Below are 55,969 nucleotides of genomic sequence, written 5' to 3'. Positions count from 1 at the left end.
CATGACGACGCGAGCCCGCCAGGGAAGACCCCGCCACACGCCGTCGTCCGACACCGGCGTCCCCGCCCGCGAACAGATCCTGGACGCCGCCGGGGCTCTCTTCGTCGAACGCGGCATCGCCGCCACCAGCACCCGCATGATCGCCGAGCGGGTGGGCATCAGGCAGGCCTCGCTGTACTACCACTTCGCCACCAAGGACGAGATCCTCGCCGAGCTGCTGGCCACCTCCGTACGGCCGAGCCTGGCGATGGTGGAGCGGATCCGGGCACTGGTACCCGAGAGGGCGAGCGCGGCCGCAGCGCTCTACTCGGTGGCCGTGACGGACGTGCAGACCCTGTCCCGCACTCCCTACAACATCGGCACGCTCTACCTGCTGCCGGAAGTGAGGGCCGAGCGGTTCGATTGCTTTCGCGCCGACCGTGCCCGGCTGCAGGAGAGCTACGGTGATCTCGGCGCGCTGGCGGCGGCCGAGGGCGTGGCCCGCAGCCTGTCGCCCGAGCGGATCGGTGAACTGCTGATCCAGTTGGTGGAGGTCGTCATTCAGATACGGCACCTCCGTACGCCGGAAGCGGCCGACACGGACGCCGTCGCGTCGTCGTGCCTGCGGCTGTGCGGCCTCGGCGAGTCGGCGGTGGCCACTGCCAGAGACGAAGCACGCGTCCTGCTGGGCCACCTCGTGTGACCGGCGGTCGGCGGCCCCGAGCCGCTGCTCACCCGGTCGCGGTCGCGAGGTCGCTCAGGCATCTCGCTCCAGGGCGGCGGAAGCCGCGACGACGCCACTCATGATGGCGCCGCTGACTCCGGCCGAGGCCACGTCCTGGCCACTGCTCGAGCCACGAGTCCGTCGGACCGGGTCCACAACCGCCTCAAGCGCGGATCGCGCGATGGCCGGCCGCCAAAGTGCGACAAGGATGATCACAAGCAGCGGCACGCGGTCGAGTGCGCAACACCGTCGAGCGGTGCACCAACCGCCTCAGGCAGTGGCGCGGCCTGGCCACACGAACCGACAAACCCGCCATCGCCTACCAGGCCGCACCCCACCTCGCCTGCAACTTTTCCGGACTAAAGAGGGACCCCACCCCGTGCACGAGGCCCTGGCCGCGGCGGCGAAACCGCGCCCCTCCGTGGACATCTCCGTCGGCCAGGGCCGTTGTCAGTGGCGGCGGCTAGCCTGCGGCCATGATCGAGACGACCGGCGACGACCGCCGCTTCCCGCCCGCCCTGGCCGCCGTCGCCCAGGTGGAGTTCGACTACGACGACGGCGAGGGCGTGGATTTCGAGCCCTATGACGCCTTCGACTCCGCCGAGGAGACCACCGACTGGATCCGCAACTGGACCGGCAACCACGAACTGGACGGCGACGCCTACCGGGTCTTCGGACAGGACGGCACCGGCGGCCTCGTCGCTCTGTGGTGTGTGCGCCCGGGCCGCCCCCTCGCCGAACAGCCCGTGGTGTTCCTGGGCTCGGAGGGCGAGCGTGGCATCGTGGCCGGAAATCTGTCCGACTTCCTGTGGCTGCTGGCCGACGGCCTCGGCCCGATGGAGGTCGTCGAGTACGAGCAGCGCGAAGCGCGACCGAACCCGGCACTGACCGAACTCGCCGAGCGCCACGCCACCACGGCGCGCCGACCCGCCCGGGACATCATCACCGAGGCACAGGCTGAGTTCCCGTCCTTCTCGGAGGACCTGGACAAGCTCTGCCGCTGACGCGGTCCGCGCCGGAGAGCAAGGCGTCGGGGAAGTTGTGGGACGGCGCCCTCGATGCCCAGTACGCCTTCGGCGACCTCGACGGGCCCCGGCCCGCGCTCCTGGCCGTCCACGACGCCGTCGACGACGGCACCGCCTACCGGGCGGAACTGTCGGCGCGCGTCGACCAGCCGGCCCTGTCCGACGACCCGATCCTGCAGCACGACCTCCAGCTGCCAGACTCCTGGTGGGCCTACCTCGCCGGGACGCTGGCGAAGGTGTCGGCCGTCGGCACCGACCGCGTCGCCGTACGACAGCAGTACATGGACCAGGCCATCCCCGAGTTCGTCGGAATCCCGGCGCCCGCCGTGACCTGCTGGACCACTGCCCACTCCGACCTGCACTGGGCGAACCTCACCGAGCCCTTGCGGTTCCGGGACTGGGAGGCATGGGGGCGAGCTCCCGAGGGGTTCGACGCCGCCACGCTCTACGCCTGCACGCTGCCCCGGCCGGACACCGCCGCCCGCGTCCGCGACGCCTTCCCCGTCCTGGGCAGCCCGGCCGGCCTCGCCGCCGAAGCGGCCGTGTGCGCCCAGCTGCTCCAGCCCGTGGCCCCGCGGCGACAACCTCGCCCTCGAGGAGCAGCTCCGTCACTGGTCCGAGGAACTCCGCCGGCGCTGACGACAAGGGGCCGGTCGGAGCCTGTTGCCGCGGCTCGTTCCCGGATGCGGCGGGAGCTGCGGCGCCCGACGCTGGAGGCATGAGGGGCACAGCCACCTGGTCCGGCACGATCGCCTTCGGAATGGTCGCGATCCCCGTCCAGCTGTACGCCGCCGCCGAAGAGCACCCCGTGCGGTTCCATGAGATCCACACCGTCGACGGCAGCCGTGTCCAGCACCGGCGCTTCTGTGCCGCGGAGGGCCGTGAGATTCCCTATTCCGCGGTCGGGCGCGGTGTCGCCCTCCCGGACGGACGCATGCTGCCGCTCTCCGAGGACGATCTCGCGTCGAGCCGCTGGGGCCGGGGGCGGCTGGACATGCTGGGCCGTCAGCGGCGCCCCCACCAGCGACAAGGAGCACGGGCATGAGGAAGGACCCGGTCGAACGATTCCTGGCGGCACTGGACCCTGAGCACCGGGAGGACGTCAGTACCAAGCCACGCACGGAGCAGGAACAGCTCGCGGCGACCTGGGAACGGGAGCTGGAAGCGGACACCGAGCTCGACACCCTCGACGAGCTGTCCCCTGCGGCGGCCGAGGCCGAGGCGGCCCGCCGTGTGATGGACCGCGGAACCGACTAGGTTCCGTCAGGCTCCGCCAGGTCGGGCGCTTGCGGGCTGGTTCACGGTCGTACCGTCGGGCCTTCCGCTCCCTCGTACGTATCCGTGAGCTGTTGAACAGACACGTCGAGCAACGGAGGAAGGACGGCGACGAGCCGCTCCAACTCATCGACGGCGTGGCGCTGCTCGGGCCGGACGGATGCGCTGCGGTGAACCGCGAGGCGAACCGGCCGATGTTCATCGTGCCCGGGAGCACACCCTGCGGTTCGCCTCCAGGTGCTCGGGCACAGCCACGGTGAACGCGTCCCGCTCGGCCGGAAAGCCGGCACGGGGCCGCAGCCGCCGCGCCTCGGCGCCGAGCAGTTCCCAGCAGACAGGGGCGCGAGCACAGGCGAGGACCCGCCTCGGGTTCCGGCTCCCCCAGTGCTGCCAGCTCTCCTTGATCAGCAGTGTCCGTCAGAGCCTCGCTCCTGGTGTGGAGCACCTCCGTACGGTGGTCGGGGTCGACGCCGCGCAGCCTCCACACCGTGTCGACGAACGCGTTGGCGGCGCGCAGGAACGCGGTCCACGCCAAGCTCTGCCGGACCTTCAGTCGTTCACGCCCGCAGAACGCGACAGGCCCCCGGCTGCGGCGGGGCGGCATGACCGAAGTTGCGCACATCTTGTCACCGGTCTGCTCGAACTCCGATCGGCGGCGCGGCCCAAGTCCCTGGTAGGGAAAGGGCCGAACGCCGCCGATTACGCACCCAACCGCGAACCGCGAACCGCGAACCGCGAACCGTGAACGGCGAACCGCGATGCGACGCGGGCGAGTTACAGCGCGCGCTCCAGACGGTCCGCCATCAGCTTGACGAAGCGGGCCGGTTCCTTGGGCTGGCCGCCCTCGGCGAGCACGGCCAGGCCGTGCACGAGCTCGGCGAACTCGGCGAGGGCGGTGCGGTCCTCGCGCTCCTTGTACGCCTGGTTGAGGCCCTTGACGAGCTGGTGGTCCGGGTTGAGTTCCAGGATCCGCTTGGCGCGGGGCACCTCCTGACCCATGGCGCGGTACATGTTCTCCAGGGCCGGAGTCAGGTCGTGCGCCTCGGATACGACGCACGCCGGGGAGACGGTGAGGCGCGAGGACAGACGGACTTCCTTGATGTCCTCGTCCAGCTGCTCCTTCATCCAGCCGAGCAGCCCGGCGTATTCCTCGGTCTGCTTCTCCCGGGCGGGGTCGGGAGTGTCCTCGTCCTTGGCGCCGAGGTCGATCTGGCCCTTGGCGACGGACCGCAGCTTCTTGCCCTCGTACTCGCCCACGGCGTCGGCCCACACCTCGTCGACGGGGTCGGTGAGCAGCAACACCTCGATGCCGCGGTCCCGGAACGCCTCCATGTGCGGGGAGTTCTCGATGCTCTGCCGGGACTCGCCGGTGAGGTAGTAGATGTCGTCCTGGCCGTCCTTCATCCGCTCCACGTACTGCTTGAGCGTGGTCGGCTCGGTGTCGTGGTGGGTGGTCGCGAACGAGGCGACGGCGAGGATGGCGTCGCGGTTCTCCGAGTCGGTGACCAGCCCCTCCTTCAGGACGGTGCCGAACTCCCGCCAGAACGTGGCGTACCGGTCATGATCCTTGACCATCAGGTCCTTGACCGTGGACAGGACCTTCTTCGTCAGCCGTCGCCGCATCATCTCGATATGGCGGTCCTGCTGAAGGATCTCGCGGGACACGTTGAGGGAGAGGTCCGCCGCGTCGACGACGCCCTTGACGAAGCGGAGGTACGGCGGAAGCAGCGCCTCGCAGTCGTCCATGATGAACACGCGCTTGACGTACAGCTGTACGCCGCGCTTGGCGTCCCCTGCGAACAGATCGTGCGGGGCGTGGGCGGGAAGGAACAGCAGGGCCTGGTACTCGAAGGTGCCCTCCGCCTGGAGTCGGATCGTCTCCAGCGGGTCGCGCCAGTCGTGGCCGATGTGCTTGTACAGCTCGTGGTACTCGTCGTCGGACACCTCGTCACGCGAGCGCGCCCACAGCGCCTTCATGGAGTTGAGCGTCTCGGGCTCGGGCGCCTCGCCGCTCTCGTCGGCCGTGGTGGAACGCTCGGGCACCATCCGGACCGGCCAGGTGATGAAGTCCGAGTACCGCTTGATGATCTCCCTGATCTTCCACGGGGAGGTGTAGTCGTGGAGCTGGTTCTCGGGGTCGGCGGGCTTGAGGTGGAGGGTGACGGAAGTGCCCTGCGGGGCGTCGTCGACCGTGTCCAGCGTGTACGTGCCCTCGCCGCGCGAGGTCCAGCGGGTGCCCTGGCTCTCGCCTGCGCGGCGGGTCAGCAGGGTGACCTCGTCGGCCACCATGAAGCCGGAGTAGAACCCGACGCCGAACTGCCCGATGAGTCCTTCCTCGCCGGCCGAGTCCTTCGCCTCCCGCAGTTCTTCCAGGAACTTGGCGGTGCCGGAGTTGGCGATCGTGCCGATGAGCCGCCCGACCTCGTCGTACGACATCCCGATGCCGTTGTCCCGCACGGTGAGCGTGCGGGCGTCCTTGTCGATGTCGATGTCGATGTGCAGGTCGGACACATCGGCGTCGAGCGAGTCGTTCCACAGCTTCTCGAGACGCAGCTTGTCCAGCGCGTCGGAGGCGTTGGAGACGAGCTCCCTCAGGAAGACATCCTTGTTCGAGTAGACCGAGTGGATCATCAGCTGCAGCAGCTGACGGGCCTCCACCTGAAACTCAAACGTCTCAGTCGGCATGGTCGCGTGTACCTCACAGGTCCTGTCGTCCGGAACTGGTGGATGCCACTGTAAAACACCACGTCAGAGCAGTGGCCGAAAAGACGGGACGACAGCCGCTCACCAGCCACGGCCCAGACGGCACATTTCGCACCAATGTCGAACTACTTGTCCATGTCGGGGACGCGCCGGACAGGTGATGGGGCGCTCGTGGTTCGCCGCAACGACCCGCCTGCCGCTGCCGACCAAGCACACGATCACGGTGGTGGGGTTCATCGAGCCGACGGGTGTGGTCCCGATTGGTTACGACCGGCCGTACTGCGTCGCTCCCGCAGCGCCGGAGGCGGACCGCCCGTATGCACTGCTGGTGGAGGTCCTCTCCAAGAGCAACCTCGTGGCTATGGCGAAGGTCGCAAATCCGCAGCCGGGAACGCTCGGCGTGGAGCTTGGCCGGTCGTCTGCGACGCGGGCCGCGCCGCGAGCGGATCGGTGGGGTCCCGTGTACCAGCGGCTTCAGGCCCAGACTGTCGACTGTCGTGCATGTTGGCGCCGGAGATGCCCAGCGACAGAGGTAGCCCGTTCCGGTCCGTGATCAGGTGGATCTTCGATCCGTTCTTGCCGCGGTCGGTCGGATTCGGTCCGGTCAGTGGCCCCCTTTTGCAGCCCTGAGGCTGACGGAGTCGATGGCGCACCGCGACCAGTCCAGGTCGCCGCAGGCGCCGAGCTCGTCCAGGAGGATGCGGTGGAGCCGGGCCCCGACCCGGTCCTGGCTCCACCGGGCGAAGCGCCGGTAGACCGTCGGCCAGGCCGGGCCGAACACTGGGGGCAACTGCCGCCAGGTGCAACCGGAGGTGGCTACGAAGATGATCGCCGCCCGGCATGTGCGGTCACCCGCCCGCCGTCGGCCGCCGCCCTGCGGACGTATGACCTCCGTTGGCGGCTCCACCCGCCGGAACAGCGTCCATGACTCATCCGGTACCAGATCCTCGACACCATCCAGGATCTGCTGAACTGCTGGACCGGCACCTGCACCACCTGCCACCGCCCCCTGCCCAGAAGCTCCACCACCAGCCCAAACCGAAGAGCCAGAGCAACTTAACGGAGTCCTACCAGATCGTGCTGAACCGGTACCGAGGGCACTGAACGAGGACCGAAAAGGGTTTCAGCAGCACAGGTCGGGCCCAAGGGACGCCTGTGTGTCCTGAACCGCTCGGTCCATGAACGCCGGTGACACCTGAGCCACATCGTCATGACCGGTGGCGGTCGGACATGCCGGCACCGATGAGCTCCGACGTGGAACAGGACGTATTGATGGTCTCCCGGCATGGGAGGACGACCCACGGTCCTTCAGCCCGAGGTTGGTCGGACCCGAACACCTCAAGGGAACGCGCTGGCGCGACACGAAGGTCTCCGGGCCGACGACGGTCGTCAACTGTCACGCCTACTCGCCTCGGCGTCGATCAGAACGGGCTGTATGCCGAGAGCCCTGCGAAGTGCACGGAACCGTACTTTCCACATGTGGCGGGCCACTTCCGCGTCGGGCGCGTAGTGCTCCGCAGCGTGATAGACCCCGGGATAGACGTGTAGCTCCGTGGTGACACCTGCGGCGAGGAGCCGCTGCGCCAAGGCGAGGTCCTCGTCTCGGAAGACATCGGCGGTTCCCACGTCGATGAACGTTGGCGGCAAGCCGGCCAGGTCCTCTGCGTGCAGCGGAGCGGCATATCCGTCAGGCTCCTGCCCGGCGAGGAACCACTCCCAGGCCTCGACGTTGTTCCTTCGGTCCCACACCCCGATCTCCGTGACCTCGTGAGCCGACGGTGTGGTGTTGCGGTGGTCGACCATCGGGTAGAGGGCCATGACATGGCAGAGCGCAGGTCCTGCGAGGTCTCTCGCCTTGAGGGCAGTGGCAAGGGCCAGATTGCCACCCGCGCTTCCCCCGAAGACCGCCAACCGTCCTGGGTCGAAGTCCAGGGATGTCGCGTTGTTGCTCATCCAGCTGAGGGCGGCGTAGCAGTCGTCGACCTGTGCCGGGTGTGGATGTTCAGGCGCCTTGCGGTAGCCGGTGGAGACGACGAGTGCCCCGAGTTCCTCGCAGATCTTTATGGCCGCTCCGTGCTCATAGTCGATGTCACCGAGGCACATCCCGCCGCCGTGGATGAAGAACACGGCCGGCGAGGCCGGCTCAAGCCGCCTGGGCCGATAGATGCGTACGGGCACGTCTGCGCACCCCACCGGACCAGGCACCCACACGTCCTCGGTGGAGCAAGTCTGGGCTGCCTTGACAGCCTCGACCATCTCTGCCGCATGCATGGCATCGATGCGCCTACGCTCCGCCAGGTCCTCGATGGCACACACCCCACCGGGGAAGGCCTCGAGGAGCTCTTCCAACGGTGCCCGTAGCTCAGGATCGAGGCTGTCGTGCTGACTGACCTTCACTGCGGCCCCCTGTCGGTTGCGCAATTCTCAATGGACATTCGTGCCCTCGCGGTCAAAAGCGGCCAACATGGCGTTGACGACCCGCGCGGGCACGTCAACGGCGTCGCCGACCCGCGCGATCCGGTCGTCGCGCACCGCGACTTCGTCGGCGTGCGGCACGGCCGGGTCGACGGTGTACACATTCCCGCCGAGGACCAGGACTGGTGACGACTCCCTATGGTTCATCGGTCCTCCCTCGCGTCCACCAGGAAGCGGGTGTCACGACGAGGGCGCAGGTACAGCACCTCGTAGCCGAGCGCGGCGGCGACGATTCCGGCGGTGATGACCAGGTCCACCGGAGCCGACTGGGACACGGCGTAGGCCAGGGCGATGATCACCACCACTGGAGCCAGCGGCCACAGCGGCATCTTCCAACCGGCATGCGGAGTACGACGGGCAGCGAGCGCCCCGACGGCCAGCAGAAGGTAGACGGCGGCGACGATGACGCCGGTGATACCCAGCAGGGCCTCGATGTCGAAGAAGTAGGCGAACACGACGCCGGGCAGCGCTACCGCCAGCGTCGCCACGACCGGCGTGTTGAAGCGCCGATGCAGCCGGGTGAGTGCGGCGTTGACCAGAGCAGGCCACGCCTGGTCACGCCCCGACGCGTACATCACGCGGCCGTTCTGCAGCACCATCACGATGACGGCGTTGAGGATCGCCAGCGCGATGCCGGCGCTCACCGCGGCGGCGACGCCGGGGCCGGCCCAGGCCTCGACGAAGTCGGGGAAGCCCAGCACCCCCAGGTCCTTGAGTGATCCAGCGCCCACGACGACGGCGGCTGTCGGCACGATGATGACCGTCGCAGCGATGAAGATCGAGCCGAAGACGGCGCGCGCCACGTCACGGCGCGGCTCGATCATCTCCTCGGCCAGGTACGACGCGGTGCCGAAGCCGTTGACGATGAGCATCGCGACGACGAGCCCGGACATTACGACGCCGAGCGTGAACGGGGAAAGCGTCCCGTCGGTCAGCGCCTCGGGCTGCACCAGCGTGCTCACTGGGCGCTCGGCGTGCGCGAAGCCGAGGTAGGCGACCACCCCGGCCGCGAGGACTTCCAGGGCGAGGAAACAGCTGGTCACGAACGCGTTCGCGCGGACGTCGAGGATGGCCGTGCAGGCGGCCAGCAGCATCACCACCGCACCGGTGGTGGCCCGATCGAGGTCGGCGATGGAGCTCAGGTAGTCCGCCGTGCCGAGCGCGATGACCGGCGGGATGATCACGAGCAGGGCGGCCGTCAGCGCGAAGGTCAGCCAGCCGAGCGTGCGCCCGGCCGTGTGGGTGATCATTGCGTACTCACCGCCCGAGCTCGGGGTGCGCGTGCCCAGTTCGGCGTAGCAGGCGCCTACGGCGATCGAGACCACGACGCCGAGGAGCAACGCAATGACGACCCCCGAGCCCTGCGTGGCCAGCAGCTCCGGAACGATGATGAAGAGGCTGGAGGCCGGCGTGATGCACGAGACGGTCAGCATGATCACCGCCGTCACGCCGAGCACCGGCTTCAGCCGTCTCGACGCCCGGTCGGGAGGATCGGCGGGAGGCTCGGCGGTGATCTCGCCGGGGGGCGATGCCATAACGACTCCTCGGATTGAAAGGCTTTCAAAATGGGCCTCGCGCCAATGTGGGGCTCCCCGTGGCTAGAGTCAAGAGGTGACCAAACAAAATCTCAGGCGACACCGCCGACTCGAGCGTCCGCGCGAGCGGGTCATGCAGGAGGCGTGGGCGCTGCTCGTCGAGCGCGGCTTGGCTGATCTGAGCCTTTCCGAGCTGGGGCGGCGCCTGGACACGAGCGCCGGTCACCTCTCCTACTACTTTGGCAGTAAGAGCGGGCTGCTCCTGGAGCTGCTCCGCTGGAGCGAGGGCGAACTGGCCGAGCAGCGGGAACTTCTGCTGGAGTCCGATAGCTCGGCCGAGGAGCGGCTGCACGACCTGTGCATGCTCAACTTCCCTCGCGCCGCCGGTGATCCCCGCTGGCTGCTCTGGGTCGAGCTGTGGCCGCGGGTGATGCACGAGCCCGCCCTGCGCGAGGCCCAACTCGAGTTCGACGCCGCCTGGCGCGCTGATATCGCCCGGATCCTCGGCGAGCTGACCGACGACGTCGAAACGCTCACGCAGCGAGTGGTCGCCCTCATGGAGGGGCTGAGCGTGGCCCTGCTGACGGGCGACACCACGCTCACCGTCGAACAGGCGTGGCAGCACGTGAAGGCACTGCTGCCCGCTACCAATCCGGAGACGCAGCGGGATACTTAAGGGCTGTCCCGTAAATGATCTTCGGGTTGCCTCAGGCATGGTGGGCCGCCGTGCGACCCGCTTGTCTATCCGGCGAGAGCAAGGTTGTGCATCCGGGCGATGCCGAGCATGGCGTGGTGGACGCCGTCCCCCTTGAGGCGGCAGTCGCGGAGGATCTTCCAGGTCTTCGTACGGGCGAAGACGTGCTCAACCCGGGGCCCGGACCTGCTTGTGGGACCGATTGTGTTCCTCTTTCCACTCCGGCAGTTCGGTCTGGCCGCGCTCGCGGCGGTGCGGGATGACGAGTCCGGTTCCGGGGTAGCCGCCGTCGGCGATCGTCGTGGTCTTGCCGACAGCGGCCTTGGCGCCGGACTCATCCCACGCCTTGCAGTCGTTTCGGTTCCCGGCCAGCGGCCGGCCGACCACGACGACCAGCCGGGTGCCGGCGTCGATGACGACCTGATGGTTGGTGGAGTACCGGTAGTTCTTCGACCGCTCCGCGATGGTGTGCTCACGCGTGGGGACCAGCGTGCCGTCCACGACGAGCACGGCGTCCTTCGCGAACCGCATGCGGGGCCGGAGAGCGAGCATCGGCCCGAGGTGGTCGATGATGCGGTCCGCGGCCGACTTCGAGACCCCGAACAGCGGGGCGAGCTGTCGCATGGTCAGGTTGGTGCGCCAGCAGGCCACGACGAGCAGGGCCCGGTCTTCCAGCGGAAGGCACCAGGGCCGGCCCTTGCGGACCGCGTCCGCACCCTCGCGCCGCAGACCCGTCACCAGCTTCCCGAAGGCACGAGGACTCAGCCCGGAGAACGGGGCTATCCAGGAAGACTCCGACGCCGTGATCGCACCAGCCATATCAAGATCGTTCCACGGGTGTGATCAACGGTTCGGCCCGCCTGTCAGCTGCCGCTCAGCGGAGATGCCCACGTGGGGTCGTGTCGGGATCTCCTCGTGAGGTGGGCCAGCAGATGCTCCGCCGCGATGGACGCAGTGTCTTGCGGCGCGCCGACTACGGTCAGGGCGGCGACAAGCCTTGCGGATGCTGTTTCCGGCACGTCCGGGTCGGTGAGGAGGGGAAGCAGTAGCAGGAGGCGGGTGACTGTGTCCTGGACGCCTTCGGCCGCCAGGGCTGGGTTGTCGGCGATCCGGACCAGTTCGAGCCACGTCAGCCCCGTGCCCGAGAAGTCGCCGTCCCAGCTGGCGATCTGCTCGACGTAGCTTCTGCCTGGTTGGGTGAGGAGGTAGTCGGTGCCGTAGTCGCCGTCCAGGTTGCGGTAGATCACCACGGCTCCGGGGCCGTCTTCTACCGGCACCCTGAACACTGGCCAGCGTTCAGGATCGAAGAGGACCTCGGACAGGGCGTCGGCATCGGCGCCGTCCTCGCCGAACCACTCCGGAACCGGGCGCTCGACACACCCCCCGTCGCTACACATCGCCATGAGGTAGTTCGACCAGAAGCCCGGGTGGACCAGAAGTGACTCACCCGGCACCAGCGGGCCAACGTCGTATCCCTTGATCAGCACCTCTCGATCCTGTCACCAGCCACTGACATGGCGGGATCCGGGATCGGCAAGGAGGCGCAGCCCAGTTACGGGACAGCCCTTAGCCTCGCGCACTACGAGGCGGGCTGTCCGGCTGATGATCAAGAAAGCAGAAAGTACCTCTGACCAGCGAGAATGAGGATTGCTGAGGTCCTTGTTCCCGCCACCGCCGGAGGCACTTTCCAGGTGAAGAAGCGTATCGGGTCCTACCCGCGCGTCCGCGTCGAGGGCGGCGGTCGCGGAGTCGTCTCGCAGGCCGGGGCCGTGCTGCTGGTCGAGACGGTCCGCAAGTCCGGTCTGGATGCGGCGATATCGGCGGCGCTCGTGCCGTGGCGCAAGCCGCGGGCGGTGCACGATCCGGGCAAGATCCTGCTGGATGTCGCGCTCGCCGTCGCGCTGGGCGAGGACTGCCTGGCCGACGTCGCCGTACTGCGGGCCGAGCCGGCCGTGTTCGGGCCGGTGGCCTCCGACCCCACGGTCTCCCGCCTGATCAGCAAGCTGGCGTCGGGTGGAGATCGGGTCCTGGCCGGGCTGCGCGCCGCCCGTGCTGAAGTGCGCGAACACGTGTGGCGGTTGGGCGGGGATGCGGCGCCGGACGCTGGCGGGCAGGTGATCGTGGACATCGAGGGGGTCCTCGTCCTGGCGCACTCCGAGAAGCAGGACGCCGCCGCGACCTGGAAGAAGACGTTCGGACACCACCCGATGATGGGGCTCGTCGACCACGGCCGGGGCGGGTCGGGGGAGCCGGTCGTGGGCCTGCTGCGGCCCGGCAACGCGGGCTCCAACACCGCCACCGACCACATCGAGGCCACCAGGCTGGCCCTGCCCCAGCCCTCGCGCAGAGCGGACGGAGCGTTGACCAGCACGGACTTGAGCTGGTTGAGCGCTTGAGTGCGGGCTTTGACCGCGGAGTTCTTCGCCAACCGGAGCATACGCAGCGCCTCTACTTGCCCGTCGCCGCTCTTCGGTAGCGCCCGTGCGATGCCGGACAGCGCGGCCCGGGCGGCAGCCTCGGCATCGACGGCGTCGGTCTTGCCGCGGCGGCGCCGGGTGGATCGGTCGGGCTGGTTAACTTCCACCACCGCAACTTGCTGGGTCGCCAGGTAGCGGGCCAGGCCCGCACCGTAGGAGCCGGTGCACTCCACCCCGGCCCGCAGCACTGTCCCGCGCTGGCGTGCCCAGTTGAGGAGGTGGCGGTAGCCGGCCGCGGTGGCCGGGAACTCCCCACTACTCAGCAGCCTGCCAAGGTGGTCAAGGACGGCGGCGACGTGCACGTCCTTGTGGATGTCGACGCCGAGCACCACCACGCGCGGCTGGGCCGCGGCGTTGACAGCGTGGACAGAAGGAAAGGCAACGGACATGCCGAGGGTGGTCACGGTGTTCCTGTTCGACGACGTACCGATAGTCAGCGCCGGTCGGTGGAGCGGTCAGGACTGTGACGGTGCCTTCGAGGCCAAGGCCTCTATCGGGACACGCTCCACCGGTCCAGCGCCGGTACGTGCCGCTCCAGCCGGGCTGACAGATCAAACACAGGGCACAAGCGGCCAGTGAGAGTACGAGTCAAGCCGTGGCCAGAACGACACGGCCACCATCCTCACAGTGGGAGTAGTCGGCTCGGCTGTCGCCGACCCGGTCGCACTCGGCAAGGGTGCCGTCGAGCAGGACGTAGTCCGGGTCCGTCTCGCGCAAAGCACGCAGCAGGCCGGGAGCCCGGTCGGCGAGCAGGTCGACGACGGCTGTCGTGTAGGCGTGGGCGGTGCCGACGGAGATGCCGAACCCGGCAGCGAGCTGGGCGAGGGTGTCGTGCCGGCGCAGGTACACCAGGCCGACCAGGGCACGCTGCTGCGGTGGGAGCTTGGAGCGGCGGTCACCCACGCGGGTGACGATGAGCATGGTGACCCACTCGACCAGGGCGTGAGGGCAGGTCGAGTGCGGCAGAATACGCAACCAATGCGGCTCCTGTGCCTGTGGGTTGAGACTTCGAACACCTCCCTCAACGGCACGGGAGCCTCGTGCGTTGCGCAAGGGATCACTGACACCAAGTCGCCGCTCCGACAATCGGCCGCCGACGAGGGCATGACGATCACCACGCGAGTGGTGAAGACTGCATAGATGCGACCTCACGCCCCAGGCGGACTCCTGTTCGTAGCGCTCGGTCTCATCCTTGTCGCCGCCGGCTACGTTTGGAGAGGACGTGTCCTGCGTCCCCTCTCGGCGAAACGCGCCCAGGCAGCTGTGAGCCGGGATCGTTCCAGAAACCTGCTGCGCTCTGCGGACATGGCAATCGCCGGAGCGCGTCGACGGGCCGCACACGGCGAACCGGCCATCGTGACGGTCGGAGACGTGACCAGGGTGGCGCGCCAGCACTACGGGTACCTCTTCGTGGAGCGCGAAGAAGCAGCTGCCGCCCTCCGCCAGCGCTATGAGGCTGCCGACTGCCGGGTGGACTGCATGACCGACGCTTTCAACTGACTGTCTCCCCGGCAAGTGCTTGACGCCAGAGGCGCCGGAGCTGTCACCTGATAGGTGGTCACGCTGAAAATGCTCAGTGTCAGCGGCAGTTCGTGGAGGCCGCCACCGCGTGGGGCAGGCGGCCTCTGCTGCGTCACCTCCGCGGCTTTACCCGCCCTCATTAGTCGCGGGCCGCTCGTCTGAGGGCGGCTGCGATGTCTTTCTGGCCGTCCTGCCGGTGCAGGCCGATAGTGACTCGGATCCGGGGATCAGAGACACGCACTTGCGCACCTTTTCTCCTACGTCAAGTCCCGAGTCTTCGGAGCGTGACCCTGGTCGGCGATTCTGGCCTCATTGAAGTGCGGGCCTCACCGGAAACACCGCAAAGAGACCGAGGCCCCGGGGCGCGAGAAAAGCGCCCTTCACTTCACAAGGAGACAATCATGAAGCGCATTATCCGCCAGCGAGACGGCGTCCGTAGTAAGCGGACGCTGGGCCTGGCGACCCTGACCGCGTCGGCCGTCGTCATCGGCGGGGCCGTGATCCTGCCGGTCAGTACGGCGACGGCGGCCACGCCCGACTCGACGGTGACCAAGGCCCTGGACGGCACCCACGAGGGCAAGGGGAAGGGGAAGTGGAAGGGGAAGAAGTACTGCTGGAACAAGAGCTACCACAAGAAGCACTTCAAGAATAAGAAGTACTCGTGCTGGTACAAGAACGTCAAGTTCTACTGGGACGACGACCACAAGTGCTTCTACACGATGAAGAATGGCAAGCCGCGCTACTTCGTCAAGAGCTACAACAAGGCCAACTTCTTCATCCAGAACAACATCAACATCAACATCATCAATATCAACATCAACAACAACAACCAGTTCAAGAACGAAAAGCAGATCGAGGAGCTGGAGAAGAAGGCTGAGGAGGCCAAGAAGGCTGAGGAGGCCAAGAAGGCTGAGGAAGCCAAGAAGGCCGAGGAAGCCAAGAAGGCCGAGGAGGAGAAGAAGCAGCAGCTGGCACCGGCTGACCCGCCCCCGGCCGACCCCGCGCCGGCTGACCCGCCCCAGGCCGACCCCGCGCCGGCTGACCCGCCCCCGGCCGACCCCGCGCCGGCTGACCCGGCCCCGGCCCCGGCTGACCCGGCCCCGGCCCCGGCTGAACCGGCTCCCGCTGAACCGGCCCCGGCCGCGTAGGGCGCGGATGACAGTGGCGGCACGCGACAGTGACGCCCCCTGGCGACGGGGTGAAGGCCTTGACGGTCTTCACCCCGTCGCCTTGTCGGCCTCAGTCCGTCGTGAGGAACTGTTCGGCCCAGACGGTTTTGCCGGTGGGCGCGTGGCGCGTGCCCCAGCGCTGGGCGAGCTGGCCGACCAGGAGCAGGCCCCGTCCTCCCTCGTCGAAGATCCGGGCTCGGCGCATGTGCGGGGCGGTGCTGCTGGAGTCGAAGACCTCGCAGATCAGGGTGGTGTCGGCGTGGATGAGGCGCAGCTGGATGGGGGGACGGCCGTAGCGGATGGCGTTGGTGACCAGTTCGCTGACCACGAGTTCGGTGACGAAGGAGGCGTCCTGGAGGTGCCAGGCGGTCAGCCGGTCGGTGGCCAGCTGGCGGGCCTGGGCGGCGGACGCGGGGTCGAAGGCCAGGTCGAACGTGGCGACCCGGTCGGCGTCAAGGGCCCGGGTGCGGGCGATGAGCAGGGCGATGTCGTCGTCCGGGCGGTGGGTCAGCACGGAGGAGAGGATGCGGTCGCAGACCGTCTCGGGAGTCGCGGCGGGGCGGGCGAGAACCTGGAACATCTTGTCCAGGGCCTCGTCGATGTCGTGGTCGCGGGCTTCGAGCAGACCGTCGGTGTAGAGGGCGATCAGGCTGCCCTCGTCCAGGACGGTCTCAAAGGTCTCGAAGGGCAGTCCGCCCAGGCCCAGGGGCGGGCCGGGCGGGACATCGAGGAAGTGGACGGCGCCGCCCGGTGTGACCACCGCGGGCGGGGGATGGCCGGCCCGGGCCATCGCGCAGCGGCGAGAGACCGGGTCGTAGACCGCGTACAGGCAGGTGGTGCCGATGACCCCGCTGCTCTCGGCCGTGCCCGGCGTGCCGCCCTCCTCGGCGGACAGGTGGATGACGAGATCATCGAGGTGGGTGAGCAGTTCGTCGGGTGGCAGGTCGACGTCGGCGAGGGTACGCACGGCTGTACGCACCCTGCCCATGGTGGCCGAAGCACGGATGCCGTGGCCGACCACATCACCCACGACGAGGGCCACCCGCGTGCCGGACAGCGGGATCACATCGAACCAGTCGCCGCCCACGCCGACCCCGCTGCCGGCAGGCAGATAGCGGGTGGCGATGTCCAGGGCTCCCTGATCGGGCAGCGTCTGCGGCAGCAGACTGCGCTGCAGGGTCATCGTGGTGGTGCGTCCCCGGGAACGGCGGCCGGCGCCGTGCATGGCAACAGCCGCCCTGGCCATGAGCTCCTCGGCCAGCCACTGGTCGTCCGTCCCGAAGGGCTCCGGGCGCTGGTGACGCCCGAGGAGGGCCACGCCGAAGGTGGTGCCGCGGGCCTGCAGCGGCACCACCATCACGGAATGGGTCCCCGCCCGGCGGATCCAGGCGGCCTGCGGGTCGTTCGCCGCCCACCGGGCGATGGCCGGGTCGCTCACCCGGTACACGGTGCCATGGCCCAGGGCCAGGCACTGGGCCACCGGTGAGGAGGCCGGGTAGCGCAAGGACTCGGCCACCGTCGACGCGAAGACGCCGCCGTCGTCGAGGACCGACCGCACGGCAACGCGGCCCATGCTCACGGGCCCGGCCGGGGGCACGCCGGTCATCTCGTCGGCGCTCTGGACGGCATCCAGCAGATCCACAACGGCGAAGTCCGCGAGCCGAGGGACGACCACGTCGGCCAGTTCCTGTGCCGTGCGCCGGACGTCCAAAGTCGTCCCGATACGGGCCCCAGCATCGTTGAGCCAGTGCATCCGCTCCCGGTCCAGGTGCTCCGGCAGCGTGTGGTGCGCCGCCAGACATACCCCGCGCACCCGGCCGTCGGCATCCTTCAGCGCGGCCAGCGAGGCCGGCAGGCCCTGATCCGCACTGACACCCGAAGGGCCGATGAAGGCCTGAACCTGCTGCACCCCGGCGCCCTCCAGCGCCAGACGCATCCTCGCCTCCACCTCATCGCTCACGCGATGCGGCGCGATCTCGGGCAGGCGCAGCCCATGCATCTCCGCCTCGGTCAGCGACAGTGCACGGCTCATGCCGGCGTTCGCCCGCACCAGCCGTAGATCCGCGTCGAAGACCGCCAGAAGGCACGGCGACTGGTCAAACCCCCACTCACTCCACGCCTCATCCGTGAGCCTCGACGACTCGCTCCGGGGAGCGGACGGTCCGCCCGACACCGCGGACAGCACCACCCACTCCGCGACACCGTCGGCCGGCGTCCGGCGGTGTACCAGCAGCCGCCGCTCCAGCCGTCGGCCATCCCGGTGCCGCAGCCCCACCATGCCGCTCCATCGCTCGCGCCCCGCCGCATCCCCCCAAGCCGTCTCATCCACGGCATCGGCGAGCAGCCACGCGGCCGAGCGCCCCATCACCTCTGAGGCCTCATAGCCCAGAAGCCACCGGGCCCCCTCACCCCATCCCGTGACCACGCCCCGCCCATCCACGAGGGCCGTGGCCGTGTAGGCCGACCCCGGCGCAGCGTCTGTCCGAGCCTGCTCACCACCAGGAGTGGGAAATCGCTCCATCACTGCTCATCCCGCCCTCCAGTAGCCGGCATCACCAGGGCCCTACTGACCAGCATGATCCTGAACGGCACACAGCACCAACCCCACGCCGTCACCACCCGCCGCCGTGAAACCTGCCGACTCTGCGCGGAGGCCGCCTGTGACACGCCTGTGACACCCGACGGACACGGCCATGACGTCACCCGGACACGCTTTAAAAAAAGCGGATAAAGAGAAGTTTTCGGACATATGGCCCGTGTCGATCCGTCGGAGAGAACACCCCCATGAACCTCACCCCCACCACTGCGACCGCCCAAGCCCCCGCACCCGCACTGACACCCCGCGAGCGGGAAACCCTGCGACATATCGCCTCGGGTCGCACCTATCTCCAGGCGGCCCGCCAGATGGGACTCTCCCAGCACACCGTCGACACCTACCTCCGCCGCATCCGCGCCAAGCTCAACGTCAACACCACCGCGGAACTCACCCGCCTCGCCATCATCCTCGGACTGTGACAGTGCGCGCGTCATCGGCGGCCAGGTCGCCCGCCATGGCTGGACCGGCCGCCGCGTATGGACGCGTCATGCGGTCCTGGTGTCGTCCGTCCGCTCACCCTCTGCCTGGGACGGCTCGGTCCTGGGGACGTCGGGGTGCTCTTCCACGGCCGCACGCTCGGCCGGTTCGTTGCGTTCGCCCTCGGCCTGGGAGGGGGTGTGGGAGTACAGCCAGGGGTCGTAATCCGACTCTCCGAGCTTCATGGCGGACCTCCCTCGGTCGCTCACCTCCATGCTCCCCCCTCGAGCGGACCGGAACCAGAGTTCGAGTGGGACCAGTGCGGCCAGGCGTCGCGCAGGTAGAGGGCGAACGGCAGCCACCAGACGAGATCGTTGGTGACGAGGATGACGCCCGACGCCAGGGGGCACTGCCCGGTCGCCCAGAGCCAGATCCAGCCCAGCGGTCCCAGTACCTTGCCGGCGAGGCCCACGGCGGCGATCAGAAAGCCCTCGGCAGGGCGGGCCACCGCGAAATCGGAGTTGTGGGGCGAGGGGCGGTGCGTGCCGACAGTGATGATCTTGCCGTCGGACTGCACGGCCACTGCGTCAGCCCCAGCCGCAGCGCCGACGTCGCCGGTGAAGTGGGTGGTCACCTTCCCGCCGGTACCGAAAGTGGGATCCAGGTCGCCCGGGGCGGCCAGCGCGACTCCCGGGCAGAACAGCACGAGCGCCGAGCTCAGGGCGGCTACCGCCCCGGCCCGGCTGCTCCTCGACCGCCGCTGACCAGCGGCACGTCTGGTACGTCGTCTGAGCTTGCCATTTAACGGTCAGTGGTGACTCTCCGTGGTTTCGTGCCCACTTTATGGTGGGCGGGGCGGTTGTATGCCTTGCCGGTCGCGAGAACGCGGCCCACGTCGTGACGGATGGCTGGACGCCGGTTCCTCGAACCGAGTGGCCTTCCTGGTCCGGGTGTTGAGGGTTTCGGTGCGCTGGCCGGAGAACCGGTCTCCGTGCGCAGGTTCCTGAACCCCCTTCGGACGCGGGTGGGGGTGAGTCTGTGCGGCTCGGCCGGCTTCTCCCAGGGTCTGCGGAGGTCGGTGACCAGCGGCCGGGCGAGCCGGAGCTGGGTGTAGGCGGCGATCACCAGCCATGTCCACCGGTCCGCCGCTTCTGAGCTGCGGAGCCGGGGCTTGGTCCAGCCGAGTGTCTGCTTGAACAGGCGAAAGGTGTGCTCCAGGTCGAAACGTCGGAGGAAGGACTGCCGAGCAGCGGTCGACGTCCGTCGCACTGGCCTCGGTGCCCGACCACCACAGCCAGACCGGCTTGTTCACCCCGCCGCTGGGCAGCTTCTCCACGGCGAGACGGATGACGGTGCCCTCGATGAGGGGCAGTGGTCCGTCGTGGTCGAGCCAGGCCGCCCGCCGGGTGAGCCTGGGGTGCAGCCGGTCCCATGCCCGCGCGGTCGCCTTGCCGTAGAGGCGGGTGTCAGTGACCGTCACGGCCTGCTCGATGCCCCAGGTGGGCGACCGACGATCGTGATCGCAGCGCTGTTCGTCCGGCCACCGCAAGTGCTCCTCCGGGTTCCGCCCCAAGCGCCGGGCTCATGACGCGCTCGCCGAGGCACACGACTTCGCCAAGAGCTCCTATGAGTGGATAGTGGAGGGGATATCGAGGCATGCTTCGACTCGATCGACCACACGGCCCTGGTGGGCCGGGTGCGCCGCCGAGTCGGGGATCGTCGTGTTCTTGACCTGGTGAAGGCGTTCTTGAAGGCGGGCATCCTCAGCGAGGGTGGTCAGTCCAAGGACACCGACACCGGCACTCCGCAGGGTGGGATTCTCTCGCCGCTTGCTGGCCAACATCGCCCTGTCCGTCCTTGATGAGTTCAGCGCGGCCGGTCCGGGCGGGCCGAACTCCACACAGGGTCAGCGGGCCCGACGACGTCGTCAGAATCTGCCCAACTACCGGCTCATCCGGTATGCGGACGACTTTCTGGTTGCCGTGACCGGGACGCGTGGGCAGACCGGGGACATACGCACCCAGGTGGCGGAAGCACTCGCCCCGATGGGACTGCGGCACCAGCCGCTACGGCACTGCGGTCTGGCTGCCTGTACAGCCGAGCCAGCTGGGGTTTGGAGAAGCCACCTCATCAGCCGCGCAGCGGAGAAGAGCGGTTCGTCCTCGCGGCGAACGTCGCGGACCGCCACCAGCACTGCCCCAGCATGATCATCTCGCCGCGAGGAGCGGTCCTGGCCGAGGTGACCTTCGGCGACACCGCCGTCATCAGAACCACCATCGATCCTGACCAGTCCGGCAGTTGGTACCTCAGCCAGCGGCGACAAGACCTGCTGAGGCTGCCCTATGAAGGACAGGGCAGATCAATGTAAACGGCGCAAAAAGGGGCGGCTGCCCACAGGAGGCATTCCAGGGTGTCCCCGAGCTCCTGACCCGCCTCGCGCGAACTGGTGCCGAGCCCCGGCATCACGACCTCGACGAACTGCACCACCTGCGGCCGGACCTCGCCCCCCCACCCCGGCCAAGATCCGTAGCGGCCGCAGATGCAAGTACTGCGCCCGCTACGGCTTCGACCGCGCCGCACCCGCCCCGCGTCTACGTCGTCACTCACGCACAACACGGCGCCGTCAAGATCGGCGTCGCAGGCGCTCTTCAGCGCAACGACCGCATCGCCCAGCACCGCCGCCTCGGATGGACCCTGTTCTACGAACACCACGTCCCCACCGGCGACGACGCCCTGTCCGTCGAGCAGACGATCCTGCGCCGGCTGCGCGGCGCCGGGCGTGGCATCTTCCTCACTGCCGTCCGGATGCCCAACGGCTGGGCCGAGACGTTCGATGCCGCCCGCGTGACCCCCGCCCAGCTTCGGGACGCGATCCGGGAACACCAGACCACCCCGCCCCTACCGCAGCACTTGACTCTGTTCTAGGCCCCGCCCTTCAGGCGGTATCCACCCGTGCGGCGTCATGATCTACGGTCTTCTATTGCACCAGCACGGATCAGTTCAGCAACGGGGAAGTACGCACATGCGCAAGACAGCAACCCTCACCATCAGTTTGCTCGCGGCGGCGGTCCTGGTGACCGGGTGCGGCAGTGGGAAGAAGGACGCCAGCCCCGCCAAGGCGAGCGAGGCCTCGGCGAGCGGCGAGGCGAAGGGCTCGTCCTCGGGGAAGAAGGGTGTTCCGCATCAGGTGGTCTTTGAGGTGGGTGGCACGGGCGCGGCCCAGGTCATGTGGAACGGGAACAGCAACCACTTCGAACAGGTGACGCTGCCCTGGACCAAGACGGAGTCCATGCAACTGGAGGGCGCCGAGCTGAAGGTCGGCGTCACGGTGTCGGTGGTGCCCGGCTCGGTCAAGGGCCCGGACGGGTTGCTCGAGCCGGCCCCGTGCACGATCAAGGTCGACGGTAAGCAGGTCGCTGACAATCAGGGGGGCAAGTCGGCCAAGCCCTGCGAATACAAGCTCAAGGACTGACAGCCGGCACGCGCTTTGCCTCGTTCCGGCGAGGCGTCTACGTATGCTCCGCCGCACCGTCGGGCGTGTAACCGCCCGCGGTGCGCCGGGGCCTGCTGGCTCCAGCGCTCGAGCGCGCGAGCGACCAGGAGGTTCCATCGAGCCGGCGAACCGCGTGACGTTCAGCAGGGCCAGTAGCGCCGCACTGCTCTGCGGCAACGGCCATGCCGATGCTCGAGTGCGGCACAGAGGTGCGGACCCCTGCCGCAGCAACCACGAGGCCATTTCAGGCGTCGGACACCACATGGAACGCGAATGGCTCTTCTCGCTCATACCGTTGCTGGTAGGGGTGAGTTCCCTTTGCGTTGGCGTGTATGGACTCCGCCGCGCCAGCGCGCTTCGCCGCAGCGGAATCACTACGGTGGGGCAAGTCGTGCGTCACGACACCAGGCGGGACGACGACGGAGCCAAGTACCACCACCCGGTCGTCGCCTGGACGACCCAGGACGGGCGCGAATGCACCTACCCCTCCATGTTCGGCCGCGGCACAGTTCTCCCCGGCTTCGGCATCGGTAACTCTGTCACGGTCCTGTACGACGCGGAGAATCCCCGCCGTTTCGAGATCCAAGGCTGGGATTCCAAGCCGTTCTACCTGGTATTCGCCGGGGTGGGGGGCGGTGCTCACAGCAGGCACGTTGTCGGTCCTCGTTGTCTTGCTGATCACCCTTTGATCACCTTGGGTTCCTTGCGAACCCAAGGGCTCGGGCGCAAACGAGCACCGGTGCAGAAAACTCGTCGTCTTCGACTGTCACACCGCGGGCATCCCGCGTACCTGTAGCAGGGGGACTGCTGCACGGATAAGTGACACCTGACCTGGCTCGCTGAGAGGCGGCCTGGAAGGATGTTGCAGTGCCCAAGCCGTATCCGAAGGAGTTCCGCGAGGACGTCGCGCGGGTCGCGCGCAACCGTGAGCCCGGCGTCACGCTGGAACAGATCGCCACCGACTTCGGCGTCCACCCGATCACGCTGTCGAAGTGGCTGCGCCGTGCCGACGCCGATGAGGGCGCCAGGCCTGCGACAGCGTCGGGTGAGTCGGCCGAACTGCGCGAAGCCCGCAAGCGGATCCGGCTGCTGGAGCAGGAGAACGAGGTTCTGCGGAGGGCTGCGGCGTATCTGTCGCAGGCGAACCTGCCGTCAAAATGATGTACGCGCTCTTCCGCGAGCTGGCCGCCGCCGCTGCCCCTCACCGGGTGCCGGTGGCGGTGACGTGCCGGGTGCTCGGGCTGGCCCGCCGGCCCTACTACCGGTGGCTGGCCTCACCGGTCACCCACTCCGAGCTCGCCGAGGCATACCGGGCCAACGCCTTGTTCGACGCGCATCGCGACGATCCCGAGTTCGGTCACCGCTTCCTTCTCGACGAGGCCCGGGCCGCCGGTGAGTCGATGGCCGAGCGGACCGCCTGGCGGATCTGCAGGGACAACGGCTGGTGGAGCGTGTTCGGCAAGCGCAGGGGCCGTGGGAAGAACGCCAAGGCCGGGCCGCCTGTCCATGATGATCTGGTGCGGCAAGACTTCACCCGTGGACGGGCCGAACCGGTTGTGGCTGACGGACATCACCGAGCACGCAACCGGCGAGGGCAAGCTGTATCTGCGTGCCGTCAAGGACGTGTACTCCAGCCGCATCGTGGGCTATTCCATCGACGCCAGGATGAAGTCCAGCCTGGCGGTGAGAGCCCTTGAATCCGCTGTGGCCCGTCGCGGCCAGGTCGCCGGATGCACTGTTCATTCCGATCGCGGGTCGCAGTTCCGCTCACGGAAGTTCGTGTCCGTTCTCGCACGTCACGACCTGGTCGGCTCCATGGGCCGGGTCGGTGCGGCCGGCGACAACGCGGCAATGGAGAGCTTCTTCGCGCTGCTGCAGAAGAACGTCCTGGACCGCCGTACCTGGGCCACCCGCCAGGAGCTGCGGATCGCGATCGTCACCTGGATCGAGCGCATCTACCACCGACGCAGGCGTCAGAAACGCCTGGCCCGATTGACCCCCGTCGAGTACGAGACCATCATGACCCCAGCCGCACCCCTGGCTGCATAAGCCCGCTGTCACCCACCCCTGCAGCAGTCCCAACCTCCAGGACGAGTAGGTGCAGCCCATCATCTGGGCTGGGGACGCCACACTGTCCAGCGGTACGCCCAGGGCTGTTGCAGAGTCGCATGATCTCGTGGGGCCTGGGTCGAAGTTGCCTCGACGCCATGCCCGTTGCCCCTAGCGGTGTTACCGTCGCGCCATGTCCAAGACCGAGATTGACGCGATAGCCGCCGAGTTCTTCGGAGCCTTCGACAACCGCGGCGGCAAGGCCGCGGACGTGGCCCGGATCCGCCGGCTGGTCATTCCGGGTGGTGTGATCGTGCTGACCGGGCCGAAGTACACGGTCTATACCGTGGACGAGTTCATCGAGCCGCGCGAACGCCTACTCGCCGACGGCCGGTTGGTCGAGTTCTCGGAGTGGGAGACCTCCGAGCGAACCGAGATCGCGGACGACATCGCGTCGCGCTTCGGCGAGTACCGGAAGGCCGGCATCCTGGACGGCGAGCCGTTCGAGGGCTGCGGGACCAAGACCATCCAGTTCGTCCGCACCCCGGAGGGCTGGCGGATCGCGGCGTTCTCCTGGTACGACCAGCCCTGAGGGCCCGCAGGTCGCGGCGGTCCAAGGAGCGCGGGCTGGGCCGTCACGCACGCAGCGAAGCTCCGGTTGAACGGGGTGACCTTCCCAAGTCGCCTCGCACCACCGGAGCTTCGATGTGTCGTCAGTCTGCCACCGTCTGCCTGATCAAGTCGCCCGCTCTGGAGGACACTGCGGGGTTGTCGCTGGTGGAGCGGTTGCGGCTGTTGCCGGATCCGCGTCGACGTCGAGGGGGGCGTCACCCGTTCGTGGCGGTGCTGCTGGTTGCCGCCTCCGCGGTTGTCGCCGGCGCACGCTCGTATACGGCTATCGGCCAGTGGTCCGCCAATGCGCCGCAGCACGCCCTGGCCCGCCTGGGCGCCCGGGTCGTAGGGTCGTTGAGCGTGCGCGTCGCGCCGAGTGCCGCCACGATTCGGCGGATTGCCGGCCTGGTCTGCCCCGGCGGACTGGCCGATCTGACCGGCGCTGATCCTGCCGGCTCGGACTCGGTGGCGCTCGACGGCAAGGCTGCCCGCGGCTCCCGACACGGCCAGACGCCCGCAGCCCACCTGCTGGCCGCGATGACCGGCGACGGCCGAACCGTCACCCAGCTGCGGATCCCCGACAAGACCAACGAAATCACCTGCTTCGCCGCCCTACTGGCGCCCTTCGACCTGACCGGGGTCACCGTCACGGCCGACGCCCTGCACACCCAGTGCGCGCATGCGCGCTTCCTGGTAGACGAGAAGAAGGCGCACTGCCTCTTGGTGGTCAAGGCCAACCAGCCCGAGCTGCACCGCAGGCTGCGATCACTGCCGTGGAAGGACGTCACCGCCCGCCGCTACGACCGGGAGATCGGCCACGGCCGCCGGGAGACCCGAGTGACCAGGTCCCTCACCGTGACCGACCTCGGCCTCGACTTCCCCCACGCCGCCCAGGGTGTACGCATCCTGCGCCACCGCACCGACCGCAGGACCGGAACCGCCAGCCGCCAGACCGTCTACGCGATCACAGACCTGAGCTCGCATCAGGCATCGCCCCAGCGGCTGGGCCAACTCGCCAGGTCGCAGTGGACCATCGAGAATCGGCTCCACTTCGTCCGGGACACCACCTTCGCCGAGGACGCCTCGAAGATCCGCACCGGCCATGGCCCCGAAAACATGTCGACCCTACGCAACCTGGCGATCAACGCGCTCCGCGCCGCCGGACACCGCAACATCGCGGCCGGCATCCGGCACGCCTCCTACGAGCCCTTCACCCGCCCGCTCGACCTACTGGGCATCGTCTGACCAGCGGCACAGGCGCCCGCCGGGCCCCTCCCACCGCCGGTCACGGCCAGGCCGCACGGCTACTGCTCGTGGCACCAGGGGCACGCATGAGGGCTCCGATCATGGCTGTGTGGCGCGGGCACTACAGCCCAGCATTGGGCACTACGACAGTGACCCAGGTCTCATTTCTGAGTCGGTGCCAGGGGTCCGCTGACGGGCGGTCCGGGAATGCCGGGCGCGCCCGTCCGGCCGGCACGGTGCTCGTCGGGCATCGCCAGGCTGATCGCCCCGACCCGCGAAGCCGGGGGGATCGCCTCTTCGCTCGGGCTCGCCAGGCCTTTACCCGACGTGTGCTCACCGGGCTTGTGATGCCCCTCACGCTTGCCCGGAGGGCACTTCTTCGGTTTCACGGTGGTGGTCGCGGTGGCGGTGTTGTTCTCCGGCGCCGGGTCGGGTTCCGCGGCACGGGCCGTGGCGGTGTTCGAGATGGTGCCGGTGGCCGTGGGTTTGACGACGACGGTCACTGTGGCGCTCGCGCCGGGGGCAAGGGTGCCCACGGCGCAGGATGCGCTGGTGGTCGTGGAGGTGCAGGTGCCCTGACTGGGTGAAACGGACTGCAGTCGACCGGGTCCGGTGACGGTGTCGGTCAGCGTGAGGCCGGTGACGGGGGTGGTGGTGCTGGTGTTGGTCACAGTCACGGTGTAGGAGACGCGATGGCCCACCTTGACGGTGGCCGGTCCGGCCTTGGCGACGGACACGTCCACACCGGCGGCGGCACCACCGTCGCCCTGGTAGCGGGCCAGCGCGAAGTCCCCGTTGGAGCCGACGACGATGATCTTCCCGTCGGGCTGCAGTGTGACCGCGGAAGCCGCGGCATCGCCGCCGAAGTCGGTGGTTACCGTGCCGAACGTGGTGTCCAGGCTGCCGTCGGAGTCGTAGCGGGCCAGCGCAAAATCGTGGTTGCCGCTCGGGCCGCCGGTGCCGACAGCGATGATCTTGCCGTCAGGCTGCACCACCACCCCGCGAGCCGAGTCGCCGCTGCCGAAGTCGGGGGTCGCCCTGCCGCCGGTGCCGAAGGTGGTGTCCAGGCTGCCGTCGGAGTTGTAGCGGGCCAGCACAGACTTGTGGCTGTCGGTCGGGCTGCCCAGGCCGTCGAATCCGACAGCGACGATCTTGCCATCGGGCTGCACTGCCACCCCCAGAGCCATGCCTGGGCTGTCGAAGCGGGTGGATACCTTGCCGCCGGTGCCGAAGGTGGTGTCCAGGCTGCCGTCGGAGTTGTGGCGGGTCAGCGCGAAGCCGCCCGGGCCGCCACTGCCTACAGAAACGATCTTGCCGTCGGGCTGCAGTGCCATTCCGAAGGCCATGGAGCCATAGAAGCTGGTGGTCACCTTGCCGCCGGTGCCGAAGGTGGTGTCCAGGCTGCCGTCGGAGTTGTAGCGGGCCACCGCGAACTCAGGACCGACGCCCGGGGCGCCACTGCCGACAACGACGATCTTGCCGTCGGGCTGCAGTGCCACCCCGCGGGCTTCGTCATCGCCGCCCCAGGGGCTACCTGTGCCATCGTCTTCGAAGTGGGTGGTCACCATGCCGCCGGTGCCGAAGGTGCTGTCGAGGCTGCCGTCGGTGTTGTAGCGGGCCAGCGCAAAGTCGTGGGCGGTGTTCACGCCGCTACGGCCGACAGCGATGATCTTGCCGTCGGGCTGCAGCGCCACGCCGAAGGCCATGGCGTCGTCGCCGAAGTCGGTGGTCACCGTGCCGCCGGTGCCGAAGGTGGTATCCAGGCTGCCGTCGGAGTTGTGCCGGGCCAGCGCAAAATCGGAGTTGTGGATCGAGGCGTAGCTCACGCCTGCGGTGATGATCTTGCCGTCGGTCTGCACGGCCACTGCGGCAGCCCCGTCGCCGGTGCTGCCGGGGAAGTGGGTGGTCACCTTCCCGCCGGTGCCGAAAGTGGGATCCAGGTCGCCCGGGGCGGCAAGCGCCACTCCCGGGCACAACAGGACGAGCGCCGAGCTCAGGGCGGCTACCGCCCCGGCCCGGCTGCTCCTCGACCGCCGCTGACCGGCGGCACGTCTGGTACGTCGTCTGAACGCGAAGAGCGGATCAGGAAAGACCTTGGGCATGGACAATGCAAGCTGCCTTCCATGTCGGGGCCGCCGCTGCCACCGCAGTCGACGGTCATGCCAGTGACGGCATTTCTCATGGGTGCCTTGTGCACCCGCTCAGGGCACAGACCCGTGCAGGAGGACGGCGCGGCCGGGACGCTCGCATGCGCCTCCAACTTCTGTTGCTTCTACGCGGGCGTGCGGCCTGCCCCGCTGCCGTTCTCCCGCCACTGGCGGAGAGCGCCCGCACTCGAAAAGAACCGGTGGCTCTGCCGGCCGGTGGGAGCCGCGCCGGAGCCGGCCCCCGCATCCTCCGAACGGCCGAGGGACAACGACTGGTGTGGCGCACCCGGCGGCCGGGCGTGGACAGGCTCGCGGCAGACCACCGGCCTTCGACCGGGAGGCGTACAAAGAGCGCAACACCGTCGAACGGGTGCCAGCAACCGCCTCCAGCAGTAGCGCGGCATCGCCACCCGCTACGAGAAGGCCACCGCCATCTACCTGGCAGGACTCCACATCGCAGGCACCTTCCTCTGGTCCGTTCGGTGATCCAAACGAAACCGCCTGGTCAAGGATGCCGAGACGCTGGTCAGGGCGGCAGTGGGTGCACGCCCGCAGGCCTGTTACGAGCAGCTGCCGCACTGGCCCTACGTCCAGGCCGTCGACGACGCCCTGCAAACCCGCGGTATCCCGCCGGGGACCGTGCGGGCGGGGCACACCGGCCGTGAGCACGGGGCCAGGAAGTACATCGTCCTGGCCTGGGACGTCAGCCGCACCACAGGCCCGTGCGGCGTACGACTGCACTGGCACGACGAAACCGGCTGGGCGTACGCGCTTGCCCCCGTCGGCATCCGAACCCGTCCTGCCGTCCGCCGACCGCTCGCGCCCCTGCACCGGGTCTTCGCCGCACCCCAGGGCTTCGGCGCCAACCGCTTCGTCGGCAAGCAGGCCTGGCTCGCCCGCGCGCTGAAGGAGTACCGCGTCCTCCTCCTCGACCAGCGCGGCACCGGCCACTCCACCCCCGCCAACCGCCAGACGCTCCCGCTGCGCGGCGGCCCGGCCGAGCAGGCCGACTACCTCGCCCACTTCCGCGCCGACGCGATCGTCCGCGACTGCGAGCTGATCCGCCGCGAGGTCACCGGCGGCGCCCCCTGGACCGTCCTCGGCCAGAGCTTCGGCGGCTTCTGCACGGTGAGCTATCTATCGCTGGCCCCAGAAGCCCTCACCGCCGCCGTGATCACCGGTGGACTGCCCGCCCTCGACGCCCACGCCGACGACGTCTACCGCGCCGCCTACCCGCGCATGGAGCGCAAGGTCGCCGCGCACTACGCCCGCTACCCGCAGTGCGTCGAGCGGGCCCGCCGTATCGCCGACCACCTCATCCAGCACGAGGTGACGCTCCCGGGCGGCTACCGCCTCACCGAAGAGGCCTTCCAGTCCCTCGGCATCCTCCTCGGCGGCAGCGAGGGCAGCCACCGTCTGCACTACCTCCTCGAAGAGGCCTTCGTGCCCACCCCTGGGGGACCGGCGCTCTCCGACGCGTTCCAGGAGGAGGTCCAGGGCCTGCTGTCCTACGCCGGCCACCCCCTGTACGCGCTCGTCCACGAGGCGATCTACGGCCAGGACACCCGCCCCACCGCCTGGGCCGCGGAACGCGTCCGTGCCCAGTTCCCGCAGTTCGACGCGGCCAAGACCCTCGCGGGCGACGGACCGATGCTGTTCACCGGCGAGACCGTCCATCCCTGGACGTTCGAGAACGACCCCGCGCTGCGCCCTCTGCGCGAGACCGCCGACCTTCTCGCCGCCCGCACCGACTGGACCCTCCCTGTAGGACCCGGCCCGCCTCGTTGCCAACGAGGTCCCGGTCGCGGTCTACCACGACGACCTGTACGTCGACACCGCCCATTCCCTGCAGACGGCCCGTGCGATCCGGGGCCTGCGCACCTGGGTGACGGACGAATTCGAACACGACGGCGTCCGGGCGGGCGGCCCGCGCGTACTGGACCGGCTGCTGGCGCTGACGCGCGACGAGCTCTGACGCCGCGGGGCGGTCCTGCGGGCCCGCCCCCGGCTCATTGCCCGCCGAGCTGCCAGAACAGCCGGTTCTCCAGACACTTCGTCAGGTACGGGACGCCATCGGTGTAACCGGATCCGTGCGCATCGCCGAGCATGCGCACGGCCAGACTCCGATGGGTCGACTTCCAGCGCTGGTGTCTGTCTTCCAGCCTGCCGAGCGCCGCGTCGAGCAGATTCCACTCCGCCCGGCTGAATGCGCCCGCGCCGTGGAGGTCGAGACATGCCTGGGCAACGCTGTCGTGGGCGGCGTTTTCCGCCTCGGCTCGCACGGCGGGCACGCTCGTGAAGGCAGCCGACCGCAGACGCGGGGCAGGCGGAACACCGCACAGAATCTCGAACCGCTTGTACTGCTCGGACTGAATGGCACTGGCACCTTGCGTGAACTGCCGGAACGTGGAGAACTGCTTGGCGCGCATGGTGGCGACGATCCGGAACAGTGTTGCGGCGCGCTCGAAGAGGGCAGCCGCATGGTTCACTCGCTCCACACCCGCTGCCAGGCGTCCGTCGCGCAGTTCTCCGATGGCTGCCCGGACGTCTCCGGCGATCGCTGTGAAGATCATTTCGTGGGTCTGCAGGACGCGGATGAAGAAATATTCGTCATGCAGCACGAAGACGGGCTGGACGGTTACGTCGAACCATCGGCCGGCCCCCGTCACCGGCGGCCTGGGCAAGCGCTCCGCGAGATCCTCCAGGCAGGGCTGGGGCATATGAGCCACTCGGGACGGCAGGTCGTCGGCATCCGGTCCGTCGAGGTCGTCGACCACGAACCGTAGGGCATGGCGCAGCCGCTTGCGCAGCGTCACCGGATCCGGCCGGTCCATGAACGACGACTCGTGCGACCCGCCTGCCATCTCTGTCTCGAACCGTATGACGTCGGATATGAGCAGGGTGGACAACCGGGCGGGACTCAGGCCGGAACGCGGGTCGTCGAGGAGGAGTTCCAGAAGCGGTAGAGCCAGGTAACTCCGGTTCCAGTAACGCCCTTCGTCTTTGTCCAGTACACAGTCGAGAAAAGCTGTGAGAAACGGGCACTGCGCGGAATCCCGGCTTCGTATGTCTCGCAACTCGACCAGCGTCGGTTCCGAGAGGAAATGCTTCCCCGTCCGCCTCACCTTTTCCGTGATCAGGTGGGCCAGGGCGATTCCGTCGAATTCGTCCGGCGCATCGGAATGCCTGCCGAAACGGAAGCCGAGAAACCGTCTGGTCATCGCCCCAATGCCTCGAGCTGCACGCGGTGCGGAGGTCATCGTCGCTCACCACTTCCGTGTCGTTGTGCGGTAACTCCTGTGCATTCACTAGGCATGATCGAAGGGACTCACGTCATGTCTCGAACGTTCGTGTCTTGACAAGAGCGGGTGATCTAGTCTGAAGCCCATGGCCGATCGTCGCTGACCGTCTTCTCGGCCGCACGGGCACTTGCCGAGGTCCGTTCGCCCGTTGCCGCGTTCCGGTCGCCCCCGCGACCTCAGCCCCGTCAGCGGGCGAGCTGCCGCCCTGGCCGCTGGTCGTTCGCACGGTGTTCTTGAAGTCGAAGCTCAGTCCGGGGCGCTGTTCAGGTGTCCGGTCCCCGGCCGCCGCGCGCAGCAGTCGGCGTCGGGCCTTTGCTCCCGGCCGGAGGGTCAGGCTGCTGGAGGGCGCGCTGCGTCGAGGGGGGTGGCACTCAGAGATGATCAACATCACCTGGGCTGGCTGGAACCTTTCGCTTAGAAGCCGTTGCTCTATCGATCTTGGTGAGCGTGAGTTCGAAATCGTCGACTCGGTCGGGTGGTCTTCTGGCTGGCCGGGCATGAGAGCGGGGCCTCCCGCACAGCTCGTGGGTGTCGAATCCAACCGGGCAACAGGAGGCCCCTGGTGCTGCAGTCTTCCGTGCTGGCGCTGATGTCGTCCAACTCGGAGTCCCTGTCGTGTGATTGTCTCGCTCACCGGTTCGGGAACGCCGGGGATCGGCCGTACAGGCGACCGAAGTATCCGTCCGACATGAGCGACGCGGAGTGGGCGGTCGTACGTGACGCGATGCCGGTTCCCGGCTGGTTGGAGGGCCGCGGCGGGCAGCCGGAGAGCTATTGCCACCGGCAGATGGTCGACGCGGTGCGCTACCTGGTCGCGGGTGGCATCACCTGGCGGGCGATGCCTGCGGACTTCCCCGCGTGGGACCGTGTTTATGCCTTCTTCCGGCGCTGGCGGGACAAGGGCCTGGCCGCCGAGTTCCACGACCGGCTGCGTGACCGGGTCCGCCGGGCTGAGGGCCGGGATGCGGAGCCGACGGCGGCCGTCATCGATGCGCAGTCGGTGAGGGGAGCCGCGTCGGTGCCGGGCGCGACCAGGGGCTTCGACGGCGGGAAGAAGGTCAACGGCCGCAAGCGGCACATCGTGGTGGACACCCTCGGACTGCTGCTGGCCGTGATGGTGACCGCGGCCTCGGTCACCGAGCGGGATGCCGGGCAGACCCTGCTGGCCCGGCTGCACGCACGGCACTGGCGCGTCACGCGGGTGTGGGCCGACGGAGGCTGCACCGGGCGCCTGGTCGACTTCGCCCGCGAGGTCCTGCACGTCGCGCTGACGGTGGTCAGACGCAGCGACGACACCAGCGGCTTCACCGTGCTGCCGAAGAGATGGCTGGTGGAGCGCACGTTCGCGTGGCTGATGCACTCACGCCGACTGGCCCGCGACTACGAGAAGCGCACCGACACCTCGGAGGCGTTGATCCGGTGGTCGATGAGCATGGTCATGGGCCGCCGACTCGTGCGACGGGCACGCTGAACAGCCCCGGGCCTTCGCCGGGACCGGCTCCAGCCCGACAGCCGCCGCGAGTTGCCGGCAGTCCATCGCCTCCCCGTGCGTCCCACCGGCCAGGACGTCCATGATCCGCTGGTAGTCCGGCGCGAGAACCGCCGGGGCGAGTCCTTCCTGCCAGTGCGGCACCACCGAACCGGGCACCGCCGCCGTGACCTGCACCGGCCGTTCGCCGGCCACCACGACTGGCGGGACGGACTCGCCACCGCGAGGCTCCGCCAGAACCTCGCCCACCGTCTCACGGGCGATCACGAACCGCTCCCACACGGCCTCGGCCTCCCGCAGTTCGGCCTGAAGGGCCTCCACCCGCTGCCGAGCGGCGCGTTCACGCTCCTCCAGCAACCCCATCACCGACGGCATCCCGGCACCTCCACCGCAAAGACGACACGACACCTCGTCCCTGCCGCCGAAACACCGCACCTACACCTGACCAGCGGAAACGCACCCGTCACTCTCGGAAAGGCAACAGCTTCTTAGCCCAGGCCATCTACCACTGGCGCGGCGCCAAAGATGTCATGACCGGCTTCGACGGCACCCAGCTCGCCCCGTCCCGGTCCTTCCGCTTCGGCCCCGGCCTCGCCGAGGAAGCCAACCGCTGGCTGCACCTGGCCGACGCCCCCATCCATCTAACCGGCGCCGACACCGTGCCCACCGAACTCGGCCCCGTCACCCGGCACGACGCGGTTCTGTGCCGTACCAACGTCGGCGCCACGGCCCAGCTCATGGAGCTGCTGTCCGACGGACACGGGGTCGCACTGGCCGGGGGAGGAGACAGGCTGCGCGCTCTGGCCCTGGCAGCCCGCGGCTTCAAAGAAGGACGCCGAACCACTCACCCCGAACTGGTGCTGTTCACCACCTGGGGCGACCTGCGGAACTACGCAGCCCACGACCCCGCAGGACGCGACCTGCAACCCCTGGTGGACCTGGTCGACACCCACGGCGCGGACGCCATCCTGGCCGCCGGGCCAACGGCCGGGAACAGGCACAGGTGAAAATCGCCGACGACTTCACCCCGCCCTCTGACGGCCTGCCGGGCGGTACGGGTCAAGGTACGGCCCGCCGGATCGACGACAAGGAGGCATGTCTGGCCTATGTGGCAGTCACCCGCACTTGTTGCCGCCTCGACATCGGCGGCCTGTCCTGGATCAACGAGCATCCGCATGGAGCATCGGCCGGTCCCCAGCCGCCGCAGTGATCCAGGGGGACGGGTTCTGGGCGTCGGTGTCTTTGTCCGGGGGAGCGCACGGGGGAGCGCGGTAGGGACCGCAATGATCCGGGGCGGTGCGGTAGTGATTGTGACGGGGTGCCGGCGCTGTCGGTGACGGCCCATGCGAGAAGCCCAGTGCCTGGTCGAACCTCAGGCCGGGAGGCGGCTGTGACCGAGTGCCTCAGCCGGCCATTGAGTGCCTCAGGTGGCTGTGACCGCGCTTCGGTGATGATTACGGCCAGTTTGTCGGTGGTCCGTGCTTCGTCGAGGCGGTCCTTCACGTCACCATGGTCGGGGCCGATCGAGTCGTCGGTTGATTTCTTCCGGGGCAGAGGGCGCGTATGGACATTCGGCAGCTGGAGTACTTCCTTGCGATTGTTGATCGTGGGGGGTTCAACCGTGCGGCGTCGGCTCTGTATGTGTCGCAGCCGTCGCTGTCGCAGGCCGTGCGGGCGCTGGAGCGTGATCTGGGCTCGGAGCTGTTCCATCGCATCGGGCGCAGGGCCGTGCTGACGGAGGCGGGAAGAGCTCTGATCGAGCCTGCCCGGGAGGCCGTGCGGAGCCTGGAGACGGCGCGGGCGAGTGTTGCGGCGGTGCATGAGCTGCGTGAGGGGCACCTGGACGTGGCGGCGATGCCGTCGCAGGCGGTGGAGCCGCTGACGAGCATGGTCAGTGCCTTCAGCCGCCGTTATCCCGGTGTTTCCGTGGCGATCAATGCCGCGTTCACGTCGCGCGATGTGATCGACATGGTGCGTACGGGTGCGGTGGAGCTGGGGCTTTTGGCGGCCGCCGGTCCTGTTTCGGACAAGGAGGTCGTCTTCCATGCGCTGGGGCGGCAGCGTTTTGTGCTGGTGGTGCCGGCCGACGGCGCGTTCGCCGGCCGGAGGGCGGTTCAGGCCCGGGAGCTTGCGGGACAGCGGCTGATCGTCGGGCAGTCGGGTACCGGGATGCGTGCCTACGTCGACGCTCTGCGGGAGCAGGGCATCGACTTCGCCGTCGCCGTCGAGACCGAGCACCGGGTCTCGCTCATGCCCCTGGTGCTGGCCGGGGTGGGGCTGGCGGTGGTCACGGATTCCTGGCGGGACCTCGCCGGGCGGCTGGGCGCCCGTGTCCTGGACATCGAGCCGGAGAACACCTTGGACATCGCCCTCGTCGCCCGCCGCGGCATCCTCTCGCCCGCGGCCGCCGCGTTCGTCACGGCCGCGACCTCGGCCACCGACAGCTGATAGGCACCGACAGGTGATAGACACCGACAGGTGATAGGCCCCGCTTATAAGGCAGATCCGCTTTGCGTCTTGGACGCCCCACCAACCGCCCTGCTGCAATCGACGCCATGACGACGAACCACCGGATCGCCCTGATCCCGGGCGACGGCATCGGCGCCGAGGTACTGCCCCCGGCACAGCAGGTGCTCGATGTGCTCGGCCGCCGCCACGGCTTCAGCCTGGCCTACACGTCGTACGACTGGGGTTGCGAGCGATACCTGCGCCAGGGCGCCATGATGCCCGCCGACGGGATCGACCAGCTGCGCGAGGCGGACGCGATCCTGCTGGGCGCGGTGGGATACCCGGGGGTGCCCGACCATGTCTCGCTGTGGGGACTGCTGATCCCGATCCGGCGCAGCTTCCGCCAGTACGTCAACCTCCGGCCCATCCGTGTCTTCGAAGGCATCGACAGTCCGGTGCGCGGCGCACGGCCGGGCGAGGTCGATGTCGTCGTCGTGCGCGAGAACATGGAAGGCGAGTACAGCGAGGTCGGCGGCCGGCTCAACAGAGGCTTCCCGGACGAGATCGCCGTGCAGGAGGCGGTGTTCACCCGGGCCGGCGTCACCCGCCTGCTGGACTACGCCTTCACGCTCGCCTCCCGGCGCGGCGGCCGCCTGACCTCAGCGACCAAGTCGAACGGCATCATCCACACCATGCCGTTCTGGGACCAGCTCGTCACCGAGCGGGCCGCCTCGTTCCCACAGGTCGCCTGGGACCAGGAGCACATCGACGCGCTCGCGGCCAAGTTCGTCCTCGAGCCGGCCCGCTTCGACGTCGTCGTCGCCTCCAACCTCTTCGGCGACATCCTCAGCGACCTCGCGGCCGCGGTCGCCGGATCCATCGGCATCGCCCCGGCGGCCAACCTCAACCCCGAGCGGGACTTCCCCTCGATGTTCGAGCCGGTGCACGGCTCCGCACCCGACATCGCGGGGAAGGGCATCGCCAACCCGCTGGGCGCGATCTGGTCCGCGGCCCTGATGCTCGACCACCTCGGCCACCCCGCCGCGGCCAGGGACATCACGGACGCGATCGCCGCGGTCCTGGCCAAGACCGATGTCCGCACCCGTGACCTGGGCGGAACGGCGACCACCGCCGAGTTCACCGACAAGCTGGTCGAGCTCCTCTGAGGCATCTCTCCCTGCCTCAAGGTGGCACACAGCGTTGACCTGCAGGTTTCCCGGGCTGATAGTGAACGCCACTCCCACGGGACGAACCGGAAGAAAGGAGCGACCTCATGAGCATTGCCAAGCGCGTCGCCGTGATCGGCGCAGGCAGCATGGGCAGCCAGGCCATGTGGCGGCTGGCCGCCCGCGGAGCCGAGGTCATCGGCTACGACCGGTACGCGCCGGGTCACGACCGCGGCGCGGCCGGGGGCGAGAGCCGCATCTACCGAGCCGCCCACCTCGGCGAGCGCGGGTACGTTCCGCTGCTGCGGCTCGCGGACCGGATGTGGGAGCAGCTCCAGGCGGAGACGGGCCGGTCGCTGGTACGCCGCAGCGGCAGCCTGGTGATGGCAGAGACCGCCTCACCGCCCATGCAACTCCTCCTCTCCACCAGCGCCGCCCAAGGGCTGGATCACGAGGTGCTGGACCGGGAGGAACTCGCCCGCCGTTACCCCCAGCACCGGCTCCCGGACGGACACACCGCCGTTCTCGACCGGTTGGGCGCCGTCATCAGACCCGAGGCCTCCATCCAGGCCGCCGCCACCCGCGCCGAACAACTGGGCGCCCGCCTGCACCGCTACACCACGGTGCGCGAGGTCGTCCCCGCGGCCGGCGGCGGGGTGCGGGTCGTCACCGACCAGGGCACGGACCACGTGGACGCCGCCGTGGTGACCGTGGGCCCATGGATCAACACCCTGCTCCCGGACCTCCCCCAGGCCATCGATGTCCGCCGGGTGATCTGCTCCTGGCACCTGCCCACCCGCCACGACTGGTTCGCGGGCGGTGCCCCTCCCTTTGTGCGCGCCACACCCCACGACTGCTTCGGAATCCCGTCGCCCGACGGCATCTCCGTCAAGCTCGGTCTCTCCTTCAAATACCATGCGCCCGTGCCCGAGCCCGAACGGCTCGACCGTACGGTCCGCCCCGAGGAACTCGGCATCTTCCGCGAGCTCATCGGTGAACTCATGCCCGACCTGAACCCCGACCCCATCAGGATGTCGGCCTACATGGAGGGCTACACCAAGTCCGGAAACCCGCTCGTCGGTCATCTCCCCGGCGAGGACGACATCATCGTCCTGGCCGGGTTCTCCGGCAGCGGCTTCAAGCTCTCGCCCGCGATGGGCGAGATCGCCGCCGACCTGGCGCTCGACGGCACCACGGAGCACCCCATCGACTTCCTCGCCCCGGCGGGAGTCGGCGCCACCTGACCCGGGACGAGCGTCGACGACATCGCCCCGCACCCCCGCACCCCCACACTCCGCACCCCATCCCGACATCCCTGTCATGGGCATGCCTGAAATCGGGGTTGCCCGCAACCAGTTCCCCGCAGCAAGAAAGTGAGCACTCCCATGCCCATTCCCTCGTTCCAGTGGCGCCCGAAGTACGTCTCGTTCGACTGCTACGGCACGTTGATCGACTGGCCGATGAACCCCATCACGCGTGAGCTCGTCGGTGACCAGATCCCCGCCGAGCACTGGGACCAGTTCGTCAAGGAGTTCCGCGGCTACCGCTACGACTCGGTCTGCGGCGAGTACAAGCCCTACGAGCAGACACTGCAGGACGCCTTCGAGGGCGTCTGCCGCAAGTGGGGCATCAAGGCCGCCCCGGACGCCGGCAAGCGGCTCGGCGACGGCGTCCGCAGCTGGGGCCCGCGCGCCGATGTGCCGGCACCGCTGAAGAAGATGGGCGAGAACTACAAGCTGGTGATCCTCTCCAACGCCGACAACTCCTTCCTCGCGGAGAGCGTGCCCCGGCTCGGCGCGGACTTCCACGCGGTCTTCACCGCGGAGCAGGCCGGCTGCTACAAGCCCCGCTACGCCGCGTTCGAGTACATGCTCGACCAGCTCGACGCGTCCCCTGAGGACTTCGTGCACGTCTCCTCGCACACTCGCTACGACCTGCTGCCGATGCACGACATGGGCTTCCGCAACCTCGTCCTCCTGGACCGCGGCAGCGACCCGGTCACCCACGGATACGACTACGTGACGGTGAAGTCCCTGGACGAGCTCAACACCATGCTCGGCATCTGACCCGCGACGCACAACTGTCCCGCACCGACACCTTCAAGGAGCCGCAGTCCATGTCGGCGACGCCCGCGTAGAACTCGCAGTACCGGGCCGAGGGCGACGTCTCCTGCCGCATCCTCGACCCGGCCGACAGCGGGGAGCACACGGCCCCCGCTGTCGGCCGACGGGCGGATCCCCTACGGCATGCACGGCCTCACCGCCGTCCCCGGCAAGGAACTGGCCTCCTGGCCGTCCCTTGGGACTCCGACACGGCCACGCGGCCCGACACCCTCCGCCCCCGGTCAGGGCGTCGGTTCCGAACGAGGCGGCTCGCCGCCTTGGACCCAGCTCCAGCTGCCGCTCTTTCCACGTCCCCAGCCGCTTCCCTTCTCGCGGCCGGCACCACCAGGAGGCACACCATGAAAGATGCCCGAATCGACCGCAGACTGTTCCTGCGAGGAATAGGCGGGGTTACGGCGGGCGTCGCCGCCGCGACCACCCTCAGCGCCTGTGGCACCGGCACCAGCCGTGTCTCGCCCGGCGAAGGCAAGGGCGGCAGCAAGACGGTAATCGTCCGCGACAGCGGCGGTTCCTACGGCGCCGCCCTGCAGAAGGCGATCTACACGCCGTTCACGCAGGAGACCGGTATCCAGGTCAAGGTACTGAACCTGGACAACGCCCCACTGCTCGCTCAGATCAAGCAGGGCCGGCCGCAGTGCGACCTCATCAACGACTCGATGATGTCTTTCACCAAGTACGTGGCCGAGGACGCCCTGGAGGCGCTGGATCTCGACCGGGTCAAGAGCGTGAAGAGCGCGAAGATCCCCAAGGCCCAGATCACCGACCATGCCATCGGCCACAGCTTCTACGGCCAGTGCATCGCCTACCGCACCGACGCCTTCGGCGGCCGCAAGCCCGAGTCGTGGGCGGACTTCTTCGACACCAAGGCGTTCAAGGGCGGCCGTGCGATGTGCAGCCCGGACGGTGACCTGCCGGAGCTGGAGTTCGCGCTGCTGGCCGACGGCGTGCCGATGGACAAGCTGTACCCCCTCGACGTTGACCGCGCGTTCAAGGTGCTGACCGAGCTGCGGGGTGACATCAAGAAGTTCTGGGACAGCGGGCCGCTGCCGGGTGTGCTGCTCAGCCGTCAGGAGGTCACCATGACCACCGTCTGGGACGGCCGGATTGCCGACCTGCAGAAGCAGGGCGTCCCGGTGGAGCGGCAGCTCAACGGCATCCGCCGCCAGTTTTCCGGCTACGCCATCGCCAAGGGCGCGGCGAACGTGGACAACGCCTACAAGCTCATGGACTTCTCGCTGCGCGCCGAGAGCCAGGCCGCGCTGGCCAAGGCCTTCCCGTCGAACCCGGCTTCCCCGCTGGCCTACGCCAAACTCACCGAGGAGCAGCGCAACGCGCTCGCGGGTGCGCCGAAGTACTACGACAAGGGCTTCGACGCGGACATCGACTGGTGGCTGAAGAACGAAGCGGCCGTCACCAAGCGCTGGCTGGAGTGGGCTCGTGGCTGAATTCGGTGTTGCCACACCGTCTGTCGAGGTGGCCGGCGTCAAGCCGGCCGCCGCGGCCGGCAAAGCGCTGTCGGTGGTGGCCCTGCGCAAGACATACGGGGACGTCGTCGCCGTGGACGATGCGTCGATGGAGATCGCGGCGGGTGAGTTCGTCACCTTCCTCGGCTCCTCGGGGTCGGGCAAGACCACGACGCTGATGATGATCGCCGGGTTCTGCGAACCCGACTCCGGCACCATCACCGTCGGCGGCCGGGACGTCACCCGCCTCGCGCCGCAGAAGCGGAACCTCGGTTTCGTCTTCCAGCAGTATCTGCTCTTCCCGCACATGACGGTCGCTGAGAACGTCGCTTTTCCGCTCACGCTGCGCGGAGTGGGCAAGGACGAGATCCGCCGGCGGGTGGGGGAGACGCTGGAGATCGCGGGCCTGTCCGGGTTCGGCGGCCGCAAGCCGCGTGAGCTGTCCGGTGGTCAGCAGCAGCGTGTGGCCCTGTGCCGGGCGCTGGTCTACCGCCCGCCGGTCATCCTCATGGACGAACCGCTCGGCGCGCTGGACAAAAAGCTGCGTGACCAGCTGCAGGTGGAGATCAAGACCATCCAGCAGGAACTGGGCCTGACCGTCATCTATGTGACGCACGATCAGGAGGAAGCGCTGGTGATGTCGGACCGTATCGCGGTGATGCGCAACGGTCTGATCGAGCAGTTCGACACCCCCCGCGAGCTGTTCGAGCGGCCCAGGACCCCCTTTGTGGCGGACTTCCTCGGTGCGGCGAACTTCCTGCCCGGCCGGGTGGACAAGCACGACGGCGAGCACACCCTGGTCCGCCTGGACAACAGCGGCGGCCTGCTCAAGGCCCGCCGCCACCAGCTGGCCCCCGGCACGCAGGTCAAGGTCGCGGTGCAGCCGGGCCGGCTGCGGGCCAGCGCCACAGACGACGGCTTCTGTACCGGCACGGTCGAGACCGCCACCTACGTCGGCACCTTGGTCCGCGCGGGCGTGCGCATCGACGGCAAGGACGCGCCCCTGCTGCGCCTGGAGGTCCCGGCCGGCCGCGGACCCGTCGCCGGTGAGCGGGTCGGGATCACCGCCGACCCCGACGACGTCAACCTCTTCCCCGCCGAACAGGACGGGTGAGCCATGGCCACCCTCACCGCCACCGCACCCGCCCGTCCGCGCAAGCTCCTCGCCTCGCGCCGCACAAGGGTCGGCATCCTCTACGCCCTGCCGGTCGTCGTCTACCTGCTGGTGCTGTTCATCTACCCGATCTTCAGCACCCTGCTGCTCAGCCTGAAGGACGCCGACGGATCGTTCACCCTGCACTGGTACGCCGACGCGCTGACCGGCGTCAACCTCTCCGTGCTGATCACCACGCTGCGGATCTCCGCCGAAACAGCCGTGCTGAGCCTGGTCTTCGGCTTTGTCCTGGCCAATGCCATCACCCGGCTCAAGCCCATCCTGGCGGGCCTTGCCATGCTGGTCGTCGTCGTGCCGCACTTCATCAGTGCCCTGGTGCGCACCTACGGCTGGATCATCATGCTCGGCGACAAGGGCCTGGTGAACGAGACCCTCGCGTGGGCACCGGGCGCCCCGTTCCAGCTGCTCTACAACGAGTTGGGCGTGGTCATCGGCACCACCTCCATGATGCTGCCCTACACCGTGCTGCTGCTGTACGGGGTGATGCGCGGGGTGGACCGCCGGCTGCTGGCGGCCGCGTCCAGCATGGGCGCGGGACGCGTGACCATCTTCCGCCGGGTGTATCTGCCGCTGGTCGCCCCGGGCCTGGCCAGTGCCGGACTGCTCAGCTTCATCCTGTCGCTGGGCTACTACATCACCCCGGCCCTGATGGGCGGACCCAACCAGACGATGATCGCCACCCTCATCAACCAGCAGGTCACCAAGGAGAACCAGTGGAACGGGGCCGCCGCGCAAGGCGTGATCCTGCTGGTCCTCACCCTGGCCGGACTGCTGCTGGTCAAGGCCGTCAGCTCCCTGGGCGCCAGCCGTAAGAAGAGGAGTGGGTCCTGATGGAGCTGCGCAGCAGCCTGGTCGGGCGGATCGCCCTGACCGCCGTGGCCACCGTGATCCTGCTGTTCCTGGCGCTGCCGATCGTCGTCATCCTCGTCACCTCCTTCAGCGACAACGCCTTCGCCGCCTTCCCGCCCGAGGCATGGACGCTGAACTGGTACAAGGCCCTGTTCGCCGACGGCAGCAAATGGCCCGCCGCACTGTCCCTGTCCGCCCTGATCGCCGCCCTGAGCACCGTGTTCTCGCTGGTCATCGGGGTGACCGCGGCGACCGCGCTGGTCCGCAGCGAACTCCCGCTGCGTTCGGCGGTGTTCGCCCTGGTCCTCGGACCGCTGGTCATCCCGCAGATCGTCACCGCGCTCGGTTTGTTCCTGTTCTTCGAGCCGGCCGCGATGCTGGGCAGCCCGATCGCCATCGCGCTGGGTCACACCGTGCTGGCCTCGCCGATCGCGGTCCTCATCCTGATCGCGACACTGCGCGGCATCGACGAACGCCTGGAGGACGCCGCGGCCAGCATGGGCGCGGGCCGGCTGACGATCGCCCGGCGCATCACCTTCCCGCTGGCCGCGCCGGGCATGATCGCAGCCGCGATCTTCTCCTTCATCACCAGCTTCGACGAGTTCTACATCTCCCAGTTCCTCTCCTCCGTCGACACCGTCACCCTGCCCGTGCGGGTCTACAACTCCCTCACCTTCGAGATCGACCCCAGCGTGACCGCGGTCAGCGCGATCCTCACCGCCTTCGCCATCCTCGCCCTGGGCCTGGTGGCCCTGGTGCGCTGGCTCGGCTCCGGACGGCAGGACTCCCTGATCTCGGTCGAGAACACGGTGGGAGTCGCCAACCCGGGAGGCGAGGCCGTATGACCACCGGCGACGCCACCGCTCAGCGGCACCTGCTGCACACATGACCGCCAACGGCTCGCTCAGCCCCAGGGCGAGGATCTCCTCGTCGTCCAGCGAGGGGAGAGCCCGTACATCGACGACGCGGACGGCAGGCGCTTCATCGACGGCCTGTGGGGGCCGGCCCGCGTCGGCCTGGCCGTCGACCTGATCCCGCGCCGACTGCGCGAGACCGGCCTCCTCGTCCGCGTCCGCAACCGCTTTGTGCCGCTGATCGGATCCAGCCCTCGCTGATCAGCGACCGCAGCCCCGTCGCCGGGCTCCTGGTGGTGCCCGGCCGCGCCCCGCCCCCTTCGAAACTCCCCGCTAAGGACCCGACATGAAGACGATTCCCTACTGGATAGAAACCGCAGGGGCGTTTCCCGACCGGTCCGGCAAGCCGCTGACCGAGGACACCGACCTGGTGGTCGTCGGCGCCGGCCTGACTGGCCTGTCCACCGCCCTGCACTCCGCCCGCAAGGGCGCCCGTGTCACCCTCGTCGAGAAGGGCCAGATCGGCTCCGGTGCCTCCGCCCGCAACGGAGGCATGGCCAATCTGGGCTTCACCATCGGCGTACGCCAGGCCATCCGCCGGTACGGACCCGAACGGGCCCGCGAGATCTACAACTCCTACGGCGAGGCCGTGGACACCGTCGAGCGGCTCGTGAACGAGGAGTCCATCGACTGCCAGTTCCGCCGTGTCGGACGCCTGGCCCTCGCCTCCCGCCCCGCTCACTTCGAGAGCCAGACGGCCCAGCAGCGCGCCCTGGCCAAGCACTTCGGACACGAGACCACGCTGATCGGCAAGTCCGAGCTGCGTTCCGAGATCGGATCCGACGCCTACCACGGCGGCCTGCTCGACCCGTTCAGCGCCGCCCTGCACGTCGGCCGCTTCGTGCGCGGGATGGCCGAGGCGTGCGAGCGCACCGGTGTCGAGATCCACGAGCGCAACGCGGCCATCGGCGTGCGGCGTACCGCCACCGGCCGGTACGAGGTCAGCACCGAGCGCGGTGTGATCCGTGCCGGGCAGGTCATGATGGCCACCGACGCCTACACCGACAACAACTTCCCCTGGCTGCGCCGCCAGCAGGTCTGCGTGGGCAGCTTCATCATCGTCACCGAGCCGCTGGGCGAGGAGCTCGCCCGGGACATCATCCCCAAGGCCCGCCTCCTCGTCGACTCCAACAAGGTCTGCCACTACTTCCGGCTCACCCCGGACAACCGGCTGCTGTTCGGCGGCCGCGCCCGCTTCGCACCGTCCGACCCCACTTCGGACAAGAAGAGCGGACAGGTCCTGTTCCGTGATATGTGCGCGACCTTCCCCCAGCTCTCCCGCACCAAGATCGAATACCTGTGGGGCGGCTCCGTCGGCTTTGCCATGGACCGCATCGTGCACGCCGGTCAGACCGAGGACGGCGTCTACTACTCCATGGGCTACTCCGGCCACGGTGTGCAGATGGCCACCCACATGGGGCACGTCATGGCCGAGGTGATGGACGGCCACCCCGAGGTCAGCCCCGTCCGCGACATCGCCCCGCCCCGCATCCCCCTCTACAACGGCACCGCCTGGTTCCTGCCCTTCGCCGGCGCCTACTACAAGACGCTGGACCGCATCCGCTGACCGGTCGACAGCCTGCCTGGGCAGCACCGGAAGCCAAGAAGGTCCTCGCACCGACCGCGCGTGGCCCAACCGCTCAGCACAAGGGCCTGTTGCCCGCCGAGAGACTCACCGACCTGCTGCGCGCCGTGACCGTGGAGCGCAGCCGTCAGGCCCTGGTCCCCGGATGCACGACGAACCTGGTTGAACTCGACCCGGTGACGCCGGGTATGTCCGTTCTCGATTCACATCGACCCCGAAACCAATAGAGGAAAAAAGCATGTCGCTCCTGAAGACCATCGACACCGACCCCTCCTTCGCACCCAGCGAGTCCGGCCCGCTGCCGGAACGCCTGATCTCCGGCGACCCGACGTACAAGACCTGGGCCCAGGACACCGCCCGTGACGGAAAGATCAACACGGGCGTCTGGGAAGCCACGCCCGGCGAGACGCGCTCGATCAAGGGCGAGACCTTCGAGTTCTGCCACATCCTCTCCGGCGTCATCGAACTCACGCCGGAAGGCGGCGAGCCGGTGATCTACCAGGCAGGCGACAGCTTCGTCATGAAGCCGGGCTACGTCGGTGTCTGGAAGACCATCGAAACCGTGCGCAAGATCTACCTGACCGTGTCGTAACGCCGACGCCTCACCCCGCAGGGCACGATCGGCGTCGGGACCTCTCGCGACGGCAACCTGCCCAGTAGACACATGTCCTCGATGCCCCGAGGACCGCGCTGAGGCAGAAATGCGGCTCAGAGACGGGGTATGCGCCGATGGGACCGGCGGCTGCCGCCCGGTCCCATCCGTACTGCTCGACGTCGCCGCGTGGAAAGCAGACGGGCACACGGAGGCCCAGATCGAAGAGGCCCTCCGTGCGCCCGCGGCCCGCAGGCGGTGGGTGGCCAAGCACACCGCCAGTTCTCCAGCGCCCCGCGCAGACGGCAGCGGACCGTGGCGGCCGGCTCGACGGCATGGTCCGGCCGAGCGTGCGAAGCACCGTAAGCGCAACGGTGCGCACCACAAGCAGAAAGCCACCGGCAGCTTCAATCCTGGTGATCTCACCGCGCGGGATCCATCCGCGACTGCCAAGCGTGGAGAACTGCATCCGATCAGGTCGAGAAGCGTTCGGCCATATCCGTTCCGGTGTCGTTCTCCGGGCGCGGGCGCGGGCGGTGAGGCGGGCGGGCAGGTGGTCGCTTCAGCGGATCGTTTGCCGGCTCGGCGGCGACGAGTTCGGGCTCGTCGTGCAGGAGAGGGTGCAGGCGTCGAGATCGGCGGCGATCGTGGCGGCCAGCACCCAGGCGGCGTTCATCTGCCAGGACCTCGAGGGCAGCAGCCCAAGGCTGACCCGTTTTATCGCCTTCACAGTGTCCTCGACCTCGGCGTGATCAAGGTAGCGGGCGTCTACGAACCACACCTGCCTGGAGCCGGGAACTCCGGAAAGCCCGTGGTGAGCGGGGATGTTCGTGGCGAGGATCTGGTAGCGCCGACCGGTGTGTCTCTCGAAGCCGGTCAGCTTCTTCGTATCCCGCCGTGAGGGCTTGAGCCGGCGCACGATCAGCCGCATCCCGGTCGGCCAGCCGGTCAGGTCTGGTCAACTCGGCGACATGGCAGGAAACCATGTCGCCGCAGGTCGCTTGAGCTCGTGGACCTTGCCGTCCTGCCGCAGCGCGGCCGTCCACACCTTCTCCGGCAGCAGCGCGATGGCCTGCTCGTCCGTGGCGTTGACGGCCCAGCCGGTCACCCAGCGCACCCGGCGCCGGCTCGTGGACAGCTGGTGGAGATGATCGAGCAGGGCGTGGCTGGAGGCCGCGCCGTCGACCTGTACCAGCAGCTTCGACCACAGCGGCAGCGGAGCTGCCGAACTGCGAGGCCAGGACCCGTCTTGTGGTCGGTAACGTCGTTGGGCGGGGCGGGGCGGGGCGGGGCGGGGCGGGGCGGGCCGGGCCGGGCCGCAGCAGCATGGCGACGCACTCACGGGTGTTGGCCACCCACGCACTCAGCGGCATGTGACCGAAGCTGCCCCTTGAAGGTGCCCGCCGCGTCTTCCTTGTGGCCGGTGCAGGTGACGATGGTCGTGTCCAGGTCGAGGACGTACCAGTTGGCCGGCTCACGGCCGCACACCGAGATCCGGGGGAAGCCGCCGGGTCGCAGGGCGAGCAGCGTCCACACCACGCGGCGTATCGCGGCGTGGGCGCGCTCGATCCGGGCCCGCGACGGGGGCGTCGATCGCCGCGAGAGCACGGCGCGAAGTGCTGTCCGAGACCGTTCGGCCGAACACCGCCCGCCAGTGGTACTGGAGTTGCTCGGCTGCGAAGTGTTCGTCGCACCGGGCACGATTGCGCAGGCGAGCTGGACCAGCGCCGTGCCCCGGTTCCGCCGGTCGGGCGCGGTGCCCCTCGGCAACGCCGCGTTCAGCGCAGTGGCCAGGCCGACGCGGGTGGCAACCTTCCGCAGCAGCACCGCCCGCGTGCCCGATCAGCTTCTTGCCGTCGGCCCCCAGGGCAAGCCGATGATCCCAGCCGGTACTCCTCACCCGTTGGGTGCCTCTTCCTCGCGGTCTTCTTGATCTGGACAGTCCAGATCATCGCAGGCGGGAGGCACCCTTCTGCTGTCAGGGCGTCAGGCGATCGTTCAGCTGGCTTCATGAGCCGGTGCTACAGACAGTCAGGCGCGCCCCATCCACAGATCTGACAATTTTCCGGTCGCGCCACTGCCCAGAGAGTCGAGCTCGGCGCGCAAGGGGATCAATGCACCACGTCACTGATGTGGTTGATGCAGACGACCTTGGGCTGGGTCATCTCCTCGAAGGCGAAGCGCACGCCTTCGCGGCCCATGCTGCCGTACTTGAACCCGCCGAACGGCATGGCGTCGAAGCGGTAGTCGGACGAGTCGTTGATCATGACTCCGCCGGCTTCCAGCTGCTGGGCCGCGGTCAGGGCGCGGTCCAGGCGGGAGGTGAAGATGCCGGCGTGGAGGCTGTAGTCGATGGCGTTGGCCTGCTCGATGGCGTCCTCGAAGGACGTGAACGGCTGCAGCACGACGACCGGGGCGAACACCTCCTCCTGCCAGATCGAGCAGGTCGCCGGGACGCCTTCGAGGACGGCCGGCGTGTACAGGGCGCCGGTGGCGTTGTTGCCGCACAGCAGCACGGCGCCTTCGGCCACCGCCGTGTCGACCTTGGCCCGGGTGGCGGCCGCGGCCTCCTGCGTGATCATGGGGCCGACGTCGGTGCGCTCGTCGAGCGGGTCGCCGACGCGCAGCAGCCTGGTGCGGGCGACGAACGCGTCACGGAAGCGTTCGTAGACCTCGGCCGCGATCAGGATCCGCTGGGTGCCGATGCAGTTCTGGCCCGCGGCCCAGAAAGCGCCGGAGACACAGGAGGCGACGGCCTCGTCGAGGTCGGCGTCGTCCATGACGATGACCGGGGCGTTGCCGCCGAGGTCCATGGCGAGCTTCTTCAGGCCGGCGGTGCGGGAGATGGCCTCGCCGGTGGCGAAGCCTCCGGTGAAGGACACCATGCGCACGTCGGGAGCGGCCACGATCGCGGCGGCGATGCCGGCATCGCCGTTGACGACGGTGACGATCTCCTCGGGCAGACCGGCCTCGATGAGCGTGTCGACCAGGCGCAGCGCGGACAGCGGCGTCAGCGCGGACGGTTTGAGGATGACCGCGTTGCCGCCGGCGATGGCCGGGCCGAGTTTGTGGGCGACCAGGTTGAGGGGGTCGTTGAACGGGGTGATGGCGGCGATGATGCCCAGTGGTTCGCGGGTGAACCAGCCCTGCCGTTTCTCCGACCCCTCATACGAGTCGAAGGGGATGACCTCGCCGGCGTTGCGTCGTGCCTCTGCCGCGGACAGGGACAGGGTGTTGACCGCGCGGGCGACTTCCTTGCGGGCCTGGACGATGGTCTTGCCCGCCTCGCTGACGATCAGCTGGGCGAAGGACTCGGAGCGCAGCTCGATCAGGCGGGCGGCGCGTTCCAGGACCGCGGCTCTGGAAGCGCGGGACAGGGCGGCCGCGGTGCGGCGCCCGCACCTGGCCTGCTGCAGGATGCTGCCGATGGCGCCTGCGTCGGCGGTGGGGACCGAGGCGATGACCTCGCCGGTGTAGGGGTTGTGCACGGGCGCCGTGTCGGCGCCCAGTTCGATGCCGGGGGGTACGACGGTGTCAGACACGGTGAGTCTCCTTCAGTACGGGGCACGTGGGCGCGGCGTAGTCGTCGGCGTGGCGCTGGTGGATGGCGGTGAGGTCCGACAGCAGGGCGTAGGCGGTCTCGATGCGGCCGGCGCCGGGCCCGGACACCGCGACGGTGCCGAGGAGGCTCGGGACGTGGACGTCGATGGTGCCTCGGGCGCCCGCTCGCCCGCCGCCGATGCGGGCCACGGCCTCATGGGCGGCGACCCTGGCGGCCGGGTCGGCGGTGAGGAGTTGTGCGGTGGAGGTCATGTCAATCACTTGCTTTCCTCTGCTCGCAGTCGCGGTAGAACGGCTGCCAGATGCGCTGCGAGACCAGGACGCCGCCCAGCGGGGCGTAGCCGGAGGTGATGCCCTTGGGGAAGGTGACCAGGTCGGGGTCGAGGCCGTACCGCTCATCCTCGTGCGCTTTCTGCTCGGTGGCTGCGGTAGTCGTGGAGCCAGCCAAGACCGTCGCTCGTGCCGGCGCGGGGGCGGTACTCGCAGCCGGTCCACCCGTCGAAGCCCAGCTCGTCGACCACGTCGAGCAGGTGGCGGACGTTGAACTCACCCTGGTCGGGCTCGCCCCGGTCGGGCACGCCCGCGATCTGCAGATGACCGACCCGGCCGGTCGGCAGGTCGCGGCGCAGTGTCGTGGTGAGGTCGCCCTCGACGATCTGGCAGTGGTAGAGGTCGAGTTGCACCTTGAGATGGGAGGCTCCTACCTCCTGCACCACGGCGTGGGCCTCGGCCTGGGTGCTCAGGAAGTACCCCGGCATGTCTCGGCCGTTGATCGGCTCGATCAGGATGTCGACGCCCGCCGCGGCGGCCCGTTCCGCGGCCCAGGCCAGGTTGGTCAGGTAGGTGTCGCGGTGCTTGGCCCGCTCGGCCGGTGTCGCGTCCGGTCGGAGAAGCCCGGCCATCAGGTGCACCCGAGGGCAGCCCAGCACCCCCGCGTACTCCAGCGCCCGGTCCACTCCGGAACGCACCTGCGCCTCACGTCCGGGCAGTGCCGCCATCCCGCGCTCTCCGGATTCCCACGCCCCTGCAGGTGCGTTGAAGAGCACCTGCATCAGGCCGTGGTCGTCGAGCCGGCGGCGCAGCTCGGCGGCGTCGTACGCATAGGGGAAGAGGTACTCGACCCCCTGGAAGTTATCAGCCGAGGCCGCGGCGAAGCGGTCGAGGAAATCGTGCTCGTTGTACATCATGGACAGGTTCGCTGCGAACTTCGGCATGCTGGCTCCTGTGTTCCGGCCGGGGACGGCCACGGTCAGTGGTTCGATCACCTCGCTCCGCAGCCTCCCTGCCATTGCGTGGTCTCCGAGGCCCTCTCCGTGGCATGGGCAGGTTCAGCCGTCTGCTCGTGCAGCACACGCACCGCGTTCTCCGTTCCGCTGCGCGGGCTGGAGAGCACGGGCTTGCCGACCGCTTCGGCGATGGCGGGAGCCAGCGGTGCCATGGACGCCTGGGCCAGCACGATCACGTCGACCTCCTTGGCCAGCGCCCGTGCCCCGTCCAGCACCATCGCGTCGTGGCGGTCGCGGTCACCGGACATCAGCACCGAGAAGGCGCCCTCGCAGAGCAGCTCCTGGACGGTGATGTCGCGGCCGGCCGCCCGGGCCTTCTCCTCGACGAGGGCACGGGTCGGCGGCAGCGTCGTGGGGACCGTGGCAAGGACGCCGATGGCGCCCGCGGTCTCGACCGCGGACGCGGCCATCGCGTCGTCGATCTTGATGATCGGGATGGAGACCAGGCGTCGGGCCACGTCGATGGCCGGACCGACCGAGGAGCAGGCGGAGAAGATGACGTCGGCGCCCGCGGCCTGTGCGGCCTGAGCCAAGTGCACCATGCGCTGCGTGCTGGCAGGCGAGACCTCACCGTCGCGCATCACGGCAGCGAGCACGTCGCTGTCGACGAAGTGCAGGACCTTGGCGTCCGGCGCGAGTTCCGAGAGGTACTCGTTGATGACCGAATCGGCGTCGACGAACAGCAAACTGGTGTGCAACACGGCGATCGAGGCAATGGTGGACATGATGTCTCCAACAGGGTGCGGGTATCGGCCCGCGTGCCCAGGAGGGCACGAGAGCGCGGGACAGAGCGGTGCGAACCGCGCGCAGCGCGCACGGCCGGGGGCGCACGACGGTCTTGTGTCTGGCGGTGTGGTGCGGCGAGGGCAGCGGGGCTTAATCAGGTCACGCGTGCGTTCCCTCGGCGCGGGGGCTCAGGCGGCCGATGACCTCCAGGGCGGCGCGGCGGACCGCGTCGCGGCCCGCCGCCCACAGGGAGACGACGTCGGCACCGGGCAACGCGGACGGGAGGGTCACGCGGGTGGCCTCCAGATAGGCGCGGCGCAGTTCGGCGTTGACGTTGACCTTGGCGACGCCTCGGGCCAGGGCGCCGTGCAGCTCCTCGACGGGCAGACCGCTGGCGCCGTGCAGGACGAGCGGGACGGTTACGGCCTCGTGGATCGCGGCCAGCCGCTCCAGGTCCAGGCGCACCGGGTGCTCGGTGAAGCCGTGGACGTTGCCGACGGCGACGGCGAGTGCGTCCACGCCCGTCGCGGCCACGAATTCGGCCGCCTGCCGCGGGTCGGTCATCGCCGCGGTGTGCGCGACGGCGTCGGTGGATACGTCCTCGTCGCCGGGGAGGGCACCGAGTTCGGCCTCCACCCAGGCGCCGTGGTCGCGGGCCCGGCGGACCGCCTCCTTCGTCAGCGCCATGTTCTCGGCGAACGGCAGGTGGGAGCCGTCGATCATGACGGAGGTGTAGCCCGCCTCGAGGCAGGCGGTGATCTCGTCCAGGTCCCGGCTGTGGTCGAGGTGCACTCCGAGAGGGGCCGTGGAGCGCGCGGCGGCGTCCAGCGCCAGCCGCATCAGGGCCTCGCGGCCGGCGTGCTTGAAGGGACTGGAGCCCGCCTGGATGACGACCGGCTGCCCGGCGGCCTCGGCGGCGGCCGTGATGCCCTGGACGGTCTCCAGGTTGTAGGCGACGAACCCCGGAAGGGCGTGACCGGCGGTTGCGGCCTCCTTCAGGGCATCGGTTCCGTGCAGCAGCATCAGGCGCTCCTGAGCAGGTCGAGGGCGTCGGCGAGGGCGTCCGCGCCCCCGACGTTCCCGGCGAAGACGATGTAGGGGATGCCGGCGGCGGGGCCGTCCACGGGCTCCCAGAGCGAAACGATGCCCGGCAGCAGGGTGCCCCGGGCCCAGGCACGGCGGATCCGAAGGCCGTGGGTGGCGGTGTCGCTGGAGGTGATACCACCCTTGGCGACGACGAAAGCGGGCCGCCGCGTGGCGTTGACCTGGCGCACGGCCTCGACGAGCGCGGCGGAGACCTTGCGGGAGATCGCCAGACTGTCATCCGCGTCGGCACCCGTCACCAGCACGCGAGAGGTGCGGATCACCGCGTCGGCCGAGTCCAGCGCGCCGACGGCCGCGGCCGCGACCTCGGCGATGTGGGCGTCACGCCGCTCCTCGTCGAGCAGCAGGGCCACGTCCAGCTCGTACTCGGCGATCCCGCCTCGCTCCCGCAGCCGGTCCAACTGCCGTGACGTCAGCGCGACATGTGACCCCACGACGATGAGACCGTGCGGTGCGTCGCCGCGCAGCGGGCGCAGTTCGGCCGGGGTGAGCGGTGCCCGCCCGGCCTGTCCGGCGCGGGCCCTGACGAAGGACGGCCCCACCCGGTACAGCAGCCGCGTGCCGTTCTCCTCCGCCTCCGCGAGGGCCAGGGCGAGCACGCGCAGGTCGTCGTCGCACACCGCGTCGACCACGGCCACCCGTCCGCCGCGCAGCGAGGACAGCAGCCGCGCCGTGTGCCCGGGGCCGCCGGCGCGCAGGTCGTCGAGGGTGACGCACAGGACCTCGGCCGCGGGGACGCGCCCGCCCGTCTTCTCCTCGACCCACTCGGGCAGCGACGAACTGCGGTAGCCGAAGGTGGCGTCACGGGCGAACTCGCTCATCCCGACCGGGACCAGCCCGTCGGCCGTCCGCATCCAGTGGCGGGAGCCGACCGTAAGCCGGCCCGCCTCGATGTAGGCGGGGACCAGCACCACTCCGTCCAGAGCTTTGCCGTCCAGCTCGGTGAGCTCCTCGGCGAGGACGTCGGTCTCCAGCGGGAAGTGGCCGCGCAGCGTCGAGTCGCCACGGCTGGCCAGGACATAACCGGTGCCCTCGGCCGCGGCGGCCGCGTGCAGGGCGCGGACCACCTCGCGGTTGCGCGCGGCGGCGTCATCAGCAGGCAGGCTGCGGGTGTTGGTGAGGACGAAGAAGACGCCACTGTCCTGGCGCAGCGCCCAGCGCAGGTCCTCAACCGTCCAGGACGTCAGGACGGGCACGTCGGCGACCGTCTGAGTGCCGGTGGGATCGTCGTCGAGGACGACGAGACGGGGACCGCCGGATACCCGGGCGGCCACTTCCGCGGCGCTCACCTCACGGACCGGGGGCAGCCCTTGAAGCACCGCTGCTTCGGGAACGGGCCGCGTCTGGGCATGGAGGGGTGGGGGCATGGCGAATTCCTGCTCCATTACGGGTAGTTGGGGGAGGGGGGAACGTCAGTCACACCAGGGCTTGACCGGGTCCCGCGACGGCCTCGGGACGGAGCAGCCCGGCGAGGTCCCCGGCGGGCAACAGGCCCTTGTCCAGGATGAGTTCGGCGACCCCGCGTCCGGTGGCGAGAGCCTCCTTGGCGATGCCGGTGGCCGCCTCGTAGCCGATGTACGGGTTGAGGGCGGTGACCAGGCCGATCGAGTTCTCCACCGCCGCTGGCATCGCCTGGGTGTTGGCCGTGATCCCCGCGACGCACCGCTCGGCCAGGGCCAGGCACGCGCGCTGAAGATGCGTGACGCTCTTCGAGAGGGAGTGCCAGATGACAGCGAAAGCCCGGTGATCTGCGACAAGTGGCGCCGCACCGACTCGGCGTAGCCGGCGGGGGCGTTGAGACCGGTGCCGATCGCGGTGGCACCGAGGTTGATCTCGTGAATCAGCTGCAGGTCGTGCTCGCTGCGGTGTGCTACGGCGGTCATGGCAGGCCGGGCCTTCTCTCGGAGCGTGTTCAGCGTGCGGGTGCGTGGCGTGCGGCAAGGGGGCGGGCGAGCACGACCCGCAGGGGCGGTGGGGACTTGCCACGATCACGCCGCGAAAAGTCTGGGCACTGTCACCGCCGTCGGTATCGGCTCAGAACGACTTATCCTTCGCCTTGTCGCAGGCGCCGCCGGACGGCAGGAACCAGGCGGTGGCGTCGTGGAAGGGGACGGGCACCTTCGCCGAATCGCCGGGTGTGCGTCACGCCCTCGGCCCCGCGATGCCGTCGCCGGGGACGAGGGCGAGGCGGTGGTTCTGGTTCGTCATACGGCCGATTGCAGCAGCGGGCGGGGCAGCGCGTCCAAGACTCAATCCCGATGTGCCTTATAAGGCAGCCCTATAAGGCGGCTCTATCGCGCGTGGACGCCCGCGTCCTGGACATGAGCCGGAAAACACCTTGGACATCGCCCTCGTCGCCCGCCGCGGTATCCCTGTCGTCCGCGGCCGCCGCGTTCGTCACGGACGCGACCTCGACCACCGACAGGTGATAGGCCCCGCTTATAAGGCAGATCCGCTTTGCGTCTTGGACGCCCCACGGACCACCCTGTTGCAATCGACGCCATGACGACGAACCACCGGATGGCCCTGATCCCGGGCGACGGCATCGGCGCCGAGGTACTGCCCCCGGCACAGCAGGTGCTCGATGTTCTCGGCCGCCGCCACGGCTTCAGCCTGTCCTACACGTCGTACGACTGGTCATGCGAGCGGGCGAGGAGGCCGGTCTCGCGCAGTCGGCGCGGGATCAGATCGACGACCAGGCCGACGCGGGCCGGCCCCCACAGGCCGGCGATGTGGTGCCTGCCGTCCGCGTCGTCGATGTACGGGCTCTCCCCTCGTTGGACGACGAGGAGATCCTCGCCCTGGGGGCTGAGCGAGCCGTTGGTGGTCATGTGTGCAGCAGGTGCCGCTGAGCGGTGGCGGCGCCGGTGGTCCTACGGCCTCGCCTCCCGGGTTGGCGACTCCCACCGTGTTCTCGACCGAGAGCAGCCCAGTCCGTCACCTTGAGCAGGCGCTGCTGAGGGGCACCACGTTCCTCGGTTCAGTGTCGGCCTTCCGTCATGGAGCCCACCAGGAGGCGATGGCCAAGGCTGCCGAGCCAACACGTTCGCCCGGCAGAGCGGGATCGAGACCACCCAGGACTCCTCCAGAGACTCGCCGAGCTCAAGGCGAGGGTCGAGAACCAGAGGACACCGCTGGAGCCCGCCCAGGCGCTGCGCGGGGTGCTCGCCGCCAATGCCACCTGGGACGTCATGACCGCCGCCGTGTGCGGTGCCGACCGGTCTCGATGAGCGCTCCGCCTTTGATGGACGGCCCGTGCTGGGCCCGGCCCTGCGGCCGTCGGAGTGGGGGCATCGATGGACGTACCACGCGGGGGAGTGCGCCCCGGGGCGGCGGGCAGGGCCGCCGCGGCTGACACAGGCCCACGGTGAGTGATGAGCGACCTGACGACGAGAGAGAGAACGCACCGATGACCTTCGCGACCACCACCGGTCAGGACGGAACGACCGTCCCCGGTCACACCGGCCAACTGCCGGGCCCGCTCCTCGATCAGGTGCTGCGGCAGTCCTTCGGGCTCGAGGGATACGTCCAGCACCCCCTGGGAGGGGAGGTCGACCAGAACGTCCGGATCACCGGCGACGACGGCACGCGCTACTTCGTACGGGTCACCCGCGCGGAGCCGGACTCGGCCGACGTTCTCTGGCAGAACGCGCTCCTCCAGCATCTGGCCGCCACCGTCCCCGACCTTCCGGTGCCACGGCTGGTCCCGACACACGAGGGGAAGTTCCTTGCCGCCGTCGTCCACGAGGGCCGAACGCACGTGGTCCGCGTGATGAGCTGGCTGGAGGGCCGGGTCCTGGCGGATCTCGACGACCATCCCGCGGCGCTGCTGCGTCAGCTGGGAGAGGCCGCCGGGCGGTTGAGCCTCGGACTCTCCGGCATGGAGCCGCCGGTGGGCCTGGCACCGCACGACTGGGACATGCGCCGGGCCGCTGAGATCGTCGAGGCGTCGCTGGACGCCGTCCGGGAGGCGGACCGGCGGGAGTCGGTGCGCACGATCATGGGCTGGTACGACGAGCTCCTGCCGGCATGGGACCGACTGCCGCACAGC

48 protein-coding genes and 13 pseudogenes are annotated in these 55,969 nt (G+C 69.1%); 32 read left to right on the top strand and 29 right to left on the bottom strand.

Annotation, left to right across the window (positions count from 1 at the left end; translation table 11 throughout):
• Window position 1: 1 nt before the first annotated feature.
• The 6 genes and pseudogenes from ACZ43N_RS38835 (at window position 2) to ACZ43N_RS38810 (ending at window position 2,985) form a co-directional block, all read left to right on the top strand.
• On the top strand, window positions 2-682 hold the full coding sequence (locus ACZ43N_RS38835; RefSeq protein ID WP_468104052.1) for a TetR/AcrR family transcriptional regulator: 681 nt from the start codon (window positions 2-4) through the stop codon (window positions 680-682).
• A 159-nt stretch (window positions 683-841) separates the two neighbouring features.
• Window positions 842-1,047 (top strand): annotated as a pseudogene (locus ACZ43N_RS38830) (IS5/IS1182 family transposase); the annotation flags it as partial.
• 132 nt (window positions 1,048-1,179) lie between these two features.
• Entirely contained in the window at window positions 1,180-1,707 is a 528-nt protein-coding gene (locus tag ACZ43N_RS38825; RefSeq protein WP_468104050.1) for an SMI1/KNR4 family protein, read from the top strand.
• A 35-nt stretch (window positions 1,708-1,742) separates the two neighbouring features.
• Entirely contained in the window at window positions 1,743-2,450 is a 708-nt protein-coding gene (locus ACZ43N_RS38820; protein WP_468104048.1) for a hypothetical protein, read from the top strand.
• Window positions 2,447-2,773 (top strand): Ku protein, encoded by a 327-nt coding sequence (locus tag ACZ43N_RS38815; RefSeq protein ID WP_468104046.1) that lies wholly within the window; start codon window positions 2,447-2,449, stop codon window positions 2,771-2,773. Before ACZ43N_RS38820 ends, ACZ43N_RS38815 begins: the two co-directional genes overlap by 4 nt.
• Window positions 2,770-2,985, top strand: a complete 216-nt coding sequence (locus tag ACZ43N_RS38810; RefSeq protein WP_468104044.1) for a hypothetical protein — start codon at window positions 2,770-2,772, stop codon at window positions 2,983-2,985. Before ACZ43N_RS38815 ends, ACZ43N_RS38810 begins: the two co-directional genes overlap by 4 nt.
• Before the next feature lie 792 nt (window positions 2,986-3,777).
• On the opposite strand, the gene htpG is transcribed toward ACZ43N_RS38810, so the two are convergent.
• On the bottom strand, window positions 3,778-5,688 hold the full coding sequence (gene htpG, locus ACZ43N_RS38805) for a molecular chaperone HtpG (protein WP_468104042.1): 1,911 nt from the start codon (window positions 5,686-5,688) through the stop codon (window positions 3,778-3,780).
• Here htpG and ACZ43N_RS38800 point away from each other — a divergent pair.
• A pseudogene (locus ACZ43N_RS38800) lies at window positions 5,687-6,022 on the top strand (hypothetical protein); the annotation flags it as partial. The gene htpG and the pseudogene ACZ43N_RS38800 overlap by 2 nt on opposite strands.
• On the opposite strand, the pseudogene ACZ43N_RS38795 reads toward ACZ43N_RS38800, so the two are convergent.
• From ACZ43N_RS38795 to ACZ43N_RS38780, 4 genes and pseudogenes are all read right to left on the bottom strand, one after another.
• Window positions 5,963-6,670: pseudogene (locus tag ACZ43N_RS38795) on the bottom strand (IS5 family transposase); the annotation flags it as partial. The pseudogenes ACZ43N_RS38800 and ACZ43N_RS38795 overlap by 60 nt on opposite strands.
• A gap of 425 nt (window positions 6,671-7,095) precedes the next feature.
• Window positions 7,096-8,103, bottom strand: coding sequence for an alpha/beta hydrolase (locus tag ACZ43N_RS38790; protein WP_468104040.1), 1,008 nt, complete (start codon window positions 8,101-8,103; stop codon window positions 7,096-7,098).
• A 27-nt stretch (window positions 8,104-8,130) separates the two neighbouring features.
• The gene (locus ACZ43N_RS38785; RefSeq protein WP_468104038.1) at window positions 8,131-8,328 is read right to left on the bottom strand and encodes a hypothetical protein; all 198 of its coding nucleotides are present in this window, start codon (window positions 8,326-8,328) and stop codon (window positions 8,131-8,133) included.
• Entirely contained in the window at window positions 8,325-9,716 is a 1,392-nt protein-coding gene (locus tag ACZ43N_RS38780) for an APC family permease (protein WP_468104036.1), read from the bottom strand. The genes ACZ43N_RS38785 and ACZ43N_RS38780 overlap by 4 nt, the downstream gene beginning before the upstream one ends.
• A gap of 76 nt (window positions 9,717-9,792) precedes the next feature.
• Between ACZ43N_RS38780 and ACZ43N_RS38775 the strand changes: the two genes are divergently transcribed.
• Window positions 9,793-10,392: a TetR/AcrR family transcriptional regulator gene (locus ACZ43N_RS38775; protein ID WP_468104034.1), complete on the top strand. Its 600-nt coding sequence runs from the start codon at window positions 9,793-9,795 to the stop codon at window positions 10,390-10,392.
• 65 nt (window positions 10,393-10,457) lie between these two features.
• Here ACZ43N_RS38775 and ACZ43N_RS38770 read toward each other — a convergent pair.
• Together ACZ43N_RS38770 and ACZ43N_RS38765 are read right to left on the bottom strand one after the other, a co-directional pair.
• A pseudogene (locus ACZ43N_RS38770) lies at window positions 10,458-11,229 on the bottom strand (transposase).
• 44 nt (window positions 11,230-11,273) lie between these two features.
• Window positions 11,274-11,897, bottom strand: coding sequence for a hypothetical protein (locus tag ACZ43N_RS38765; RefSeq protein WP_468104032.1), 624 nt, complete (start codon window positions 11,895-11,897; stop codon window positions 11,274-11,276).
• 204 nt (window positions 11,898-12,101) lie between these two features.
• Here ACZ43N_RS38765 and ACZ43N_RS38760 point away from each other — a divergent pair.
• A pseudogene (locus tag ACZ43N_RS38760) lies at window positions 12,102-12,800 on the top strand (transposase); the annotation flags it as partial.
• On the opposite strand, the pseudogene ACZ43N_RS38755 reads toward ACZ43N_RS38760, so the two are convergent.
• Window positions 12,749-13,291: pseudogene (locus ACZ43N_RS38755) on the bottom strand (IS110 family transposase); the annotation flags it as partial. The pseudogenes ACZ43N_RS38760 and ACZ43N_RS38755 sit on opposite strands and share 52 nt — an antisense overlap.
• Before the next feature lie 190 nt (window positions 13,292-13,481).
• Window positions 13,482-13,866: pseudogene (locus ACZ43N_RS38750) on the bottom strand (helix-turn-helix domain-containing protein); the annotation flags it as partial.
• A 392-nt stretch (window positions 13,867-14,258) separates the two neighbouring features.
• On the opposite strand from ACZ43N_RS38750, the gene ACZ43N_RS38745 reads away from it, so the two are divergent.
• The gene (locus ACZ43N_RS38745) at window positions 14,259-14,387 is read left to right on the top strand and encodes a hypothetical protein (protein ID WP_467482522.1); all 129 of its coding nucleotides are present in this window, start codon (window positions 14,259-14,261) and stop codon (window positions 14,385-14,387) included.
• 422 nt (window positions 14,388-14,809) lie between these two features.
• On the top strand, window positions 14,810-15,556 hold the full coding sequence (locus ACZ43N_RS38740; protein ID WP_468104030.1) for a hypothetical protein: 747 nt from the start codon (window positions 14,810-14,812) through the stop codon (window positions 15,554-15,556).
• A 91-nt stretch (window positions 15,557-15,647) separates the two neighbouring features.
• Here ACZ43N_RS38740 and ACZ43N_RS38735 read toward each other — a convergent pair whose 3' ends face one another.
• Complete coding sequence (locus tag ACZ43N_RS38735; protein ID WP_468104028.1) at window positions 15,648-17,855, bottom strand: SpoIIE family protein phosphatase; 2,208 nt, start codon at window positions 17,853-17,855, stop codon at window positions 15,648-15,650.
• Window positions 17,856-18,361: 506 nt separating this feature from the next.
• Between ACZ43N_RS38735 and ACZ43N_RS38730 the strand changes: the two genes are divergently transcribed.
• Window positions 18,362-18,592, top strand: a complete 231-nt coding sequence (locus ACZ43N_RS38730; RefSeq protein WP_468104026.1) for a response regulator transcription factor — start codon at window positions 18,362-18,364, stop codon at window positions 18,590-18,592.
• Between the two features lie 66 nt (window positions 18,593-18,658).
• On the opposite strand, the gene ACZ43N_RS38725 is transcribed toward ACZ43N_RS38730, so the two are convergent.
• The 5 genes and pseudogenes from ACZ43N_RS38725 to ACZ43N_RS38705 form a co-directional block, all read right to left on the bottom strand.
• Window positions 18,659-18,835, bottom strand: a complete 177-nt coding sequence (locus tag ACZ43N_RS38725; RefSeq protein WP_468104024.1) for a hypothetical protein — start codon at window positions 18,833-18,835, stop codon at window positions 18,659-18,661.
• Between the two features lie 20 nt (window positions 18,836-18,855).
• Window positions 18,856-19,224: an NHL repeat-containing protein gene (locus tag ACZ43N_RS38720; RefSeq protein WP_468104023.1), complete on the bottom strand. Its 369-nt coding sequence runs from the start codon at window positions 19,222-19,224 to the stop codon at window positions 18,856-18,858.
• A gap of 167 nt (window positions 19,225-19,391) precedes the next feature.
• A pseudogene (locus tag ACZ43N_RS38715) lies at window positions 19,392-20,091 on the bottom strand (NF041680 family putative transposase); the annotation flags it as partial.
• Between the two features lie 629 nt (window positions 20,092-20,720).
• Window positions 20,721-20,855, bottom strand: a complete 135-nt coding sequence (locus tag ACZ43N_RS38710; RefSeq protein ID WP_468104021.1) for a hypothetical protein — start codon at window positions 20,853-20,855, stop codon at window positions 20,721-20,723.
• Window positions 20,856-20,930: 75 nt separating this feature from the next.
• Window positions 20,931-21,473 (bottom strand): hypothetical protein, encoded by a 543-nt coding sequence (locus tag ACZ43N_RS38705; protein ID WP_468104020.1) that lies wholly within the window; start codon window positions 21,471-21,473, stop codon window positions 20,931-20,933.
• 139 nt (window positions 21,474-21,612) lie between these two features.
• On the opposite strand from ACZ43N_RS38705, the gene ACZ43N_RS38700 reads away from it, so the two are divergent.
• The 5 genes and pseudogenes from ACZ43N_RS38700 to ACZ43N_RS38680 all read left to right on the top strand — a co-directional run bounded on the left by ACZ43N_RS38700 (window position 21,613) and on the right by ACZ43N_RS38680 (window position 25,989).
• On the top strand, window positions 21,613-22,062 hold the full coding sequence (locus tag ACZ43N_RS38700) for a hypothetical protein (protein ID WP_468104018.1): 450 nt from the start codon (window positions 21,613-21,615) through the stop codon (window positions 22,060-22,062).
• A 43-nt stretch (window positions 22,063-22,105) separates the two neighbouring features.
• Entirely contained in the window at window positions 22,106-22,879 is a 774-nt protein-coding gene (locus ACZ43N_RS38695) for a DUF3592 domain-containing protein (protein WP_468104016.1), read from the top strand.
• Between the two features lie 71 nt (window positions 22,880-22,950).
• Window positions 22,951-24,132, top strand: a pseudogene (locus ACZ43N_RS38690) (IS3 family transposase).
• A 193-nt stretch (window positions 24,133-24,325) separates the two neighbouring features.
• Window positions 24,326-24,724, top strand: a complete 399-nt coding sequence (locus ACZ43N_RS38685) for a nuclear transport factor 2 family protein (protein ID WP_468104015.1) — start codon at window positions 24,326-24,328, stop codon at window positions 24,722-24,724.
• 185 nt (window positions 24,725-24,909) lie between these two features.
• Window positions 24,910-25,989: an ISAs1 family transposase gene (locus tag ACZ43N_RS38680; protein WP_468104084.1), complete on the top strand. Its 1,080-nt coding sequence runs from the start codon at window positions 24,910-24,912 to the stop codon at window positions 25,987-25,989.
• A 161-nt stretch (window positions 25,990-26,150) separates the two neighbouring features.
• Here the strand turns inward: ACZ43N_RS38680 and ACZ43N_RS38675 are convergent, their stop codons facing one another.
• Entirely contained in the window at window positions 26,151-28,091 is a 1,941-nt protein-coding gene (locus ACZ43N_RS38675; protein ID WP_468104013.1) for a calcium-binding protein, read from the bottom strand.
• Window positions 28,092-28,871: 780 nt separating this feature from the next.
• Here ACZ43N_RS38675 and ACZ43N_RS38670 point away from each other — a divergent pair.
• A pseudogene (locus ACZ43N_RS38670) lies at window positions 28,872-30,111 on the top strand (alpha/beta fold hydrolase).
• A gap of 34 nt (window positions 30,112-30,145) precedes the next feature.
• Here the strand turns inward: ACZ43N_RS38670 and ACZ43N_RS38665 are convergent.
• Complete coding sequence (locus tag ACZ43N_RS38665) at window positions 30,146-31,357, bottom strand: tryptophan 2,3-dioxygenase family protein (RefSeq protein WP_468104012.1); 1,212 nt, start codon at window positions 31,355-31,357, stop codon at window positions 30,146-30,148.
• Window positions 31,358-32,126: 769 nt separating this feature from the next.
• Between ACZ43N_RS38665 and ACZ43N_RS38660 the strand changes: the two genes are divergently transcribed.
• The 12 genes and pseudogenes from ACZ43N_RS38660 to ACZ43N_RS38605 all read left to right on the top strand — a co-directional run bounded on the left by ACZ43N_RS38660 (window position 32,127) and on the right by ACZ43N_RS38605 (window position 45,241).
• A complete protein-coding gene (locus ACZ43N_RS38660) occupies window positions 32,127-32,909 on the top strand; it encodes an IS5 family transposase (RefSeq protein ID WP_468104010.1) in 783 nt (260 codons plus the stop codon).
• A gap of 464 nt (window positions 32,910-33,373) precedes the next feature.
• A pseudogene (locus ACZ43N_RS38655) lies at window positions 33,374-34,137 on the top strand (DNA helicase); the annotation flags it as partial.
• 353 nt (window positions 34,138-34,490) lie between these two features.
• Window positions 34,491-35,375, top strand: coding sequence for a LysR family transcriptional regulator (locus ACZ43N_RS38650; protein ID WP_468104009.1), 885 nt, complete (start codon window positions 34,491-34,493; stop codon window positions 35,373-35,375).
• A gap of 107 nt (window positions 35,376-35,482) precedes the next feature.
• Window positions 35,483-36,541: a tartrate dehydrogenase gene (locus ACZ43N_RS38645; RefSeq protein WP_468104007.1), complete on the top strand. Its 1,059-nt coding sequence runs from the start codon at window positions 35,483-35,485 to the stop codon at window positions 36,539-36,541.
• Window positions 36,542-36,648: 107 nt separating this feature from the next.
• Window positions 36,649-37,785, top strand: a complete 1,137-nt coding sequence (gene solA, locus ACZ43N_RS38640; protein WP_468104005.1) for an N-methyl-L-tryptophan oxidase — start codon at window positions 36,649-36,651, stop codon at window positions 37,783-37,785.
• 141 nt (window positions 37,786-37,926) lie between these two features.
• Window positions 37,927-38,607: a haloacid dehalogenase type II gene (locus ACZ43N_RS38635; RefSeq protein ID WP_468104003.1), complete on the top strand. Its 681-nt coding sequence runs from the start codon at window positions 37,927-37,929 to the stop codon at window positions 38,605-38,607.
• 395 nt (window positions 38,608-39,002) lie between these two features.
• Window positions 39,003-40,109 carry an ABC transporter substrate-binding protein gene (locus ACZ43N_RS38630; RefSeq protein WP_468104001.1) on the top strand — a complete coding sequence of 369 codons (1,107 nt, stop codon included), beginning with the start codon at window positions 39,003-39,005 and terminating at the stop codon, window positions 40,107-40,109.
• A complete protein-coding gene (locus ACZ43N_RS38625; RefSeq protein WP_468103999.1) occupies window positions 40,102-41,241 on the top strand; it encodes an ABC transporter ATP-binding protein in 1,140 nt (379 codons plus the stop codon). The genes ACZ43N_RS38630 and ACZ43N_RS38625 overlap by 8 nt, the downstream gene beginning before the upstream one ends.
• Before the next feature lie 3 nt (window positions 41,242-41,244).
• Window positions 41,245-42,132: an ABC transporter permease gene (locus tag ACZ43N_RS38620; RefSeq protein WP_468103998.1), complete on the top strand. Its 888-nt coding sequence runs from the start codon at window positions 41,245-41,247 to the stop codon at window positions 42,130-42,132.
• Window positions 42,132-42,995, top strand: a complete 864-nt coding sequence (locus ACZ43N_RS38615) for an ABC transporter permease (RefSeq protein WP_468103996.1) — start codon at window positions 42,132-42,134, stop codon at window positions 42,993-42,995. The genes ACZ43N_RS38620 and ACZ43N_RS38615 overlap by 1 nt, the downstream gene beginning before the upstream one ends.
• A gap of 355 nt (window positions 42,996-43,350) precedes the next feature.
• Window positions 43,351-44,631 (top strand): NAD(P)/FAD-dependent oxidoreductase, encoded by a 1,281-nt coding sequence (locus ACZ43N_RS38610; protein ID WP_468103994.1) that lies wholly within the window; start codon window positions 43,351-43,353, stop codon window positions 44,629-44,631.
• A 256-nt stretch (window positions 44,632-44,887) separates the two neighbouring features.
• On the top strand, window positions 44,888-45,241 hold the full coding sequence (locus ACZ43N_RS38605) for a cupin domain-containing protein (RefSeq protein ID WP_468103992.1): 354 nt from the start codon (window positions 44,888-44,890) through the stop codon (window positions 45,239-45,241).
• Between the two features lie 562 nt (window positions 45,242-45,803).
• Here the strand turns inward: ACZ43N_RS38605 and ACZ43N_RS38600 are convergent.
• The 11 genes and pseudogenes from ACZ43N_RS38600 to ACZ43N_RS38550 all read right to left on the bottom strand — a co-directional run.
• On the bottom strand, window positions 45,804-46,172 hold the full coding sequence (locus tag ACZ43N_RS38600; protein ID WP_468103991.1) for a hypothetical protein: 369 nt from the start codon (window positions 46,170-46,172) through the stop codon (window positions 45,804-45,806).
• 27 nt (window positions 46,173-46,199) lie between these two features.
• Window positions 46,200-46,583, bottom strand: coding sequence for a hypothetical protein (locus tag ACZ43N_RS38595; RefSeq protein ID WP_468103989.1), 384 nt, complete (start codon window positions 46,581-46,583; stop codon window positions 46,200-46,202).
• Window positions 46,580-46,849 (bottom strand): hypothetical protein, encoded by a 270-nt coding sequence (locus ACZ43N_RS38590; protein ID WP_468103988.1) that lies wholly within the window; start codon window positions 46,847-46,849, stop codon window positions 46,580-46,582. Before ACZ43N_RS38590 ends, ACZ43N_RS38595 begins: the two co-directional genes overlap by 4 nt.
• A 503-nt stretch (window positions 46,850-47,352) precedes the next feature.
• Entirely contained in the window at window positions 47,353-48,783 is a 1,431-nt protein-coding gene (locus ACZ43N_RS38585) for an aldehyde dehydrogenase family protein (RefSeq protein WP_468103986.1), read from the bottom strand.
• Window positions 48,776-49,054, bottom strand: coding sequence for a hypothetical protein (locus tag ACZ43N_RS38580; protein WP_468103984.1), 279 nt, complete (start codon window positions 49,052-49,054; stop codon window positions 48,776-48,778). The genes ACZ43N_RS38585 and ACZ43N_RS38580 overlap by 8 nt, the downstream gene beginning before the upstream one ends.
• A gap of 1 nt (window position 49,055) precedes the next feature.
• A complete protein-coding gene (locus ACZ43N_RS38575; RefSeq protein WP_468103983.1) occupies window positions 49,056-49,250 on the bottom strand; it encodes a hypothetical protein in 195 nt (64 codons plus the stop codon).
• The gene (otnI, locus tag ACZ43N_RS38570; RefSeq protein WP_468103982.1) at window positions 49,198-50,016 is read right to left on the bottom strand and encodes a 2-oxo-tetronate isomerase; all 819 of its coding nucleotides are present in this window, start codon (window positions 50,014-50,016) and stop codon (window positions 49,198-49,200) included. The genes ACZ43N_RS38575 and otnI overlap by 53 nt, the downstream gene beginning before the upstream one ends.
• A gap of 47 nt (window positions 50,017-50,063) precedes the next feature.
• Entirely contained in the window at window positions 50,064-50,813 is a 750-nt protein-coding gene (locus ACZ43N_RS38565) for an aspartate/glutamate racemase family protein (RefSeq protein ID WP_468103980.1), read from the bottom strand.
• Window positions 50,814-50,973: 160 nt separating this feature from the next.
• A complete protein-coding gene (locus ACZ43N_RS38560; RefSeq protein ID WP_468103978.1) occupies window positions 50,974-51,837 on the bottom strand; it encodes a class II fructose-bisphosphate aldolase in 864 nt (287 codons plus the stop codon).
• A complete protein-coding gene (locus tag ACZ43N_RS38555; RefSeq protein WP_468103976.1) occupies window positions 51,837-53,285 on the bottom strand; it encodes a four-carbon acid sugar kinase family protein in 1,449 nt (482 codons plus the stop codon). Before ACZ43N_RS38555 ends, ACZ43N_RS38560 begins: the two co-directional genes overlap by 1 nt.
• 49 nt (window positions 53,286-53,334) lie before the next feature.
• A pseudogene (locus ACZ43N_RS38550) lies at window positions 53,335-53,768 on the bottom strand (hypothetical protein); the annotation flags it as partial.
• A gap of 652 nt (window positions 53,769-54,420) precedes the next feature.
• Here ACZ43N_RS38550 and ACZ43N_RS38545 point away from each other — a divergent pair.
• Window positions 54,421-54,576 (top strand): annotated as a pseudogene (locus ACZ43N_RS38545) (tartrate dehydrogenase); the annotation flags it as partial.
• On the opposite strand, the gene ACZ43N_RS38540 reads toward ACZ43N_RS38545, so the two are convergent.
• On the bottom strand, window positions 54,537-54,749 hold the full coding sequence (locus ACZ43N_RS38540) for a hypothetical protein (protein WP_468104088.1): 213 nt from the start codon (window positions 54,747-54,749) through the stop codon (window positions 54,537-54,539). The pseudogene ACZ43N_RS38545 and the gene ACZ43N_RS38540 overlap by 40 nt on opposite strands.
• A 578-nt stretch (window positions 54,750-55,327) precedes the next feature.
• On the opposite strand from ACZ43N_RS38540, the gene ACZ43N_RS38535 reads away from it, so the two are divergent.
• A partial coding sequence (locus ACZ43N_RS38535) for a phosphotransferase (RefSeq protein ID WP_468103974.1) occupies window positions 55,328-55,969 on the top strand: 642 nt, incomplete at its 3' end.

The sequence above is a fragment of the Streptomyces sp. NPDC030814 genome (assembly GCF_055572155.1).
This window is presented reverse-complemented; position numbering and strand designations above follow the sequence as displayed.

What these genes read in the sequence shown, in the direction of transcription:
- ACZ43N_RS38555 (WP_468103976.1), bottom strand. Translation starts at nt 53,285, where the DNA reads ATGCCCCCACCCCTCCATGCCCAGACGCGGCCCGTTCCCGAAGCAGCG.
- ACZ43N_RS38740 (WP_468104030.1), top strand. Translation starts at nt 14,810, where the DNA reads ATGAAGCGCATTATCCGCCAGCGAGACGGCGTCCGTAGTAAGCGGACG.
- ACZ43N_RS38560 (WP_468103978.1), bottom strand. Translation starts at nt 51,837, where the DNA reads ATGCTGCTGCACGGAACCGATGCCCTGAAGGAGGCCGCAACCGCCGGT.
- ACZ43N_RS38735 (WP_468104028.1), bottom strand. Translation starts at nt 17,855, where the DNA reads ATGGTGGGGCTGCGGCACCGGGATGGCCGACGGCTGGAGCGGCGGCTG.
- ACZ43N_RS38565 (WP_468103980.1), bottom strand. Translation starts at nt 50,813, where the DNA reads ATGTCCACCATTGCCTCGATCGCCGTGTTGCACACCAGTTTGCTGTTC.
- ACZ43N_RS38615 (WP_468103996.1), top strand. Translation starts at nt 42,132, where the DNA reads ATGGAGCTGCGCAGCAGCCTGGTCGGGCGGATCGCCCTGACCGCCGTG.
- ACZ43N_RS38600 (WP_468103991.1), bottom strand. Translation starts at nt 46,172, where the DNA reads ATGCGGCTGATCGTGCGCCGGCTCAAGCCCTCACGGCGGGATACGAAG.
- ACZ43N_RS38580 (WP_468103984.1), bottom strand. Translation starts at nt 49,054, where the DNA reads ATGACCTCCACCGCACAACTCCTCACCGCCGACCCGGCCGCCAGGGTC.
- ACZ43N_RS38780 (WP_468104036.1), bottom strand. Translation starts at nt 9,716, where the DNA reads ATGGCATCGCCCCCCGGCGAGATCACCGCCGAGCCTCCCGCCGATCCT.
- ACZ43N_RS38660 (WP_468104010.1), top strand. Translation starts at nt 32,127, where the DNA reads ATGAGCGACGCGGAGTGGGCGGTCGTACGTGACGCGATGCCGGTTCCC.
- otnI (WP_468103982.1), bottom strand. Translation starts at nt 50,016, where the DNA reads ATGCCGAAGTTCGCAGCGAACCTGTCCATGATGTACAACGAGCACGAT.
- ACZ43N_RS38835 (WP_468104052.1), top strand. Translation starts at nt 2, where the DNA reads ATGACGACGCGAGCCCGCCAGGGAAGACCCCGCCACACGCCGTCGTCC.
- ACZ43N_RS38785 (WP_468104038.1), bottom strand. Translation starts at nt 8,328, where the DNA reads ATGAACCATAGGGAGTCGTCACCAGTCCTGGTCCTCGGCGGGAATGTG.
- ACZ43N_RS38540 (WP_468104088.1), bottom strand. Translation starts at nt 54,749, where the DNA reads ATGACCACCAACGGCTCGCTCAGCCCCCAGGGCGAGGATCTCCTCGTC.
- htpG (WP_468104042.1), bottom strand. Translation starts at nt 5,688, where the DNA reads ATGCCGACTGAGACGTTTGAGTTTCAGGTGGAGGCCCGTCAGCTGCTG.
- ACZ43N_RS38610 (WP_468103994.1), top strand. Translation starts at nt 43,351, where the DNA reads ATGAAGACGATTCCCTACTGGATAGAAACCGCAGGGGCGTTTCCCGAC.
- ACZ43N_RS38815 (WP_468104046.1), top strand. Translation starts at nt 2,447, where the DNA reads ATGAGGGGCACAGCCACCTGGTCCGGCACGATCGCCTTCGGAATGGTC.
- ACZ43N_RS38630 (WP_468104001.1), top strand. Translation starts at nt 39,003, where the DNA reads ATGAAAGATGCCCGAATCGACCGCAGACTGTTCCTGCGAGGAATAGGC.
- ACZ43N_RS38730 (WP_468104026.1), top strand. Translation starts at nt 18,362, where the DNA reads ATGAACCTCACCCCCACCACTGCGACCGCCCAAGCCCCCGCACCCGCA.
- ACZ43N_RS38810 (WP_468104044.1), top strand. Translation starts at nt 2,770, where the DNA reads ATGAGGAAGGACCCGGTCGAACGATTCCTGGCGGCACTGGACCCTGAG.
- ACZ43N_RS38685 (WP_468104015.1), top strand. Translation starts at nt 24,326, where the DNA reads ATGTCCAAGACCGAGATTGACGCGATAGCCGCCGAGTTCTTCGGAGCC.
- ACZ43N_RS38725 (WP_468104024.1), bottom strand. Translation starts at nt 18,835, where the DNA reads ATGAAGCTCGGAGAGTCGGATTACGACCCCTGGCTGTACTCCCACACC.
- ACZ43N_RS38675 (WP_468104013.1), bottom strand. Translation starts at nt 28,091, where the DNA reads ATGCCCAAGGTCTTTCCTGATCCGCTCTTCGCGTTCAGACGACGTACC.
- solA (WP_468104005.1), top strand. Translation starts at nt 36,649, where the DNA reads ATGAGCATTGCCAAGCGCGTCGCCGTGATCGGCGCAGGCAGCATGGGC.
- ACZ43N_RS38700 (WP_468104018.1), top strand. Translation starts at nt 21,613, where the DNA reads ATGCGCAAGACAGCAACCCTCACCATCAGTTTGCTCGCGGCGGCGGTC.
- ACZ43N_RS38650 (WP_468104009.1), top strand. Translation starts at nt 34,491, where the DNA reads ATGGACATTCGGCAGCTGGAGTACTTCCTTGCGATTGTTGATCGTGGG.
- ACZ43N_RS38620 (WP_468103998.1), top strand. Translation starts at nt 41,245, where the DNA reads ATGGCCACCCTCACCGCCACCGCACCCGCCCGTCCGCGCAAGCTCCTC.
- ACZ43N_RS38645 (WP_468104007.1), top strand. Translation starts at nt 35,483, where the DNA reads ATGACGACGAACCACCGGATCGCCCTGATCCCGGGCGACGGCATCGGC.
- ACZ43N_RS38665 (WP_468104012.1), bottom strand. Translation starts at nt 31,357, where the DNA reads ATGACCAGACGGTTTCTCGGCTTCCGTTTCGGCAGGCATTCCGATGCG.
- ACZ43N_RS38635 (WP_468104003.1), top strand. Translation starts at nt 37,927, where the DNA reads ATGCCCATTCCCTCGTTCCAGTGGCGCCCGAAGTACGTCTCGTTCGAC.
- ACZ43N_RS38825 (WP_468104050.1), top strand. Translation starts at nt 1,180, where the DNA reads ATGATCGAGACGACCGGCGACGACCGCCGCTTCCCGCCCGCCCTGGCC.
- ACZ43N_RS38605 (WP_468103992.1), top strand. Translation starts at nt 44,888, where the DNA reads ATGTCGCTCCTGAAGACCATCGACACCGACCCCTCCTTCGCACCCAGC.
- ACZ43N_RS38695 (WP_468104016.1), top strand. Translation starts at nt 22,106, where the DNA reads ATGCTCCGCCGCACCGTCGGGCGTGTAACCGCCCGCGGTGCGCCGGGG.
- ACZ43N_RS38710 (WP_468104021.1), bottom strand. Translation starts at nt 20,855, where the DNA reads ATGACGGCGGTGTCGCCGAAGGTCACCTCGGCCAGGACCGCTCCTCGC.